At 61.2% G+C, this 57,215-nt stretch carries 52 protein-coding genes and 1 pseudogene (2 of these 53 running past the window's edge); 23 read left to right on the top strand and 30 right to left on the bottom strand.

The window, feature by feature from the left end:
• From NMA58_RS29255 to minE, 5 genes and pseudogenes are all read left to right on the top strand, one after another.
• Positions 1–529: the 3' end of an NAD(P)-binding domain-containing protein gene (locus NMA58_RS29255; protein ID WP_434714596.1), read on the top strand. 809 nt of this gene lie to the left of the window's left edge; only the last 529 of its 1,338 coding nucleotides appear in the window; its start codon lies beyond the left edge, outside the window; it ends in the stop codon at positions 527–529.
• Positions 530–699: 170 nt separating this feature from the next.
• Positions 700–1,301, top strand: a pseudogene (locus NMA58_RS29250) (methyl-accepting chemotaxis protein).
• A 209-nt stretch (positions 1,302–1,510) separates the two neighbouring features.
• Positions 1,511–2,236 carry a septum site-determining protein MinC gene (gene minC, locus NMA58_RS29245; protein WP_064713342.1) on the top strand — a complete coding sequence of 242 codons (726 nt, stop codon included), beginning with the start codon at positions 1,511–1,513 and terminating at the stop codon, positions 2,234–2,236.
• Positions 2,237–2,267: 31 nt separating this feature from the next.
• Positions 2,268–3,083 (top strand): septum site-determining protein MinD, encoded by an 816-nt coding sequence (minD, locus tag NMA58_RS29240; protein WP_064684611.1) that lies wholly within the window; start codon positions 2,268–2,270, stop codon positions 3,081–3,083.
• Positions 3,080–3,340, top strand: a complete 261-nt coding sequence (gene minE / locus NMA58_RS29235; protein WP_011428260.1) for a cell division topological specificity factor MinE — start codon at positions 3,080–3,082, stop codon at positions 3,338–3,340. Before minD ends, minE begins: the two co-directional genes overlap by 4 nt.
• A 65-nt stretch (positions 3,341–3,405) precedes the next feature.
• Here the strand turns inward: minE and NMA58_RS29230 are convergent, their stop codons facing one another.
• Complete coding sequence (locus NMA58_RS29230; RefSeq protein ID WP_434714595.1) at positions 3,406–5,775, bottom strand: DUF1989 domain-containing protein; 2,370 nt, start codon at positions 5,773–5,775, stop codon at positions 3,406–3,408.
• Between the two features lie 249 nt (positions 5,776–6,024).
• Here NMA58_RS29230 and NMA58_RS29225 point away from each other — a divergent pair, with 249 nt between their 5' ends.
• Complete coding sequence (locus NMA58_RS29225) at positions 6,025–7,809, top strand: amino acid permease (protein ID WP_434714594.1); 1,785 nt, start codon at positions 6,025–6,027, stop codon at positions 7,807–7,809.
• Between the two features lie 130 nt (positions 7,810–7,939).
• Here NMA58_RS29225 and NMA58_RS29220 read toward each other — a convergent pair whose 3' ends face one another.
• The 5 genes from NMA58_RS29220 to NMA58_RS29200 form a co-directional block, all read right to left on the bottom strand.
• Positions 7,940–8,701: an SDR family NAD(P)-dependent oxidoreductase gene (locus NMA58_RS29220; protein WP_183702024.1), complete on the bottom strand. Its 762-nt coding sequence runs from the start codon at positions 8,699–8,701 to the stop codon at positions 7,940–7,942.
• Positions 8,702–8,714: 13 nt separating this feature from the next.
• Positions 8,715–9,524, bottom strand: coding sequence for an ABC transporter permease (locus NMA58_RS29215; protein ID WP_064707422.1), 810 nt, complete (start codon positions 9,522–9,524; stop codon positions 8,715–8,717).
• Complete coding sequence (locus tag NMA58_RS29210; RefSeq protein WP_434714592.1) at positions 9,524–10,390, bottom strand: ABC transporter permease; 867 nt, start codon at positions 10,388–10,390, stop codon at positions 9,524–9,526. Before NMA58_RS29210 ends, NMA58_RS29215 begins: the two co-directional genes overlap by 1 nt.
• Before the next feature lie 83 nt (positions 10,391–10,473).
• Positions 10,474–11,634, bottom strand: a complete 1,161-nt coding sequence (locus NMA58_RS29205) for an ABC transporter substrate-binding protein (RefSeq protein WP_085781192.1) — start codon at positions 11,632–11,634, stop codon at positions 10,474–10,476.
• A gap of 37 nt (positions 11,635–11,671) precedes the next feature.
• Positions 11,672–12,781, bottom strand: a complete 1,110-nt coding sequence (locus NMA58_RS29200) for an ABC transporter ATP-binding protein (protein WP_434714590.1) — start codon at positions 12,779–12,781, stop codon at positions 11,672–11,674.
• A gap of 193 nt (positions 12,782–12,974) precedes the next feature.
• On the opposite strand from NMA58_RS29200, the gene NMA58_RS29195 reads away from it, so the two are divergent.
• Positions 12,975–13,829 (top strand): helix-turn-helix transcriptional regulator, encoded by an 855-nt coding sequence (locus tag NMA58_RS29195; protein WP_085781190.1) that lies wholly within the window; start codon positions 12,975–12,977, stop codon positions 13,827–13,829.
• Between the two features lie 70 nt (positions 13,830–13,899).
• Here the strand turns inward: NMA58_RS29195 and NMA58_RS29190 are convergent, their stop codons facing one another.
• The gene (locus NMA58_RS29190) at positions 13,900–14,931 is read right to left on the bottom strand and encodes an aldo/keto reductase (protein ID WP_434714589.1); all 1,032 of its coding nucleotides are present in this window, start codon (positions 14,929–14,931) and stop codon (positions 13,900–13,902) included.
• 209 nt (positions 14,932–15,140) lie between these two features.
• Positions 15,141–16,409 (bottom strand): flavin monoamine oxidase family protein, encoded by a 1,269-nt coding sequence (locus NMA58_RS29185; RefSeq protein ID WP_434714588.1) that lies wholly within the window; start codon positions 16,407–16,409, stop codon positions 15,141–15,143.
• 118 nt (positions 16,410–16,527) lie between these two features.
• On the opposite strand from NMA58_RS29185, the gene NMA58_RS29180 reads away from it, so the two are divergent.
• The 5 genes from NMA58_RS29180 (at position 16,528) to NMA58_RS29160 (ending at position 20,883) form a co-directional block, all read left to right on the top strand.
• Positions 16,528–17,502, top strand: coding sequence for a 3'-5' exonuclease (locus tag NMA58_RS29180; RefSeq protein WP_434714587.1), 975 nt, complete (start codon positions 16,528–16,530; stop codon positions 17,500–17,502).
• 163 nt (positions 17,503–17,665) lie between these two features.
• Positions 17,666–17,812 carry a DUF1127 domain-containing protein gene (locus NMA58_RS29175; RefSeq protein WP_085781186.1) on the top strand — a complete coding sequence of 49 codons (147 nt, stop codon included), beginning with the start codon at positions 17,666–17,668 and terminating at the stop codon, positions 17,810–17,812.
• A gap of 601 nt (positions 17,813–18,413) precedes the next feature.
• Complete coding sequence (gene kduI, locus NMA58_RS29170) at positions 18,414–19,250, top strand: 5-dehydro-4-deoxy-D-glucuronate isomerase (RefSeq protein WP_430958932.1); 837 nt, start codon at positions 18,414–18,416, stop codon at positions 19,248–19,250.
• Positions 19,247–20,011: a 2-dehydro-3-deoxy-D-gluconate 5-dehydrogenase KduD gene (kduD, locus tag NMA58_RS29165; RefSeq protein WP_430958931.1), complete on the top strand. Its 765-nt coding sequence runs from the start codon at positions 19,247–19,249 to the stop codon at positions 20,009–20,011. Before kduI ends, kduD begins: the two co-directional genes overlap by 4 nt.
• 125 nt (positions 20,012–20,136) lie before the next feature.
• Positions 20,137–20,883 carry a FadR/GntR family transcriptional regulator gene (locus NMA58_RS29160; RefSeq protein ID WP_430958930.1) on the top strand — a complete coding sequence of 249 codons (747 nt, stop codon included), beginning with the start codon at positions 20,137–20,139 and terminating at the stop codon, positions 20,881–20,883.
• Between the two features lie 62 nt (positions 20,884–20,945).
• On the opposite strand, the gene NMA58_RS29155 is transcribed toward NMA58_RS29160, so the two are convergent.
• The 5 genes from NMA58_RS29155 to NMA58_RS29135 form a co-directional block, all read right to left on the bottom strand.
• Positions 20,946–21,719 carry a hypothetical protein gene (locus tag NMA58_RS29155; RefSeq protein WP_434714586.1) on the bottom strand — a complete coding sequence of 258 codons (774 nt, stop codon included), beginning with the start codon at positions 21,717–21,719 and terminating at the stop codon, positions 20,946–20,948.
• A 110-nt stretch (positions 21,720–21,829) separates the two neighbouring features.
• On the bottom strand, positions 21,830–25,123 hold the full coding sequence (locus NMA58_RS29150) for a GH36-type glycosyl hydrolase domain-containing protein (protein ID WP_434714584.1): 3,294 nt from the start codon (positions 25,121–25,123) through the stop codon (positions 21,830–21,832).
• A gap of 199 nt (positions 25,124–25,322) precedes the next feature.
• A complete protein-coding gene (locus NMA58_RS29145) occupies positions 25,323–25,802 on the bottom strand; it encodes a cupin (RefSeq protein WP_434714582.1) in 480 nt (159 codons plus the stop codon).
• 78 nt (positions 25,803–25,880) lie between these two features.
• The gene (locus NMA58_RS29140) at positions 25,881–27,428 is read right to left on the bottom strand and encodes a DHA2 family efflux MFS transporter permease subunit (protein ID WP_434714581.1); all 1,548 of its coding nucleotides are present in this window, start codon (positions 27,426–27,428) and stop codon (positions 25,881–25,883) included.
• A gap of 237 nt (positions 27,429–27,665) precedes the next feature.
• Complete coding sequence (locus tag NMA58_RS29135) at positions 27,666–28,574, bottom strand: flagellin (RefSeq protein WP_097601370.1); 909 nt, start codon at positions 28,572–28,574, stop codon at positions 27,666–27,668.
• A gap of 382 nt (positions 28,575–28,956) precedes the next feature.
• Between NMA58_RS29135 and NMA58_RS29130 the strand changes: the two genes are divergently transcribed.
• Entirely contained in the window at positions 28,957–30,978 is a 2,022-nt protein-coding gene (locus NMA58_RS29130; protein WP_434714578.1) for a beta-N-acetylhexosaminidase, read from the top strand.
• A 9-nt stretch (positions 30,979–30,987) separates the two neighbouring features.
• Here the strand turns inward: NMA58_RS29130 and NMA58_RS29125 are convergent, their stop codons facing one another.
• Positions 30,988–31,728 (bottom strand): helix-turn-helix domain-containing protein, encoded by a 741-nt coding sequence (locus tag NMA58_RS29125; protein WP_434714907.1) that lies wholly within the window; start codon positions 31,726–31,728, stop codon positions 30,988–30,990.
• Positions 31,729–32,003: 275 nt separating this feature from the next.
• Here NMA58_RS29125 and NMA58_RS29120 point away from each other — a divergent pair, with 275 nt between their 5' ends.
• Positions 32,004–32,918, top strand: a complete 915-nt coding sequence (locus NMA58_RS29120; RefSeq protein WP_434714577.1) for a DMT family transporter — start codon at positions 32,004–32,006, stop codon at positions 32,916–32,918.
• Positions 32,919–32,923: 5 nt separating this feature from the next.
• On the opposite strand, the gene NMA58_RS29115 is transcribed toward NMA58_RS29120, so the two are convergent.
• From NMA58_RS29115 to NMA58_RS29095, 5 genes are all read right to left on the bottom strand, one after another.
• Complete coding sequence (locus tag NMA58_RS29115) at positions 32,924–34,126, bottom strand: ROK family transcriptional regulator (RefSeq protein ID WP_434714575.1); 1,203 nt, start codon at positions 34,124–34,126, stop codon at positions 32,924–32,926.
• A gap of 73 nt (positions 34,127–34,199) precedes the next feature.
• Positions 34,200–35,423: an MFS transporter gene (locus NMA58_RS29110; protein WP_434714574.1), complete on the bottom strand. Its 1,224-nt coding sequence runs from the start codon at positions 35,421–35,423 to the stop codon at positions 34,200–34,202.
• 100 nt (positions 35,424–35,523) lie between these two features.
• On the bottom strand, positions 35,524–36,300 hold the full coding sequence (locus NMA58_RS29105; protein WP_434714573.1) for an SDR family oxidoreductase: 777 nt from the start codon (positions 36,298–36,300) through the stop codon (positions 35,524–35,526).
• Positions 36,301–36,325: 25 nt separating this feature from the next.
• Positions 36,326–37,189, bottom strand: a complete 864-nt coding sequence (locus tag NMA58_RS29100; RefSeq protein WP_434714572.1) for a MurR/RpiR family transcriptional regulator — start codon at positions 37,187–37,189, stop codon at positions 36,326–36,328.
• Positions 37,190–37,212: 23 nt separating this feature from the next.
• Entirely contained in the window at positions 37,213–37,602 is a 390-nt protein-coding gene (locus tag NMA58_RS29095) for a RidA family protein (RefSeq protein ID WP_097601376.1), read from the bottom strand.
• 111 nt (positions 37,603–37,713) lie between these two features.
• On the opposite strand from NMA58_RS29095, the gene NMA58_RS29090 reads away from it, so the two are divergent.
• From NMA58_RS29090 to NMA58_RS29075, 4 genes are all read left to right on the top strand, one after another.
• The gene (locus tag NMA58_RS29090; RefSeq protein ID WP_434714570.1) at positions 37,714–38,196 is read left to right on the top strand and encodes a hypothetical protein; all 483 of its coding nucleotides are present in this window, start codon (positions 37,714–37,716) and stop codon (positions 38,194–38,196) included.
• A gap of 30 nt (positions 38,197–38,226) precedes the next feature.
• Positions 38,227–39,702 (top strand): M81 family metallopeptidase, encoded by a 1,476-nt coding sequence (locus tag NMA58_RS29085; protein WP_434714569.1) that lies wholly within the window; start codon positions 38,227–38,229, stop codon positions 39,700–39,702.
• A complete protein-coding gene (locus NMA58_RS29080; RefSeq protein WP_434714567.1) occupies positions 39,703–40,803 on the top strand; it encodes a D-TA family PLP-dependent enzyme in 1,101 nt (366 codons plus the stop codon). It begins immediately after the preceding gene.
• Positions 40,804–41,079: 276 nt separating this feature from the next.
• Positions 41,080–42,027, top strand: a complete 948-nt coding sequence (locus NMA58_RS29075; protein WP_434714566.1) for an IS630-like element ISRel6 family transposase — start codon at positions 41,080–41,082, stop codon at positions 42,025–42,027.
• Positions 42,028–42,092: 65 nt separating this feature from the next.
• On the opposite strand, the gene NMA58_RS29070 is transcribed toward NMA58_RS29075, so the two are convergent.
• A complete protein-coding gene (locus tag NMA58_RS29070; protein ID WP_434714565.1) occupies positions 42,093–43,076 on the bottom strand; it encodes a LysR family transcriptional regulator in 984 nt (327 codons plus the stop codon).
• A gap of 99 nt (positions 43,077–43,175) precedes the next feature.
• Here NMA58_RS29070 and NMA58_RS29065 point away from each other — a divergent pair, with 99 nt between their 5' ends.
• On the top strand, positions 43,176–43,625 hold the full coding sequence (locus tag NMA58_RS29065; protein ID WP_434714564.1) for a cupin domain-containing protein: 450 nt from the start codon (positions 43,176–43,178) through the stop codon (positions 43,623–43,625).
• Positions 43,626–43,716: 91 nt separating this feature from the next.
• Here NMA58_RS29065 and NMA58_RS29060 read toward each other — a convergent pair whose 3' ends face one another.
• From NMA58_RS29060 to NMA58_RS29040, 5 genes are all read right to left on the bottom strand, one after another.
• On the bottom strand, positions 43,717–44,850 hold the full coding sequence (locus NMA58_RS29060) for an ABC transporter ATP-binding protein (RefSeq protein ID WP_434714563.1): 1,134 nt from the start codon (positions 44,848–44,850) through the stop codon (positions 43,717–43,719).
• Positions 44,851–44,935: 85 nt separating this feature from the next.
• Complete coding sequence (locus tag NMA58_RS29055; protein WP_221156576.1) at positions 44,936–46,141, bottom strand: ABC transporter substrate-binding protein; 1,206 nt, start codon at positions 46,139–46,141, stop codon at positions 44,936–44,938.
• Positions 46,142–46,214: 73 nt separating this feature from the next.
• Positions 46,215–47,072: a carbohydrate ABC transporter permease gene (locus NMA58_RS29050; protein ID WP_430958907.1), complete on the bottom strand. Its 858-nt coding sequence runs from the start codon at positions 47,070–47,072 to the stop codon at positions 46,215–46,217.
• On the bottom strand, positions 47,069–47,953 hold the full coding sequence (locus tag NMA58_RS29045; protein ID WP_434714562.1) for a carbohydrate ABC transporter permease: 885 nt from the start codon (positions 47,951–47,953) through the stop codon (positions 47,069–47,071). Before NMA58_RS29045 ends, NMA58_RS29050 begins: the two co-directional genes overlap by 4 nt.
• Before the next feature lie 13 nt (positions 47,954–47,966).
• Positions 47,967–49,124, bottom strand: a complete 1,158-nt coding sequence (locus NMA58_RS29040) for a Gfo/Idh/MocA family protein (RefSeq protein WP_097601402.1) — start codon at positions 49,122–49,124, stop codon at positions 47,967–47,969.
• Between the two features lie 304 nt (positions 49,125–49,428).
• On the opposite strand from NMA58_RS29040, the gene yghX reads away from it, so the two are divergent.
• Positions 49,429–50,316, top strand: a complete 888-nt coding sequence (yghX, locus tag NMA58_RS29035; protein ID WP_434714561.1) for a YghX family hydrolase — start codon at positions 49,429–49,431, stop codon at positions 50,314–50,316.
• Between the two features lie 57 nt (positions 50,317–50,373).
• Here the strand turns inward: yghX and NMA58_RS29030 are convergent, their stop codons facing one another.
• Positions 50,374–50,814, bottom strand: a complete 441-nt coding sequence (locus NMA58_RS29030; RefSeq protein WP_221156524.1) for a DMT family transporter — start codon at positions 50,812–50,814, stop codon at positions 50,374–50,376.
• A complete protein-coding gene (locus NMA58_RS29025) occupies positions 50,811–51,296 on the bottom strand; it encodes a DMT family transporter (protein ID WP_434714560.1) in 486 nt (161 codons plus the stop codon). Before NMA58_RS29025 ends, NMA58_RS29030 begins: the two co-directional genes overlap by 4 nt.
• Positions 51,297–51,413: 117 nt before the next feature.
• Between NMA58_RS29025 and NMA58_RS29020 the strand changes: the two genes are divergently transcribed.
• Together NMA58_RS29020 and NMA58_RS29015 are read left to right on the top strand one after the other, a co-directional pair.
• Entirely contained in the window at positions 51,414–52,247 is an 834-nt protein-coding gene (locus NMA58_RS29020; RefSeq protein ID WP_221156520.1) for a pirin family protein, read from the top strand.
• Positions 52,248–52,481: 234 nt separating this feature from the next.
• Positions 52,482–52,706, top strand: a complete 225-nt coding sequence (locus tag NMA58_RS29015) for a hypothetical protein (protein WP_064695708.1) — start codon at positions 52,482–52,484, stop codon at positions 52,704–52,706.
• 75 nt (positions 52,707–52,781) lie between these two features.
• Here NMA58_RS29015 and NMA58_RS29010 read toward each other — a convergent pair whose 3' ends face one another.
• The 3 genes from NMA58_RS29010 to NMA58_RS29000 form a co-directional block, all read right to left on the bottom strand.
• Complete coding sequence (locus tag NMA58_RS29010; RefSeq protein WP_434714558.1) at positions 52,782–54,776, bottom strand: glycosyltransferase; 1,995 nt, start codon at positions 54,774–54,776, stop codon at positions 52,782–52,784.
• Positions 54,758–55,990, bottom strand: coding sequence for an HlyD family secretion protein (locus NMA58_RS29005; protein WP_221156517.1), 1,233 nt, complete (start codon positions 55,988–55,990; stop codon positions 54,758–54,760). Before NMA58_RS29005 ends, NMA58_RS29010 begins: the two co-directional genes overlap by 19 nt.
• Before the next feature lie 419 nt (positions 55,991–56,409).
• On the bottom strand, positions 56,410–56,610 hold the full coding sequence (locus tag NMA58_RS29000; protein WP_221156573.1) for a hypothetical protein: 201 nt from the start codon (positions 56,608–56,610) through the stop codon (positions 56,410–56,412).
• 598 nt (positions 56,611–57,208) lie between these two features.
• Between NMA58_RS29000 and NMA58_RS28995 the strand changes: the two genes are divergently transcribed.
• Positions 57,209–57,215: the start of a helix-turn-helix domain-containing protein gene (locus NMA58_RS28995; RefSeq protein WP_430958906.1), read on the top strand. Its footprint extends 1,133 nt past the window's final position; the window shows 7 of its 1,140 coding nt (coding positions 1–7); it begins with the start codon at positions 57,209–57,211; its stop codon lies off the right edge, out of view.

Below are 57,215 nucleotides of genomic sequence, written 5' to 3'. Positions count from 1 at the left end.
CACCGGATACCAGCACCACTTCCCCTTCCTGCCCGACGATCTCCGGCTGAAGACGGCCAACCGACTGTGGGCCGACAGCCTCTACAAGGGCGTGATCTTCGACAAGAACCCGCAACTCTTCTATATCGGCATGCAGGACCAGTTCTATACCTTCAACATGTTCGACGTGCAGGCCTGGTGGGCGCGCGACGTGATGATGGGCCGCATCACCCTCCCGCCGGAAGAGGAACTGAAGGCGAATTTCGACATTTGGCGCGCCCGCGAGGAGACGCTCGAGGATGCCGAGCAGATGATCTGGTATCAGGGCGACTATGTGAAGGAACTGCTCGCCGAGACCGATTATCCCTCCTTCGACATCGAAGGCACCAACCGGACGTTCATGGAGTGGGAACACCACAAGGCCCACAACATCATGGGCTTCCGCGACCATGCCTACCGGTCGCTGATGACCGGCAACATGTCGCCGACGCATCACACGCCTTGGGTCGATGCGCTCGACGATTCCATGGAGGAATATCTGCGCAACTGACGGTGGGCCTCCATTGCGGGAGGAGGGTATCCATGCACTCTCCGCCCGCATTATGACCCGGTCCTTTACGCATCTCGCGCAAAATGTGCAGCGGTTTTGCGATCACGGATGCGTTGACACAACGAGACGGCATCAATCGCTTTGCAATCTTCTCTTCGGATGTGGCCTTCATGGATTTTCAAACGAGCATTCTCGGGCGCATGAACGGTTTTCTCTACCGCTGCCGCGCCGACGAAAACTACACGATGCTCGAGATGACCAACGGCATCGAGCGTATCTTCGGTTACCCCGCCGACGAGATCATCGGCAATCGCGCGCGGACCTTCACCTCGATCATGTACGACGAAGACGTGCCTTTGATGGACGAGGTGGTCGGGCAGGCGCTTGAGCAACGGACGGACTGGACGATGGAATACCGCATCCGCCACGCCAAGGGCCATCTCATCTGGGTGACCGAAACCGGTGGTGGCATCTGGGACGAGAAGGGTGAACTTCTCTATCTCGAGGGCAGCATCATCAATATCGAATCGCTCTATCAGCGAATCGACGAACAGACCGCCGACATGCGCGTCACCGCCTCGAAGACCAACGAGACCTGCAATCGCTGCGCTACCTGAAGCTGCTCGCCGTCAATGCCGGTATCGAGGCGGCCCGTGCCGGCACGGCAGGGTCAGGCTTTGCCGTGCTTGCAGCCGAGATGCGCACCCTCGCCAACTCCTCGGAGGAGGCCGCACGCGCCATTTCCAACGCGCAACGCAAGCCGGATTGCTGAGCGCTACGCGAGCAGCGGCAGATTCGCGGCTCACGTCGATAGCCCGCATTGTTAACCGTCCCGCGCGAACTGCAATATCGTGGTTTTCCAATGATTTGCAGAAATCCTGCGGGTGAAGAACCTCATCGCATTATCGGTAATGTTAGGGCCGCGTTAACTTTTTGTTAACCATACTAGCGGTAGACATGGTCAACGATTTCTTCACACAGATGACCAAAGTGCTAACAGACGCTCGCTCTATCCGCATCAAGGGCCGCTCTTTCCTGGCGGTCATGCTGTCCCCGGACCTGCCGATCGATGATTGGTTGACCAGATTGGACGATCTGGCTGCCCGTTCGGCCGGCTTCTTCCTGGGGCGGCCTGTCGTTCTCGATTTGACGGACCTGCAAATCGACCGGCCGCAGCTGAAGGACCTCATCGCCGAACTTGCCAAGCGCAATGTTAGCATCATGGGTATCGAGGGCGCGCGCCCTTCGATCCTCGGCGCGGGCATGCCTCCGGCACTGAAAGGCGGCCGCTCCGCTTCCGATATCGAGGTTCAGGCGAACGAGCCTGCCGATCCGGTGGCCAAGCCAACAGCGACCGAGACCCGCCCGGTAACGACAACGCAATCCATCGTCATCAGGGAACCGGTGCGCTCGGGGCAGTCGGTGATCTTCCCGGAAGGCGACGTCACCATCGTCGGCTCGGTCGCCTCGGGCGCGGAAGTGATCGCCGGCGGCTCCGTCCATATCTACGGCGCGTTGCGCGGCCGGGCCATGGCGGGCTCCATCGGAAACGCATCGGCGCGGATCTTTTGCCGCAAGCTCGAGGCCGAGCTGGTGGCGATCGACGGCATCTACAAAATGGCGGAAGACATGGCCCCCAATCTTCGCGGACAGGCTGTCCAGCTCTGGCTCGAAGAGGACGCGATCATGGCGGAAAAACTGATCTGACTCGGCTGCGGCCACGGCAAAGGAGAGAGAAATGGGGAAAGTGATCGTCGTCACGTCAGGCAAGGGCGGGGTCGGAAAGACGACTTCGACCGCCGCATTGGGAGCGGCGCTGGCGCAACGCAATGAAAAGGTCGTCGTCGTCGATTTCGACGTCGGCCTGCGCAATCTCGATCTCGTGATGGGCGCAGAGCGCAGGGTCGTCTACGACCTGATCAATGTCATCCAGGGCGACGCGAAGCTCACCCAGGCCCTGATCCGCGACAAGCGGCTGGAGACGCTGTTCCTGCTGCCGGCCTCTCAAACCCGCGACAAGGACAATCTGACGGCCGAGGGTGTCGAGCGCGTCATCAACGATCTGAAGCGCTACTTCGACTGGATCATCTGCGACAGCCCCGCCGGGATCGAGCGCGGCGCGACACTTGCCATGCGCCATGCCGATGTCGCCGTGGTCGTCACCAATCCGGAAGTCTCGTCGGTGCGCGATTCAGACCGGATCATCGGCCTGCTCGACGCCAAGACCGCCAAGGCCGAACGCGGCGAGCGGATGGAAAAGCATCTGCTGCTCACCCGCTATGACGCCAACCGCGCCGAACGCGGCGACATGTTGAAGGTCGACGACGTCCTCGAGATCCTCTCCATCCCGCTCCTCGGCATCGTGCCTGAGAGCATGGATGTGCTGCGCGCCTCCAACATCGGTGCGCCGGTCACGCTGGCGGAAAGCCGCAGCGCGGCTGCGATGGCTTATTTCGATGCCGCTCGCCGGCTCGCCGGCGAAACCTTGCCGATCACCATTCCCGAGGAAAAGCGCAATCTTTTCGGCAAGATCTTCGGACGGAGGGCAGCATGAATATCTTCCGTCTTTTCAACAAGCAGAGAACGGCACCCGCCGCCCGCGAACGCTTGCAGGTGCTCCTTGCACACGAACGCTCATCGGCAGGATCGGACCTAGTTTCGCTGCTGCGCGAGGAAATCCTTGCGGTCATCGCCAAGCATGTCGAGCTCGACCACGACAAGGTGCAGGTGACGATCGACCGCAACGAGTTTGTCTCCACTCTTGAGATCGACGTGGAAATCCCGCTGAACGCGGCCGTGCAGGCAGCTTGAGGGCAAGATTCAGGAGGACGGCGGTCGCGCTGACGATCGGCGTCTCCTGTTCCGCGAAGTAGGCGTTACGAGCGCGGCCGCGTCTTCTGCGGGTCGTAATGCGACAGCGGCACGATTGTCGCCGGCAGCCGCTTCTGGTGGCCATCGAGCTTGCCGATCTCGACTTCAGTGCCCGGGCTTACATGCATCACGTCGATGCGGGCGAGCGCGATCGTCTTGCCGAGAACAGGCGAGCGCGTGGCGCTGGTGACGACACCGACCTGGGCGCGGCCGACATGGATGCAGTCACCATGGCCGACCGCCTCGTTGGCCTGGATGTCGAGGCCGACGAGCAGATAGCGCGGGTGCTCCTTGCGTCGGATCAGCGCCTCGCGGCCGATGAAATCGTCCTGCTTGGATTTCAGCGGCACGGTGAAGCCGATGCCGGCCTCGAACGGATCCGTCTGGTCGGTGAATTCGTGATGGGCGAAGATCAGGCCCGCCTCGATGCGGACCATGTCGAGCGCCTCCAGCCCCATCGGCTTCAGCCCGTGCGGTTGGCCTGCCTCCCAGACGGCATCGAACACCGTCAGCGCATCCTTCGGATGACAGAAGATCTCGTAGCCGAGCTCGCCGGTATAGCCCGTGCGCGAGATCACCACCGGGGCGCCCTCGAATCCGCCGATGCGACCGACCGTGAAGCGGAACCATTCGAGCTCGCCGATCGCGGGCTGGCGCGGCGCCGTCCAGATGATTTCCTTCAGGATATCGCGGCTCCTGGGGCCTTGCAGCGCAATATTGTGCAGCTGGTCAGTCGATGATCGAACCCAGGCCTTGAAACCCTTCTTCTCGGCTTGCTGACGCAGCCAAATGCCGCTGAAATCATCGCCGCCGATCCAGCGGAAGTTCTTGTCGCCGAGCCTGAAGAGCGTGCCGTCATCGGTCATGCCGCCATGTTCGTAGCACATCGCGGAATAAACGACCTGGCCGGTCGAAAGTTTGCGCACGTCGCGCGTCAGGCAGTATTGCAGCAGTTCCTCGGCGTCCGGACCCGTCACCTCGAACTTCCGCAAGGGCGAGAGATCGATGACGGCGGCGCGCTCGCGGCAGGCCCAGTATTCCTCGACCGGACCTTCCGACGAGAAGCGGTTCGGCAGCCAGTAGCCGCGATATTCCGTATAGTCTCGCGTCAACGCCGAGAGGCGGGGATGGAAGGCGGTTTCGCGCGTCAGTTCGGCTTCGGCATCTGGTGTCATGCGATAGGCTACCGCTCGTGAGAATTTCTCTTTTCCGGAAAAGGTGCGGACGTGGATATCCGTCGGATCCCAGCCGTTCGCCGCATCGATATCGTCGGGGCAGGACGATGAGACACAGACGAGATCGGTCAGCGCCCGCATCAGCACGTAGTCGCCGGGACGCGACCAGGGCTCGTCGAGATAGAGCTGGTTGTTGTGGTCGATATTGGTGTTGTAGAAATAGTTCAGCGCTTCCCAGCCCTTGCGCCCGGCAATGCCGTAAGGCGCCAGCGCCGCGTTGAAATTATCCGTGCAGTTGACGTGGCCGGGATAACCCATGTCGTCGTAATAGCGTGAATTGCAGGCGGTCGCGAAAGCGTCGTGGCGGCCGACCGTATCCTGGACGATCTCGACCAGCGGCTCGAAGTCGCGATCGAAGGCCTTTGATGGCAGGCCGGGCGTGGGATAACTGCGGCCGAGCAGCGTGCGGGTGACGGTCGAATCGAGCGCGAGATCGAGACCCTTATCGATCTTCCGTGCGGCAAAGGCCTGGAAATCGGTGCACTGGCGCCCATAGACGTCGATGATCTGGATGAATTCGCCGGCGCGCACGAAATAGGCGGCGGCACTCGCCGCCCGGATGCGGATATCCTCGATCGGATCGGCGACCGGCTCCGGCAGAGCCGAGGTGTAATCGCGGATCAAGAGGCTGCGCTTGATCCTAATCTCGATCGGCGTCGCCGTATCCTGCGCCTCCGGCGACATGGCGCCGGCGGGTGCCGCAACGATCAGCAGGCCCTTCATGGCAATCGTGAACTCCGCCCGGCTGCCCGGCGTCGATCCTGCCCCGAAGATGCGGAGCGCTCCGGCCGTTGCCAGATCGGCGCCGCGCCGCTGAAGTGCCGCGCGCATGCGGGCAGCACTCTCATCCTCCGCCTGAAGAATGGTCTTCAAACCCTCGGCGGAACTGCTGAATGCCGTTCCGAGACCAGCAGCCTGGAAGCGACCCTTTTCGTCAAGGAACGAGAGCTCGCAAATCTGCCCGCCTTCGCTGTCGATGACGCTCACGCGGTCGCCCGTCTCGACGCGCACAACGACCGATCCCCCGCCCTTCGCTCTATAACGTTCAGTGCCCTCCGGCAGAGCTGGAATACCGGGATAATGGACAAGGCTCGGAACGACCGTTCGGGGGCTTGGCATGACAGGATGAAGTTCTCGCATTCTACCCTCTTGGGGGATCGGCATGCCCTTCGGCATGCACCCATACAGGTTACAAAATGCCTGTGGAAAGTAAAGGGATATTGACTAAAAAGAAAATATCTTCACTATGCATCAAGAGTTCAGACTCGGAGAATCCGTCGGGAGCGCGGATCGCCAAAATCATCCGAGCGGGCTTGAGACGGTCAGGGAGACACGTTCAGGGAGACGTACAGAGATACGTCCGGAACAATCGAATGGGGAATTTCACCGATGACAGATATTGTGGAGGCCGGAATTGCATCCGGCACCGAAGGTAAGCTTATACGCGCGCTCGACTGGAAGGGCGCATTCTGGGTGGCTGCGGGCGTGCCGCCGCTCGTTCTCTTCTCCATCGGCGGCATCGCAGGCACGACGGGCAAGCTCGCCTTCGTCGTCTGGATCATCTCGATGGTGATGGGTTTCCTGCAATCCTTCACCTATGCCGAGATCGCCGGCATGTTCGGCAACAAATCCGGCGGGGCCTCCGTCTACGGCGCCACTGCCTGGCTGCGCTATTCGAAATTCATCGCGCCGCTGTCGGTCTGGTGCAACTGGTTTGCCTGGTCGCCGGTGCTTTCGCTCGGCTGCGCCATCGCCGCCGGCTACATTCTCAATGCATTCTTCCCGATTCCGGCGGCGGATTCGCAGATCGTCCTCGACTGGATCGCAGCACATGCCGCTTCCGTGACGGCCGACAGCCCCCGCGTCGCCGAATATATCGCAGCCCATGCCGGCACGACGCCTGATGACGCCGTCAAGGCGCTGCTCGGCGCCGATGGTGTGGCGGCTCTGACGCCGGCGATCCGCACCTGGTCGCTCGCAAGCTTCAGCATTCCCTACCTCGCCACTGCCAACATCAATGCCACCTTTTTCATCGGCGGCATCCTGATGCTGATCATCTTTGCGATCCAGCATCGCGGCATCTCGGAAACGGCAAGCGTGCAGAAATGGCTGGCTATCATCGTGCTGGTGCCGCTGCTGATCATCGGCCTCTATCCGATCATCAGCGGCCAGATCGTTTCCACCAACGTCACCGGCCTCGTGCCGCCAACGGCGGCCTATGCCGCCAGCGACGGCACCTGGAGCAATGGCGGCTGGACGCTCTTTCTCGGCGGCCTTTATATCGCCGCCTGGTCGACCTACGGCTTCGAGACGGCCGTCTGCTACACCCGCGAACTGAAGAACCCGAAGACCGACACCTTCAAGGCAATCTTCTATTCCGGTCTGGCCTGCTGCCTGTTCTTCTTCCTGGTGCCCTTCGCCTTCCAGGGCGTTCTCGGCCATGCCGGCATGCTGGCTCCCGGCATCGTCGACGGCACGGGCGTCGCCGAAGCGCTTGGCGGCCTGATCGGCGCCGGCCGGGTGATCACCCAGTTGCTCGTCGTATTGATGATCCTGGCGCTCTTCCTCGCCATCATGACGGCGATGGCAGGTTCGTCGCGCACGCTCTACCAGGGTTCGAAGGACGGCTGGCTGCCGAAATATCTCGACCATGCCAACGAGCACGGCGCCCCGACGCGGGCCATGTGGACCGACTTCGCCTTCAACCTCTTCCTTCTGGCGATCGCTTCGGATGCCGGCGGCTATTTCTTCGTGCTTGCCGTCTCGAATGTCGGCTACATCATCTTCAATTTCCTGAACCTCAATTCCGGCTGGATCCACCGGATAGATTCCGGCCATATCGAACGCCCCTGGAAGGCGCCGAGCTGGCTGATCGGCCTCAACACCGTGCTCGCCTTTGTCAACGCGCTCTTCCTCGGCGCCGGCGCCAAGGTCTGGGGTTACTCCAATGCGCTCTGGGTCGGCTTCATCTTCGCCGCCCTGATCCTGCCGGTCTTCGCCTATCGCCACTATGTCCGCGACGGCGGCAAGTTCCCGGCAGGCGCGATGGAGGATCTCGGCCTCATCGGCCAGGATCTCGGCGTCAAGAAAGCCGGCATGCTGCCCTATCTCGCACTTGTCGGCGGCCTGGCAATCGTCCTTTTCGCCAACTGGTTCTTTCAGCTTCCGGCTTAAAATCGCCTCCCAAGCAGAAAAGCCGCCAAGCCGCCATGGAAACATGGCGGCTTTTTCATGCGCTGATTCCTTGATTTGATCCGATGAGGGTCAGCCGATCCGACCTAGGGGCAAACCCATTCCACCACCGTCAGACAATGGTCTCGCCGCCGTCGACGACGAGAATCTGCCCGGTCATGTAGGACGAACGGTCCGAGACCAGGAAGAGAATGGGCTCGGCGATTTCAGAGACATCAGCCCAGCGTCCGAGCGGCACCTTCTCGGCGACATAGGCCTCGATCGCGCCGCGGCCGCCCATCTGGGCGATGAAGGGTTCGTTGAACGGCGTATCCACCCAGCCCGGGCAGAGCGCGTTGACGCGGATGCCGAACCTGGCGTAGTCGCCGGCCATCTGCCGGGTCATCGCGATGACCGCATGTTTTGTCGTCGTATAGGCGATCATCTCGCGATCGTAGAGTACGCCCGACGAGGAAGAGGTGTTGAGGATGACGCCGCGGCCCGCCTTCTTCATCAGCGGCATGACGAAGCGAGCCGCCATGAAATGCGCTCGGACATTCAGGCTCCAGGACCTGTCGAAACCCTCGACAGCGACCTGCTCCAGATCGCCCGCCACCTGTGCGCCGGCGTGATTGTGGAGGATGTCTATCCGGCCGTGACGTTCGGCGACCGCAGCGATGCCGGCTTCGAGTGCCGTGTCGTCGGTGACGTCGAGAACAAGGCACTCAGCCCTGCCGCCGGCGGCCTCAATCCGGCCGACGGTTTCGGCGGCACTGGCGGCATTCAGGTCGGCCACGACGACGAAAGCACCTTCTCCTGCCATGATCTGCGCGCCGGCCTGGCCGATGCCCGAGCCCGCTCCGGTGACGATCGCGACGCGATTTTCAAGAATCATTGGTGTTTCCCGTTCAGTTTGTTGTTTTCTCGCGCATCAGAAAGCGCGCGATGAGGATTAGTCCCAGCGATGCGACAAGCACCATCGTGGCGATGGCGTTGATCTCCGGCGTCACGCCACGACGGATCGAGGCGAAGACATAAATCGGCAGTGTCGTGTTCGAACCTGCGACGAAAAAGGCGATGATGAAATCGTCAAAGGAGAAGGTGAAGGCGAGCAGAAAGCCGGCCAGGATTGACGGCAGGATCTGCGGCAGCACAATCTGGCGAAAAGTGGTGAAAGGCGTGGCGTAGAGATCGCTCGATGCTTCGACGATGTCACGGCCGAGGCTGGCGATGCGTGCTTTGACGATCATTGTCACCAGCGCCATGGTGAAGAGCCCATGGGCGGCGATGATCGAGCCGTAGCCGAGTGATAGCTTCGGCGCCTGTTCGCCTGGCCAGACGGCGGCAATCAGCGGATTGACGAAGCCGAAGACCTCGACCAGCGCCACCAGCGTCGCAATTCCGATGACGACGCCGGGAACGACGATCGCCGCAGCGAACAGCCCGTCGAAGACCGCTCGCGCCCGGGCGCCGAGCCGCTCCATGCCGATCGCCGCCATCGTGCCGAAAATGGCCGCCAGCCCGGCACTGGTAAAGGCGATGGTCAGGCTGTTCTGCAGCGCTTCCATCAGGAAGGTGTTGGCAAGCGCCTTGCCATACCATTGCGTCGAGAAGCCGGTGAAATCGCTGGCATTGCGGCCGGCATTAAAGGAGAACAGCACGACAAGCGCGATCGGCGTATAGAGGAACAGGTAGACTGCGGTGACCAGCGCGCGCATCAGACGAGATCCACTTGGCGGGTACCGGCAACGCGCCAGGCGATGCGCATGGCAATCAACAGCACGATGACGACGACAACGACGAGAGTGACGGCGATCGCAGAGCCGAACGGCCAGTTGCGCGACTGCAGGAAGAGATCGACCAGCGCATTGCCGATGAAGAAGACTTTGCCGCCGCCAAGCAACTGCGGGATCAGATATTCGCCGAGCAGCAGGATGGTGACGAGGGCGATGCCGGTCATCACGCCAGGAAGCGACAGCGGCAGCGTGATGCCGAAAAAGGTCGAAAGCGGCCGCGCGCCGAGATCGGCGGAGCCCTCCAGAAGGCGGCGGTCGAGCTTTTCGAGGCTGACATAGATCGGCATGATCATCAGCGGCAGGTAGCCGTAGACGATGCCGAGCAGCACGGCGCCCGGTGTGTTCAGCAGCCTGACATTTTCGATGCCGACCATCTCCAAGAGATGCGGAATGCCGCGGGCGCCCAAGATGTACATCCAGGCGTAGGTGCGCACGAGAAGGCTCGTCCAGAAGGGCACGACGACGAGGGAGACCAGCAGCAGCCGGTATTTGGCGCTCGCCTTGACGGCGAGGTAATAAGCAACCGGATAGGCGACGAGCAGGCAGGCGAAGGCGCCGATCGGCGCAAGGATCAGCGTGTTCTTGAAGGCTGCGGCGCGCGAACCAAGATTGGCAAACTGCGCAAAGGTAAAAGCCGCCTGATAACCACCTTCGGGCGCCCGCTCGCCGAAGGCAAAGACGATGATGGCGATGAAGGGCAGCACCAGGAACACGAACAGCCAGATGCTGGCCGGACTGACAAGAGCCGCGGTGACAAGGCGCCGATTGGTTTCAGGAGCAAAAGGCATCGAAAGGTTCTTTATCCGCCGATTCTAGGCACGAGACCGGCCCCCTCGCGCCAAGGCGGTGGGGCCGGAGTTGGGAACGGCGATCAAGCCGACTTGAAACGCGCCATCAGCTCCGCTCGGCCTGGATCGGTCAACGTCACCGCCGCGCCGAATTCCAGCGGCGTCAATGAAGCCTCGTCCGGATAGACGATCTTGTTCGCCGTGATCTCCTTCGGCAGCAGCGCGATGACCCGGCTGTCAGTCGTCGGTGCACCATTAGCGACGTGCTCCTTGACGGCATTGGCCGGATCCATGAGGTAGTTGAGCAGCGCGTAACCCGCCGCCTTGTTCGGCGCGTCCTTCGGGATTGCGTAATAGTCGGTCCAGATTTCGCCGCCGTCGGTGCCAAGCACATAGGCGATCTCGGGAACGTCTCGGTTGAGCTGCGCTCCGTCATTGGTCCAGCACATGGTGAGCCAGGCGTCGGTGGCGCGCATGGCCGGTTGGTAGTCGCTGTTGATGGCGAAAAGGTGCGGTTTGACTTTAATCAGCAGTTCCTCGGCCTTGGCGAGTTCGTCCGCCTTGATCGAATTGAAATCGTAGCCGAGCGACACCAGCGCGCTGCCGATCGTCGTCAACTGATAGTCGTGCACCATCGCGCGACCGTCGGCTTCCGTCTGGGCGATGTCAAAGAAGTCCTTCCAGCTCGAAAGCTTGGTCTTGATCTTCGCGGTATTGACCGAGAACCCGGTCGTACCCCAGTTCTTCGGCACGGCATAGGTCTTGCCGTCGATCATGCCTTCCTTGGTGAAGCGCGGATTTTCCGTCGCTTGGCTGAAATTCGGGATCTTGGAGAGATCGAGTTCGTCGATCAGGCCGAGCTTGTGGTAGGTGGAGATCGTGTAGTTGGTCGGCACGAAGAGTGACCAGCCGGAGGCGCCCGCCTGGAGCTTGGCCAGCATTTCCTCGTTGGAGCCGAAGACGTTGACCTCGACGGCAACGCCGGTCGCCGCCTTGAAATTCTCGAAGGTCGCAGGGTCGTGGTAATTCGGCCAGGTGGCGATCGACATCTGGGTCCCGAGGTCCTCGGCGTAGGCGGGCGTCGACAGGGCACCCGGGAAACGCGACAGCACGGCGGTCGCAAGCCCGAGGCCGGTGACGCCGAGGAAGTGGCGGCGGCTGACGGAGCCGCGCTTCAGGCGCATGAACTCGTCCATGAAGCCTTCAGGCGTAATAGGCAGATGATCCTTGTAGTCCTTGCTCATGATGCTGTTCCCTTGTTCTGGTTTATGCATTCGATGCTTATGAAACTTGGGGTGAAGAAACCTCGCCTGGAAAAACGTGAGCCATATCGGGATCGAAGCCGAGGAAAACCGCTTCACCTGGCTCGACCAGATCGCTCTCATTCATGCTGCGCCGGTCGGCGGTGACGAGGAAATCGCCGAGACCCGGAACAGTGACGGCATATTCGGCCGAGGAGCCGAGGAAGATGCGGTGCGTGACCGTGCCGGCAAAGGACGTGCTGCCGACCGCAGCCCGCGTCAGCCGGATCGCCTCGGGACGGATCGCAACGATCACGTCGTCCGTCGCAAGGCCAGGGCGGGCAATGGCTGCAAGCGCCGAACCGTCGCCGAGGCGCAGCGTCGTGCCACCGGTTTCCATCGTCGCACCGATCCGGTTGGTCTTGCCGACGAAATCGGCGACGAAAAGATCGGCCGGGCGGTCGTAGACCTCTTGCGGCGTACCGAGCTGACGAATGCGCCCGGCGCTCATGACGCAGACGACGTCCGCCATCGACAGCGCTTCTTCCTGATCGTGGGTGACGAGCACGAAGGTGATGCCGAGTTCGCGCTGCAACGTCTGCAATTCGATCTGCATGGCCGAGCGCAGCTTCTTGTCGAGCGCGGCCAGCGGCTCGTCAAGCAGCAGCACCGAAGGCCGGTTGACGATCGCGCGCGCCAAGGCCACCCGCTGCTGCTGGCCGCCGGACATCTCGTGGATGCGCCGCTTGGCGAAACCGCCAAGCCGCACCATCTCGAGCGCTTCTGCCGCGCGGCGATTGATCTCGGCCGCCGCAATCCTTGGCCGCATCTGCCGCAAGCCATAGGCGACGTTCTGTTCGACGTTGAAATGCGGAAACAGGGCATAATGCTGGAAGACCATGTTGACGGGGCGGCGATAGGCCGGAACGCCGTTCATCTCCCGCCCGTCGATCAGCACGGCGCCCTCGCTCGGCTGCTCAAAGCCGCCGATCATGCGCAGACACGTCGTCTTGCCGCAGCCGGAAGGGCCGAGCAGAGCGAGAAAAGCCCCCTTCGGTACATTCAGATTTATGTCGGTCACGGCGGTCACCGCGCCATAATTCTTGGTGACCGAACGGAATTCGATATCGTTCGTCGAAGCGGATGCCACGCGTCTGTTCCCTGCGGTTGGTTGGTATGGGCAGTCTAGCGCTGCCTTTTTGCCACCGTCGTTGGGGAAACAGTAAGCCAGGGCCGTCGGCGCGGTATATACCCCGAAAGAGGTATTCTGCCTCACATCTCTTCGTGGAAGGTGTATATGAAACTTAGCGTATTCCTGCTGAGACGGTTTGGAGAGGCTATCGATGAGCATTGATCTCGAGGCGCTGTTTCAGGCTTTCGACGTCACCGTCGGAAAGCCCGCCATGGCGGATGCGGAGTTTGGTGAGACGTTCCGCCGGATGATGGCGGCGCTGGTGCGCTTCGATTATGTCGTGGTTTTTGCCTATCGCGGCAAGGAACGGCCGATTGATCTCTACAGCACCTTCGATCCAGAGGAAAACGTCGTTTTCGTCACCCTCTATCAGGTTGGTCCGTACCTGCTCGATCCATTTTACCATACTGCCCGCGCGCGCCGCCCGGGCGTCTTCCGCATGCGCGAGCTGGCGCCTGACCGCTTCTTCTCCAGCGAATATTACCGGAGCTATTATGTCCAGACGGGACTTGCCGAGGAGATCGGCTTCTTCGTGACACTCGACGACGATATCACCGTCGTGCTGTCGCTGATGCGCCGGGAAAAGACCGGCCCGTTTCCGCCGGCTGAATTCGCGCTTCTGAAAAAGGCCGAACCTTTGGTGGCGAGCCTTGTCCGGCATTTCTGGCCGCGGCTCGGCGCCCGCTTCGACGCGCAACGCGATGCCGGCTTGCGAAAGGGGAGGAAAAGCGGTGCGGCGGCGCAGGCGCTGCAGCCGGCCGACACTGTCTGGCGCGACCTCAAGTTGACGAGCCGCGAAACCGCGATCGTCGATCTGGTATTGCAGGGACATTCCTCGGAATCGATCGGCCTCAGGCTCAACATCTCGACGGGCACGGTGAAGGTCCATCGCCGCAACGTCTACCGCAAGCTCGGCATCTCCTCGCAGACGCAGCTTTTATCGATCTACCTGAAGACGATCGGCAGCACGGGCGACCGACCAGCAGCCCAAAGCACGAGTCGATAAGCCTCGACCCCGACGGCCTGTCCGCTTCGGCATGAAGCAGACAGGCTTCGTTCAGTTGCGGCCGGAGGGCTCAGCGGCCGCCTTCGATCTTGCGGTGGCGCTGGTTGATGCCGCCCTTGCCGTAGGGATAGTCCAGAGGTTGCGGGGCGCTGACCTCGTTGAGCTTCGCCATCTCCTCCTTGGAGAGTTCGACCTTCATCGCGCCGAGATTGTCGGCGAGCTGTTCGGGGGTGCGGGCGCCGAGGATGACCGAGGTCACGGCCGGCTGCGCCGCCGTCCAGGCGAGCGCCACCTGCGCCATGCTGACGCCGCGGGCTCTGGCGATCTCCTCGACCGCGCCGATGATCGCCCAGGTGCGTTCCTGAGCGTTGCGCGGCGCATAGGATTCGCTACCGCGATTGGGGTTCTCGCCAAGGCGGGTGGCGCCGGTCGGCATCTCGTCCCGCTTGTACTTGCCGGTGAGCCAGCCGCCGCCGAGCGGCGACCACGGCAAGAGACCCATGCCGGCATCCTGGCAGGCCGCGACGATTTCGAGCTCGATGTCGCGCGCCAACAGGCTGTATTGCGGCTGCAGCGTCACCGGACGGGTATAACCCCGCGCCTTGGCGATCTCCGAAGCCTTGGCGATATGCCAGCCGACATAATTGGAGAAGCCGTAATAGCCGATCTTGCCTGATGAAACCGCATCGTCGAGGAAGCGCAGCGTCTCTTCGATCGGCGTCAGCGCGTCCCAGGCATGCATCTGGTAGAGGTCGATCTGCTCGAGGCCGAGGCGGCGCAGCGAGTCGTCGAGCGCCTGGCCGAGATGCCGGCGCGACAGGCCGATATCGTTGGGTCCGTTGCCCATCGGAAAACGCCCCTTGGTGGCGACGATCGCCTGGCGGGCCTCAGTCGGGCGCGCCTTCAGCCAGCGGCCGATGATCTCTTCCGACGTGCCGGCACTGTAGACGTCGGCGGTGTCGATGAAATTGCCGCCCCAGGCGAAATAATCGTCGAGCAGCTTGTGCGAGGCCGCTTCGTCGGCCTCCGCGCCAAAGGTCATGGTGCCGAGGCAATAGGCGGTGACGACGGTCCCGCTCGGACCGAGCTTGCGATAATCCATGTCTTCCTCCTCATGCGGATACCCGCGGCCGACGCGCAAAATCGTCGGGGTAGAAGCCGGGGCTCCTGCAATCAATGACAATATCGTGCTTGAAGCGGCCTCTGCCGCCGGATGAGGTATAGCGCCCCAAGCTGGGGTAGCGCGGGGGCGAGAGCAGAATAGCCAATCCCGCCCGTGCGACAAGTGGGAAAAAATATTTCCGACAACGTTTACGGATTTTGCCGAAACAGAGCAGCGATCAGATCGGCGGCGGCAACACCGGTCTCATAGGCGCCATGTGCCGTCGAATAACGGGCGCGCGAACAGGCTTCGCCGGCAAAGAAAATCCGCCCGTCATGCGGTGCGGCAAGGACCCCGCGCAGATCGGAGGCGCCGGGTTCCGCATAGGAATAGGAACCGCCGATATGAGGCGTCGCGGCCCAAGCCGAGACCGCCGCCATCGACAGCTGCTTGCGGATGTCGGCGCCGAATTGTGCCGCCAGCTCGTCCGCGGCGAAGGAGAAGGCAGCCTCCGCTCCCGCCCGCTCCAGATCATGCGCGAGATCGCCGGCAAAATAGGCTTCGACGACTGGCGCGCCGAACGGCCGCAGCTGATAGGTGCCGGTCGCACCGCGACTGGTCGAGCCGAGCATATGCGTATCCGCCGGCATTGCCTCCGGATCGGCGAGGCCGAGGAAGAGCTTGTCGGCAAGCCCCAGCGGCAAACGAGCTGCCGCTTCGATCTTGTCGGGCAGGGGAGGATCGAAGGCGATCCTGCCGGCGGCAAGCACGTTCGTCGACACGGTGACAATCACAGTCCGGGCGGTGATCGTTCCCTCGCTTGTCTCGATGCTGATACGGCCGGCATGGCGGTGGTCGACTCCTCTTGCTTCGACGCCAAGCCTTGTCCGGAGCGGCGCACCATAAAGCGCGATCAATGTTCCGTAGCCCTGCCGCACACGCCAGTCGGGACCGGCGCCCGGATCATACCTGTTGTAGTCGGCGATCGACGAGCGCTCCAATTCTGCGCCGGTGATGTAAGTGCCGATCGCCCGGATCTGGCCGTTCCAGCGACCGTCCGGCTGGAGCTCTGCTGCCAGGTCGCTATCCATGCCTTCATGGCTTTCGAGGCGTTCGAAATAAGCGCCGATCGCCTGCTGCGCGGCCTGGATCTCCGCATCATCCCGCTGAAGCCGCCGCCCGCCGTTCCAGGGTGCCGGCGAGCGGTCGACCGTCAGACCGATCTCACCGGCAATCTCCGTCCAGGCATTGGTCCGCGCCCCGTGCAGCCATCCGCAACCGAGATCGAAACCCACATCGCCGGTTCCGGGCAGTCCGACTGTCCAGGCCCGGCCACCGAGACGGTTGCCGGCTTCGAGCATGAGGACGGAAAGACCGGGACGAATTGCCAGCAGGCGGCGGGCAGCGGCAATACCGGAAGCACCGGCGCCGATGATGACGACGTCTTCGTCGGCGTCCATAATGTCGTCACGAGGCATGGATTCTCCTTCAGCCGCTGGCGCTCAGCTAAACTTTCCTGTCCGTGAAAGGCAAGGGGCTGGGCATAGCGCGCCGCGGGCGATGGATTCGCCCGCGCCTCCGTGACATACAAGTTCGATGAGCGTGCACAGAGATTCGCAACTCGACATGTTTGCCAAGGCATCGCCCGCAATGGTCGAAGCACGCGGCCCATCGCGCCGGCGGCCGTCACCGCCGGCCCCCTCCGCTGAAGACATGGCGCGCGCACTCGAGGAGAGCGGCAATTACCGGATCCTGAGAAAACTCGCCGCCCGGCCGGTCGCGGCGGCGAGACAGCCTGGATTTTCGCGGCTCGGCGTCATCCTCGATACCGAGACAACGGGCCTCAATCACCGCAGCGACGAGATCATCGAAATCGGCGCCGTCGCCTTCACCTTCAACGATGACGGCGCGGTCGGCGATGTGGTCAGCATCTATGGCGGCCTGCAGCAGCCCTCCAGGCCGATCCCGCCCGACATTACCAGGCTGACCGGGATTACCGACGCCATGGTCGAAGGACAGGTCATCGACATGGCCTCACTGAGTGCCCTGATCGAACCGGCGGACCTCATCATTGCCCACAATGCCGGGTTCGACCGGCCGTTCTGCGAGGCCTTCTCACCCATTTTCGCCGGCAAGGCCTGGGCGTGCTCGGTTTCGGAGATCGACTGGAGCGCCCGCGGCTTCGAGGGCACGAAGCTCGGTTATCTCGTCGGCCAGGCGGGTTATTTCCACGAAGGCCACCGCGCGGTGGACGATTGCCACGCGCTCCTGGAGATTCTCGATCGACAGCAAGGCGACGGTGAAAGCCCATTCGCCGAGCTGTACCGCGCCAGCCAGCGCTGCCGCATCCGCATCTTTGCCGAACACAGCCCATTCGAGATGAAGGATCATCTGAAGGCAAGGGGCTACCGCTGGTCCGACGGAAGCGATGGCCGCCTGAAATCCTGGTGGATCGAAGTCGGCGAAGACGATCTCGGTGACGAGCTTTCCTTTCTGCGGTCGGAAATCTACCGGTGGGAGGCCGATCCGCCGCTCGTCCGGCTGACGGCCTTCGACCGCTTCAAAGCCTGACGTCGGCCGCTGCCCTGTAGAACCCATGCAGTTGTCGCATAGGTGCAGTGATGCATTGACGCTGCAACAACCGAGGGTCCCGTATTATATACAGCGCATCGAAGCAAACAAAGCGCCAAGGACTGGCAGCTAGGCTTCGAAAGCCCACGGAAAGGGGATCATCATGAACGTAGCACGCTCTTTCAACAATTGGCGCAAGTACCGTCAGACGGTCGCTGAACTGGGCCGTATGTCCAACCGCGAACTGGACGACCTCGGCATCGGCCGCGGCGACATCCGCAACGTTGCGCGCGCAGCCATCGCCCGCTAACGGCCGGACAGACCACCATTTCGAGACTTGCACAGCGCCTGCTTCCTCCCGAGCGGGCGCTTTGCTTTTTGCACTTACCCGTCAGATGGCGAGCTGCCCGCTTTTCGCATAACGCATAGCTGCCCTGCAAAGAAATGCCTATCATCTGAGCAGAAAATAAGTATGATTATATCAATCGAAGGATGCACCTCCTCCCGCATCCTTTCGGCGATGCAGGCGCCTCATCCTCCTCCCAGAGTCGCCTGTGGGAACGACAGCACTCCTCCTCCCAGCTGTCGTTCGGTTTTTCCGAAAGCCTGCCGCACCTCCTCCCGCGGCAGGCTTTTTCGTTTTGGCGAAGGGAATAGCCGACCGCGCCTTGAACGGCCGTTTGCGCTCATCGCTTGGACATGGCGCCATCATCTCCGGCAGTCTCTCCACCCAGTTGCTTTGGTGTTCTTGCGGCATCGCGTCTCCTCAAGCGAGGCCGGACAAAGCTGTTGACACCAAACTTGTCGTACAACTATGTAACCGGATGGATACCGCCGCAGCGGAAAACGCCGGACGAGACGGCGCCGCGAGCGACAACGCCTGACGACAACGAAGCTGAAGGAAAATTGACATGCAGATCGACGTGAGGCACGCCTCCCATCCCGAGGCCGTGCGCAATTTTGACACGGAGACGCTGCGGCGTCACTTTCTGGTGGAAACCATCTTCGAAGGCGGCGAGATCCGGCTCACCTATTCCCATTACGACCGCATGGTCATCGGCGGCGCCACACCGCTCGGCGCCGGGCTGACGCTGACGGCGCCGACGGCGATCGGCCAGGAAACCTTCCTCGCCGAACGTGAGCTTGGTGCGCTGAACATCGGCGGCGCCGGCCGCATCATCGTCGACGGCACAAGCTACGACCTCGCCAAGTATGATTGCCTTTATGCCGGCAAGGGTGCCAAGGATATCAGGTTCGAGAGCGCCGATGCCGCCAATCCGGCAAAATTCTACCTGGTCTCGACGCCTGCGCATCAGTCGCATCCGACCGTATTGCTCACCCGCGAAAAGGCCCGTCACCTGACGCCGGGCGAGGCTGCGACGGCCAACAAGCGGTCGATCTATCAGTTCATCCACCCTGATGTCTGCCAGTCCTGCCAGCTCACGCTCGGCTTCACCATGATCGAGGCGGGCAGCGTCTGGAACACCATGCCGGCCCACACGCATGACCGGCGCATGGAAGCCTATCTCTATTTCGATCTCGAAGCCGAACAGCGCGTCTTCCACTTCATGGGCGAACCGCAGCAGACCCGCCATATGCTTGTCGCCAACGAGCAGGCGGTCATCTCGCCGCCCTGGTCGATCCATTCGGGCGCCGGCACCAAGAACTACAGCTTCATCTGGGCGATGGCCGGCGACAACAAGAGCTTCACCGACATGGATCACATCGCCATCGCGGATCTGAGGTGAGCGCCGTGGCAAATCCCTTCGACCTTTCCGGCAGGACCGCCGTCGTCACCGGCGCCAATACCGGCATCGGCCAGGCGATCGCGGCCGCCCTGGCCGAGGCCGGTGCGTCGATCGTTGCCGTCGGCCGCTCCTCGATGGATGAAACCGAGGCGCTGGTGAAGCAGGCAGGAAGCCGCTTCCACGTCATCAAGGCTGATCTCGGCACCATCGAGCCGGTCAAGGGGATCGTCGCCGAGACCATCGAGACCTTCGGCGGCCTCGACATTCTCGTCAACAATGCCGGCATCATCCGCCGTGCCGATGCGCTCGACTTCACCGAGGAAGATTGGGACGCAGTGATCGACGTCAATCTGAAGACGGCCTTCTTCCTGTCGCAGGCGGCCGGCCGCCACATGGTCGAGAAGGGCAGGGGCAAAATCATCAACATCGCCTCGCTGCTCTCCTTCCAGGGCGGCATTCGCATCCCCTCCTATACCGCCTCCAAAAGCGGCCTTGCCGGGCTGACAAAGCTGCTCGCCTGCGAATGGGCCGGCAAAGGCGTCAACGTCAATGCCATCGCGCCCGGTTACTTCGTCACCAACAACACGACGGCGCTGCGTGAGGATCCCGATCGCAACGCCGCCATCCTGGCCCGTATTCCGGCGGGACGCTGGGGAACGCCGTCCGAACTTGGCGGTGCTGCCGTATTCCTGGCATCGCCCGCATCGGATTACGTGCACGGGACGGTGCTGCCCGTCGACGGTGGCTGGCTGGCGCGGTGATCGCTTCGCCATCTCACGGTTCACAGCTGTCGTGACTCGCGTCGTCTTTTGCCTTTCCGGCCGGCATGCGCTAGCAAAAGCATAACGGCCGGCGCAGCCGCCCGACAGGCAGGATTCGACAAGGAATGACGGACAAGGACAACGCGCTTTTCAGCACCATTCGCCAGCCGTCGAACCTGCGCAGCAACCTTGCCGATACGCTGACGGCGCAGATCGAGTCCGGCGACCTCAAGCCCGGCCAGCGCCTTCCCACCGAACAGGCGATCATGGCGGCGACTGGCGTCAGCCGCACGATCGTGCGCGAGGCACTCGCCACCCTGCGCGCCAAAGGACTGATCACAACGCATCAGGGCCTCGGGGCTTTCGTCTCGGACGATCCGACACCGAGATCCTTCTCCATCATTCCGAATGACCTGCAGTCGATCGATGAGGTTCTGCGGGTGCTGGAGCTGCGCATGGGGGTCGAATACGAGGCGGCCGGTCTTGCGGCGCTGCGGCGCACGCAGGAAGATATCGACCGGATGCAGGACCGGCTCGATGCTCTGGACAGGGCGCTCGAAGAGGGCGGATACGGCGCAGAGGAGGATTACGCCTTCCACCGGTCGATCCTGGTCGCGACGCAGAATTCCTACTACGGCCGCCTCTTCGACACGTTCGGCAATATCATGGTGCCGCGGCAATGGGCACGCTTGGACAAGATGACGGCTGCGGAGCGCAAGCGCCATGCCGCTCGCATGCGCAGGGAACACCACGCCATTTTCTCGGCGATCCGCGACGGCAACGAACCTGCCGCGCGGCGCGCCATCCGCAGCCATCTGTCGAAGAGTGCCGCCCGCTTCGAAGAACTGCGCGACGCGACTGGCCCGTCCTGAACGTTCACATCTTGAAGGCCTTGCGTGATTTTCCCGCTGAACAACGCAAATGAAGAAAAGCGTTACAGGCCGTCCTCATCAGATAGCCAAATCCGCAATTGGCCGACCGGCTTGAAACCCAATTTTGTCATTGCGTCTAGTGCTTCATCACGATCGTATCCGACAAGCGGCAGCTCGGGTGAAAAGGCGACAGTGGCCAACGAGACGGCATCCCGGAAGACCTGCGGCGTGCCAGCCAAGCTAAAGATGTTGGAGATCCCGACAGCCTCGGGTGATCGATTTACGATGCAGCCCGCATCAAAGCCGCCGCCGGCACATCGGCCGTAGATATGGATGTCGGGATCGAAAAGCAGAGCCAGTGTGAAGACCTTGGCATCTGTGGGGCTGCCTGACTGTTTCCACGAATGTTCCCAGTGTTCCAGGGCAGCCGCGTCGCGAATGCGTGCCCAATCTTGCGGCGCAGGCGCAGAAATTCTGTGAGGTTCAGCCCAAATCCACGATGCGGAAAACAACAACCGGAACCCTTTGTTGACGAGGTCGAGCCTGGAAAACCCGTCTTTAAGACCAGGGCGCCCTCCTAGCCGATCTGTCAGCCGACCGATTTCAACCAGTTGCTCCTCCGTTGCATTCGGGTCGAGTGTTGTCATGTTGGAATAGTATGGCGGTGCGATCGCGTCGCTTGACCAAAACGCGCTGGTTCGTTGATCAGGCAGTCCGTGGGCACGGAAAACCGCCTGATAGAGGTCTGCATTGTTAGCGGCACAAATACGCGCTTTTTCTGCATCGGATCGTGCGGTGTGTTTCAAGATTTTGCTTTGTGAGGGGTTGCCTATCATAAGAAACCCTGTTGCTCGGAGCGGCGCGGAATCCCACGAGCTGCAGAGAGGAACACGGGCCACATAGGACTTTCTCCAGCCGTTCTCTCTTGCCGTTGTTTAGGGCTTTCTCAATAGTGTCCCCTTGTCTTCGGCTTCATCAACCGCCGCCAGGCGCTGTGATCCGTCTGCAGATCGACGGCGGCATGCGCCGCGGGCAGAAGCGGCGTGCGCCTGCGCCGGCCGAAGCGTCGTTTGAAGCCGAGAATATTTTCGACGAAACTCCTGGTGTAGAGGCCAGGTCCGCTCGAATAGATGCGCCACCCACCGTCGACGGCGATCTTTCCGTTCTTGGCCCGCGCCCATTGCGCCGCCGCCTGATAACGGTCGGGGAAAGCCGCGTCGCTGCTGCTGAAATAGGTATTGCGCTGGCGCAGTGAAGCATGCGGCAAGGCCGTCGTGACGGCGATCGGATTGACGACTGATATCGCCTTCCACAGCTCCTCGGCGGAAGTCTCCAGCGCCAGCGTTTCGCAATAGCGCAGATGCGCATGCACATACATCAGCCCGATCTCGCGGCCGAAGAAGGACGAGGATTCGGCCCGGCGAAACAGCGTTTCGGGCCCGCCGGCATAGGTCGCCGGCCTTTCCATCAGCCGTACGCCATCGGGGAAGAGCAGGTGCTCTTCGATCAGCCGCATGTGATGCCGCCTCTGCGCCGGCGTGAACAGCTTGCCGAGCATCGCCTGCGTCATCGAGATCAGCGAGAAGGAAAGGCCGGTGCGTTTGTCACTCGGATGCAGCAGCAATTCGACGCCGTCATGGGCCGGATCGAAGATGCCGTAGCCGGCGACGACGCCGTCACGCACGAGATGCCGGTTGAAATCCCGGCGCATTGCGGTTGCGATCTTCCTTAGCGCCCTGGTCTTATGATCAAGGCCGAGGCGGCGCAGAATGGCGGAATACCGGACGATCTGCTCATAAAGCAGAGCAACTGTCCAGCTGCTGACCATCCAATCGCGCAGATGCGGATCGGCCGGCTGCAGTGAATCGTTCCAGTCTCCCTCGCCATAGCGGATCAGATGCGTTCCCGGGATGAACTGTGTGCGGACGGTCTCGAGCAGCTTCTCGACATGGGTGGCGATGGCGTCGGTATGGGGCGTCTTCTGCATGGTCTTTTCGTCGCGCCAGGAAACCTTCTCGTCGAGAATGGAGAGATCGCCGGTCGCTTCGATATAGTCACAGAGCGCTTTTAACGGCCAGACGATGACATCGCCGTGACTGTCGCCCGCCCGGATGTTGGCATAGGGCTCCAGCATGAACCATTGCGGCCAGTCGCCTCCTTCCAGATATTGTTCGCTGAAGACGGTCTTCACCACCTCCCTGGCTTCGCGGTCGTGCTCGTAAGCGAGCAGGAATTCGATCGGCCCCTGGCAGGCATCGCGTGTCCCCCAGGCCGCACCCGTATATTGTTCCAGGCCGTGCGGCACGCTCAGATGCACGATGGCGTCATGCGCGAGCCAGGGCAGGAGGGTCGCCTGGGCAGCGAGGTCGGGCGAAGGGCTGTCGATCCTCATGCCGCGCACGGCGTTGCGCCAGAATGCCGACGCCGGCGCAAGCATGGCCTCGTCGGTGACGCCGCCCTCGTAACGCTGCGCCAGCCGCTCGGCTTCTTCGGCATCGGTCATCGAGCCGACGACGGCAAAGGAGAGCGCCCGCGTCGACCGGGACTTGAGCGCAACGAACGCGCCGTTGCGCGCAACGCCATCGGCATAGAGGAGCTCGTCGCCGCCGATCTCATCGATGGCGTCGGGTGTCGGACTCACCAGCCAGTAGACGGCATCGGGATAACGCTCGCCCCAGAGCCAGGCCGGGTCCGGCCGGAAAGAGATGCGTTTACGCTCAGGATCGAATTCGATCTGCCCACCGGCGTCATATTCGCGCTCCCCGAGCACGATATGGCCAAACACCAGGAAGCGGCACGGCTTGCCCTCCACGGTAACGCTCCACTGCATTGCCGCATCCTCGCCGGAAGCGACCGCCGTGACGATGATCCTGCGCTCCGGGCACTGATAGATCCAGCGGCAGTCGCTCAGTCCCATTTCGAAAGCCGACGGCACCGCCAGAAGCTGCCAGCCCGCGCCGAGATCGGCCATGATGCGCAGTCCGCTGGCGCGCGTCAGATTGTAGGGATCGCGCGACACCGAAAAGAGCTTGTGGAAGGACGTATTGCCGATCGTCAACTGCGCGGCGAAAATTCCTTGCATCCAGCAGCTGGCGGCAAGGGTGGTATCGTCGAGCAGCATGTTTTGGCCGCTCCGCACGATGGCGCCATGGCGCCGCGTGACGACGAGTTCCTTGTCACGCAGGACGACGTGGCGGTTGAGGACGCCATCCGGCATGAAAAATGAAAGAAGCTTTCCGTGCGCGCGCTCTTCGAGGCTCCGCTCCGGGTAGAGCTGTCGGATCGCCTTCAGGTCCAACGCCTCGGCCTCCAGCAGGGGCGCATCCTGGAGCAGGCTTCGAACGGCCGCGGCCCCCTCCGGATCGGCGGTTGCACTCTCCGGTGCCGCGATACCGTCAAGCCGCGAAAGGTCGGCATCGCTCGAGGCCTCGGGATGATCGGCGGCGAACAGGGCAACGAAGGTGGCTGTCGCGCCGTCTGCTGACACGGAAAGCGGCCTCGACTGAATGGCGGGACATGCCGTCTCCTGCTGCCGCCGTTCGCCCGGAAGGCTGCTGCCGAAGGGCCCGACCAGATGGTCGCCCTGCCGGTGCTTCGCCTGGACCAGCTGGATCGCATCCGTGGCGTAGGCGGCCGCGCCATCGAAGCATCCCTGGACGAGCCAGGGATTGCGGGCGCCCGACTGCTTGAGATTTTGCCGGTTCATGACGACCGGGCCGAATGTCTCGTGATCAGCGATATGATGGTCGACATATTGCGAAGCATAGGCCTCGCTGTTCATCAGGAAGCCGCGATCACCGAGACCGACGTCCTGGACGAGCACCAGATCCACCGGCAGCGTTCCCTTCTTCGGATGCTTGAGCGAGACGCGCCAGAACCAGGCCGCTTCGGAAGCATGAAGCTCAAGGCGGACGGTGTAGCTGATATCGCCGGCCTTGCCCCTCCAGGAAAAGCTCGTCGCATCGTGCCCGAAGCGGCTATCGGCGCGAGGGCCGACGATCTCGACGACATCAGGCTTGGCGCCGCCGATGCGCAGATAAAGGCGGCTGATGCCGCCGTAGAGCGGCGAGCCCTGGATCTGATTGATCTGCACCGCCCCCTTGTCGTCGGCATATTCGATGGCAAACAGCGTGCCGTTCGGCAAAGCTGATATCGACAGGCCGGAACCGTTGCTGATCGCAAGGAGACCCAGCTCTTCGCGTCGTGGCATTTGCAAACTGCGCTTGAGGTTCAGGGCCATTGAGATCTCGTCGATTGATATCAGAGGGGAATCAAAGGATGGCGTAAAAAGATTGAGACAAATCTTACCGGTGATGGAAAGACCGACAAGTTGCCGCGGCTGATGAACTCACATCAAGTGCTACCGAAACTCGCCTAAAGCGGAACAGAGTCAGGCAGAGCGGATTAGAAAACGAAAAATATCACGGTGGCGCGAATGGCTACCGCCACTTCTCGATGAGAAATCCCGACGGTCCTTGAACGGGATCCGTATCGGGCAGGGGCACCGACGAGATTTGCGCTAGCATTTCGCCTGAAGCAGCCGAAGTCTGAATGTCGGCATGCTGCCCCTTGGGATAAGCCCCGATGACCTCGAACTCCGCCGTGCAGCCGAGATTTTGGTGCCCGGTTCCGGCTGGAAGCACCAGACAGTCTCCCGCCGCGACTTCGATCGCTCGACCGCCGGGACCGCCGATCAGCAGTGTGGCGCTGCCACGTGTAATTCCGAGCACTTCATGAGCGCCGGAATGGTAGTGCTGATAATCGAAGACACCGTTCGTCCAGATGCCGGTCCAACCATTTGCCGCGAAACGGCTTTTGAAATCAGCAGGTTCATCATCGGCAAGATAGAGCAATACAGGCAGACGAGGGTTGTTCGGGACCCAGCCGCTCGGTTCGAAAATGATCGTCTCGGTGTTCATACCAACCTCCCAATGCCAGTGGCTTCAAAAGCCAAACTTTTGGCGAGCGCCAGCGGTTCCGCAATGGACTGGGCTTCGTCACCGACGGTCTTCGCCCGGCGCCGGCCGCCTGGCGAAGGGGACCGAGAGCAGGGCGCAGCCGGTCAGGATGGCGACGACCATCCAGGCTTCGTTGATCGCCTGAACGCTCGCCGCGGTCTGTACCAGCGGATCGAGCGTTGCCATGGTATCGGCATCGAAGCTGTGTCTCGATATGATCTCGGCAGGCGCGCCCACAAACGTGGCCGCCTCGATGTCACCGGCTTGAAGACGCGCCAAGAGGCCATGGCCGAGCGGCTCCGAGCGCGTGTAGATGATGGTGTCGATCAGCGCGATGCCGATGGCGCCGCCGAGATTGCGCATCAGATTGAAAAGCCCGCTCGCATCGGGAACGCGATCGGCCGGAAGCGTGCCGAGCGCCAGCCGGGTCGGAGGCAGCAGGCAGAACATGATGGCGACGCCGCGCACCACCTGCGGCCAGAACATCGCGTCGTAATCCGAGCGCGGATCCTGAAACGCGCTCATGCCGACGCCGATCGCGAACAGGGCGAAACCGGCGGCCGACAGCAGCCGTGCATCCATGCGCTTCTCCAGCGCAACAGCGACTGGCGCCGTGACCAGCTGTGCGATGCCGGTGACCAGCATGGTCACGCCGATCTCAAGGGCGTCGTGGCCCCTGATGAAAGCGAGAAAGACCGGCATGAGATAGACCGAGCCGAAGAGGCCGATGCCGAGTATGAAGCTCAGAACCGAGCCGACCAGAAAATTCCGATCGCCGAAATTGCCGAGATCGACGATCGGCCGGCCTCGGCGCAGTGTTCGCGTGATGAACGCACTCCCCGAAAGAAGGCAGACGGCCAGCAGGCTCAGCACATAGGCCGAGGTCCAGCCGCTGGTCGGCGCCTCTTTGAGGCTGAGTTCCAGCGCCGTCAGCGCTGCCGCCATCAACAGGAGCGACAGACCGTCGAGATGCCTGAGCTCGGAGGGATCGGCTGCCTGCCTCGGAAGGAAGCGAGCCGCCAGGGTCGCCGAGGCAATCCCGGGAAGGATGTTGATCAGAAACAGCCAGTGCCAGGAATAGGTTTCGGTCAGCCATCCGCCGACGATCGGGCCGACAGTCGGCGCAAGCACCGCAAGCACGCCGGCAATCGTCGTCGCAAGCGCTTGCCGCATGTCTGGAAACAGGATGAACACGGCTGAAAAGACCGAGGGGATCAGCGTCCCGCCGGAAAAGCCCTGAAGCACCCGCCAGGCGACCAGCGCGCCGAAGCTGCCGCTGGCCGCACAGCCAGCGGACGCCGTCACGAACAGGGTTATGGCGACGACGAACAGCCACCGCATCGTCAGAAGCCGCGTCAGCAGGCCGGTCAGCGGGATCGCGACCACCTCGGCGATCAGATAGGCGGTCTGTATCCAGCTCATCTGATCCGGATCGATATCAAGCGCCGACTGGATGGTCGGCAGCGATGTCGCCACCACCTGAACGTCAAGGATCGCCATGAACATGCCGACGCACATGGCCAGGAAGCCGAGCCAGACGATGGCGGGCCTTCCATCAGGACGAGCATCTTCAAGTCGTTCCGACATGCGAGGATCCCGCCAGCGCGGCAATGTCTGCATCGGTGAGAAATCTAGAGCCTTCATGATTGCGATCGAAACGATCGCCATGTCAACCGGCAGAGCGAGGAGATCGTTACCAGCCGGGCGTTGGTCGCTCATGCCCGAAACGCGACCGAGCCTGACCGGGAAGGGCAGGCTCGGTGTTCGATCGGCGAATTTGGGCCGGACGTTCTATGCGCCCGGCTCCCTTTGCATCGGTCAGGATTAGCCGCGGAAGAGCGACAGGATGTTCTGGGACGACGAATTCGCGATCGACAGCGACTGGATCGCCAGCTGCTGCTGGGTTTGCAGGGCAGAAAGCCTGCTCGACTCCTCCTCCATATCGGCATCGACCAGCCGGCCGACACCCGAGTCGATCGAATCCGAGAGTGCACCGACGAAGTCTTCCTGGAGTTCGATGCGGGTCGAGATCGAACCCAGCTGTGCACCTGCCGACGTCATCGCCGAGAGCGCCGATTCGACGGTTGTCAGCGCCGACTGGATCTGGCCGAGTGTGAAGTTGGTGATATCCATCGAGTAGACCGAGCCGGTCGCGCCGGACGACGTGCCGAGAATGCCGGTGGAGGTTTCGATCGAGCCGCCGCTCATGCCGAACAGCACGTTGCCCATCGAGGCGGTATCCAGAGCATAATCCGTCATTTTCACCGAAACGGCGCCGGAGCCGTCGCGGACGAAGGACGATACGACGCTCACGGTTCCATCAGCGCCGGCGACCCAGTTTTCGCCGGAGAAGGAAGCCGATTGAGCGATGCTCATCAGCTGCTCCTGCAGCTGGCTGATTTCTTCCTGGACCTTGGACTTGTCGACACCGTCTTCGGTCGCGGCCACGAGCTTGGCTTTGATCTCGTCGACGACGTCGATCGCGCTGTCCATTGCCGTGTAAGCCGTATCGACCTTTGCCGCACCGAGGCCGAGGGCGTCGGACACGGCTGACAGCGCCTTGTTATCGGACCGCATCGTGGTCGCGATCGACCAATAGGCGGCGTTGTCGGATGCGGTGTCGACCCGGTAGCCGGTGGAAACACGGTTCTGTGTCGATTCGAGATTGGAATTGACGCTGCGGAGCGTCTGAAGGGCTGCCATCGCGGAATTGTTGGTATTGATGCTGGTCATGGAAATGTCGCCTGATTCGGAAGTTGGATGTGTTGCATCCCGGGGGACATCCGGGCCGTGGCGAGCAGCCTCATGCTTATCGATCCCTCTTCGGGGTGGTCAATTCGCCACTGTTGAGCCAATTATGGTACTTAAAGGTACCTTAATCGTTAACGCGAACGGCTAAGCCGATATTTTTTCCCAAATTGCGACACCCCGGCGATGTCGTCGGCTGAATTTGTCCTGATGCCGGCCAGCAGAAATTCCGCATGGCCGATTGACGGCCCGGCGGGAAACTGGCTATCACTATTAAATCAATTTGATTGACTTCAACCGCCGCTCCCATCCCGTGGCCGTGCAGGAACGTCCAAAAACCTCGTTTTCCTCGAAGGAAGAGTGACCAATGTCGACACCGCGACCGAATGCCCTGCGGCTTGAAACCCTTTGGAACCCGCCTACCGAGGGCAAGGAATTCTCCTATGTCCTGCGCCTCAAGAACCTCGGCAGCGAACCGCTTTCGAATTTTTCCCTCTGCGTCAGCGGTCCGGGCCGCGTCGACCCCGCCGGACGCGTCGAAGGCGCAACGGTGTCGCAACGGCTTTCGAATTTCACCGAATTCCAGCCGCCGGCCAACTTCGTGCTCGGCGCAGGCGAAACCTGGACGATCTCCGTCTATGCGCTCAGCTGGCAGTTCCGCCACTGGACGGACGGCGCGACGAGCGCCTATCTCGCACTGTCCGACGGCAAAACCATCGTGCTCGCTGTCGAGCCGACACGCTCTTCCGTCAGCAATGCGCCGCTGAAACGTGGCGCCGAGATCTATCCTGTTCCCGTCAACGCGCCCGTTGCGGTGTCGATCATTCCCTGGCCGAACCGCGTCGCCGTCGCAGCGCGCCGCCCGCTGCCGGCCGGTTTTGCGCCGCAGGCGCAGAGCCCTGAAGGGGAAGCGGCTGCGAAAAGCTTTTCGGCGCTGGTCGAACATCTCTTCGCCGTCGAGGGCATCGTGCGAACCGAGGCCGAAGGCGCGGTTCGTGTCGGTCTGAAGGACGCCGCCGGCTTCGGGCCGGAGGCCTATCGGCTGAGCTTCGAAGAAGAGGCGATCACGGTCGAAGCAAGCAGCCGCACCGGCTTCCTCTACGGCCTCGTCACGCTCGGCCAGATCTGGCGCGGCGCTAAGCTGCATCCCGGCGTTTTCCAGTTTCCCGCATCCGGCGAGATCGTCGACGAGCCGTCGATGGGCTGGCGCGGCCTGCATCTCGATGTCGCCCGCCAGTTCTACGGCGCAGCCGAAGTCAAGAAGCTGATCGCGGTGCTGGCCTGGAATAAACTCAACCGCTTCCACTGGCACCTTTCCGATGACGAAGCCTGGCGGGTGGAGATCGATGCCTACCCGGCCCTGACAAAGATCGGCGCCTGGCGCGGTCACGGTCTCGCCGTGCCGCCGCTTCTGGGTTCAAGCCCGGCCCGGACGGGCGGCTACTATACAAAGCCTGTCATCCGCGAGATCGTCGCCCTCGCAAAGAACTTCGGCATCGAAATCGTGCCGGAGATCGATATGCCCGGACATTGCTATGCCATGCAGCAGGCGATACCTGAGCTGCGCGATCCGGCCGAGAAGGGCAGCTATTACTCGGTTCAGGGTTTTCCCGACAACTGCATCAACCCGGCACGCGAGCAGACCTATGAGATCGTCGAGACCATTCTTTCCGAACTCATCGAGCTCTTTCCATTCAAGACGATCCATCTCGGCGCCGACGAGGTTCCCCTCGGCGCATGGTCCGGCTCGCCGGAAGCGCTCAAGCGGCTGCGCGCCATCGCCGGCGACGAGGTTGCCGATGCGCATGCCAAGCGGCTAAACGTCGTCACCAACACGCATGGCGCCGACGACATTCACGGCTCAGGCGCCGCCATCCTGCAGGCGGAATTCCTGGAGCGCGTCCAGCGCTTCCTGGCGAGCAAGGGCTGCATCACCGGCGGCTGGGAAGAAGCGGCCCATGGCGACGTCATCGACAAGTCGAAAAGCTATCTCTGCAGCTGGCGCAATGTCGAGATTTCGGCCGAGCTCGCCGAACGCGGCTATCAGATGGTGGTCTGCCCCGGCCAGGTCTATTATCTCGACATGGCGCTGAGGACGGACTGGGATGAGCCCGGCGCCAGCTGGGCAGGAAATTCGGACGCGGAAAAGCTCTACAATTTCGATCCGGTCAGCGGCTGGACAGCGAGCCAGAAACAGCAGCTGCTCGGCATCCAGGCCTGCATCTGGTCCGAACCGATGACGGATCGCGCCGTCTTCGATCGTCTCGTCTTCCCGCGCCTTTCGGCACTTGCCGAAACAGGCTGGACGGAACCCTCGTCCAAGTCATGGGAACGCTTCAAGGCGCTCGCTGGGCTGATGCCGCTGCTCTATGGATTGCAGGAGTCATAGCGCCCGGCTTCACTGTCGCGGCCGGTAGGCAGAGGGCGTGACGCCTGTGCCCGCCTTAAATGCACGGGTCATGTGGCTCTGGCTGCTGAAGCCGCAAGCCGAGGCGATCTGCGCGATTGGGTCCGTGCCGCGCAACATCGATTTCGCGCGCTCGACACGCCGGTGGGCCACCCAGCCATGCGGGGACACGCCGTAGCTTGCCCGGAACATCCGCTGAAAATGAAAGGCGCTGAGCTGCCCAATCGCCGCCAGATCCTGCAAGCGGATGGTCTCACCGAGATGAGCCTCGATATAATCCAGGCAGCGGTGCCTGATATGGGGAGCGAGCCCGCCGCTGATCGCGCAGGGGCGCGTCCCTCCATAACGCGGATCAACGAAGAAATCGTTGATCGTCTCAGTCATCGCTTCTTCAGCCAGCAGATGCTCACCCGCTGACATCGCTTGCCTCAGCTGCCGAAGCGTGCGCGCCAAGACGGGTGCATCGGCGAAGGTCACTTCGGAGACAGCCATAAGCCTGGAATCACGGTCGAACGTCTCGGCAAACATCCGGCGCATCTGATCGTCCGGAACATAGAGATGAACGAAGTCGAAAGGATCGGTTATTTCCCATTCGGACGAGTGCCCCTGTGGCATGACGCACAAGGCGCCGGGCCGGCCTCGCGCGGCGGGGCTGCCATCCAGGCGGCGCGTTCCGGCGCCCCCGTTGAGATAAAGGCTGAACGTATGTCCGTCCGGCCGTTCATAGCTCATCCTGTCGCTGCCATTGCTCCAGAGGGCCGCCGATCGCCCGAACCCCAGATCGATCGACTGCGACATCCGCGCCGAGGGCGATGCGGACAAAAACCTGAAAACCGAGAGGCGGCTATCTTTCACCAATTCTTCCCACACATGTGACGTCTTGCGAACAATACCGGTGGACGGCCGACGTGGCGAGCGGGAACTCCGGGGCGAGAAATTTAATAGCAAGAATCTGCAAGAGACCGGCTCACCGTTCGCCTATTCATGGAGAAAACGAGGATCACTCCATGGCAAATGCCGCTCTCTTCATCGCGACCGTCCTCATATGGGGAACGACTTGGATCGCCATTGCGATGCAGGTCGGTCCCGTGCCGGTCCTGGTCTCGGTCTTTTACAGATTTGCGCTCGCAGCCGTGATCCTCGTCGCCATCCTGGCTTTCATGCGGCGGCTCAACCTCCCTGCCTTGCGCGATCAACCTTTCATCCTGGCGCAAGCGCTCTGCCTCTTCAGCCTCAATTTCATCTGTTTCTACAACGCCGCCGGCTTCATTCCCTCAGGGCTGATCTCGGTCATCTTCTCGCTGGCAACGATCTACAATGCCGTTAATGCGCGCCTGTTCTTCGGCGACCGCATCACAGGCCGCACGCTTCTCGCAGCGGCGCTCGGAGCCACCGGCCTTCTCTTGCTGTTCGGAGAGGAGGTGGTCGTCGATTTCAATATGGGCACATTGAAAGGGATCGGGCTCGCAGCGTTGGGCACGCTGTTCTTCTCGCTCGGCAACATGGCATCGCGCCGAAACAGCGCGGCCGGAATCTCACCGCTGACCGCCAATGGCTGGGGCATGACCTACGGCGCGATCGTCCTCCTCTTGCTGATTGCCGTGACGCAAACACCGATCGTGGCGCCGCCCGACATCAGCTATCTTGCCGCCCTGCTTTATCTCGCGGCAGTTGGCTCGGTGATCGGCTTCACCACCTATCTCATGCTGGTCTCCCGCATCGGCTCCTCGCGCGCTGCCTATGCCACCGTCCTGTTCCCGATCGTCGCCCTGTCATTGTCGACAGTCTTCGAGGGCTACCACTGGAGCGGTCTCGGTCTGATCGGCCTGGGGCTGACGCTTCTCGGGAATGTCGTCATATTTGCACGACCTCTGCCCCGTCGCGTGCGCCAAGCAGATGCGCGGCTGCCGGCAGGCGGCTGAGGGTGTTAGCCGACCGGCTTTTGCAGGACGTCGAAGCGCGGATTGGTTTCCGAAAAAATTGGCAGGGCGGCAGCGCCGAGGATCGCCGTATCCTTGCCGGTCATGCCGATCATAACGCGGGGTATCGTCCGCTTTCGGTCGGGATCGATCGGATCGTGCAGCGGCTCGAGCCGCTCGGCAAGCCGCCGCATCAGCGATGTCGATACGCTGCCGCCGAGCACGATGGTCTGAGGATCGAAGGCGAGTTCCAGAAAATCGAGTGTCTGCCGCAGGGGCTCAATGGCCTGATCGAGCCAGGCATCAGCGCCTTCGCCGCGTTCGGCGATCAGCGCGTCGAGATTGTCGGGGGAAAGCTCGCTGGCATTGGCGATGCCCATGAATTCGTAGGCGACTGAGGGCGAGATGTAGCGATCGAGGCAGCCGCGCTTGCCGCAGCTGCAGAGCCTGCCATGCGGCTCGACGATAATATGGCCGATCTCGCCGGCATTGTTGCGGCTGCCCTTGTAGAGGTGGCCGTCGAGAAACATTCCGGCGCCGATACCGCCGCCGCCGGCCAGAAACAGATAGACGAAACTGCCGAGACCCCGGGCAACACCGTGAAGGCGCTCGCCGATCGCCGCCGCCGTCGCGTCGTTCTCGACCAGAACCGGCACTCCGACCCGTTGTTCCAGTGCATGCCCGACCGGAAAATCCTGCCAGCCCGGCAGGCTGTGCGGGCTGAGAGATGTGGTGCCGCCATCGGCGTAGCGGCCGGGCAGGGCGATGCCGATACCAAGCAGCCTGTTCCTGTCGAATGCAAAAGCCTCTTGAAGATCCTCGACGATTGTTTGCAGCGCCGGCATGGCCCTTTGCGGATCGGGGTGTTCGACCAGGTGCTCGATGCGGGCGCAGACGGCGCCCGAGAGATCCGTCAGCACGCCGCTTGCGCGTCGGCGGCCAAGCTCCAGGCCGATCGAATAGGCGCCGTGCGGATTGATGCTGTAGGGAATGATCGGCTGGCCTCGCGCCAGCTTCTGCGCCGCGGCCGCAACGAGAAGCTGCGACCGCTCCAGCTCCTCGACGATATTCGAGACGGTCTGCGGCGTCAGGGCCGTCATCCGGGCGATCGCAGCCCGCGACAGCGAACCGTGGGTGCGCACAGCCTCGATCACCACGCGCCGGTTGTGAGACTTGGCCTGCTCGAGATTGGTGCCGGAGATCGCCTTCATGTCGCCTTCAAGGGAAGTGAAGCATCACCCTTGTCACAAGACGGACGCCGATGAAAGCCAGATTCTTTGGCCTTTATCGAACCTCGGCGTCGACAGGCGCAACGGCATTTCGTCGCTGCAGCAGGCCGAGGATCGTAATCCCCGATAGGCCGGTGAAGGCACTAAGGACGGCAGTGCCGGAATAGCCGGCCGTTGCCGTGCCGGCGGCAAAGACCAATGCGCCGATCCCGGCGCTGGCAAAGATATTGACGGAGATCAGTGCGCTGCCGAGCCCCGGCCGGTCGGCGATGAGATCCTGCAGATAGGTGATCGGGATGCTGATGATCGCCGCCGCGCCGATGCCAGCGAGCAAGGTGAGCGCGTAGAGATGCCACGGCTGGGAGGCAAAACCGAGTAGGCCGAGGAATGCGGCATAGACGATGGTGCCGGCGGCAAGCGCGGTCATCTGGCCCGCATCCCGCGCGATCCGCGACCAGACGATGATGAAGACGATCTCGAGCAAGGCGACGATCCCGACCAGAATGCCGACGTCGCTGAGCGCGCCATGAGCCGCGCCGGTGGCGATCAACGGCAGCAGGGCGTCGTTGAGATGCAGCGTGCTGGTGATCAGCGCCACCCCGATGATATGCGCCGAAATCCGCGGTGAAATCACCCGCCGCAGGGCGCCGAAATAGGAAAGATGATCAATGGTGGCGATCTCCGTTGCCGCCCGCTTCGGCAGGGCGAAGAGGATGATGCTCTGGCATAAGAGACAGGAGATGGCGGCAAAGAGATAGGCCGGCAGCATGCTCGATGCGCCCGAAAGCAGAAGGCCCGTAATGCCGGGGATCAGCACCCAGGAGAGCGAGATCATGGCGCGCACGCCTGAGTTGGCCGTCACCATGTCGTCCCGGCTCATGCCCTGCATCGCCGCGCGCGCATTCGCGAACAGCAGCGAATTCAGCGCCCCATAGATCGGAAGCGGCAGCAGCGCGCTGATGACGAAGAGGGGCGCGCTCGGAAAGGCATAGACCATGCCGTAGCCGGCAATGCCGAAGATGCAGGCGCCGATCATCGCTGAACGGTATTCGCCGAGCCGGTCGGCGAGATTGCCGAGCAGAACGCTGATGACCACATTCACCGCCGCCGAAGCAAAGGCCAGGAAGGAATAGAGACCGTCGCTCAAGCCCAATTCGCGGATGCCGACGATCGAACGATAGGGCGCGGTCATCGCTCCCGCCATGCCGAAGGTGAAAATGGCGATCATGCTGGCGCGGATCGCCGGATTGCGGAAGACGTCGGGAAAGAGGCGGCTCATGAAATCATCAATCGTCAGGGAAATCGGCAGGCGCAGCCGCGGCGGGCAGTCCCGAAGGTCATGTCATGCTATCGCGTCTCTAAGAACAAAGCCCTGACTGTCAGTAATGTTCGGATTGGGAAAAGGTTCTCGCCAGCTCGGCCTGACCTGCCGTAAGGCCGCAATCCACCGGCAGGCAGATGCCCGTGATCGCTGCGGCGAGCGGCCCGGCAAGGAAGGCCACGGCATTGGCAACATCCTTCGGATCGACGACGCGCTGCAGCGGATACCAGCGGCGCGCCTCCTCGAACACGTTCGGATTGGCCCTCGCGCGCGCTTCCCAGGCCTGCGTCTTCACCGTGCCGGGTGCGACGGCATTGGAGCGAATGCCGAACTTGCCGTATTCCACGGCGACCAGCCGGGTGAAATGCAAGAGGCCCGCCTTGGCGGCGCTATAGGCCGGATGCCCGAAAACGTTCATGCCGTTGACCGAGGCGATGTTGACGACGGAGCCCTTCGAGGCCTTCAACATCGGCTCGAAGGCGCGGAAGCATAAAAACGCCGCTTCGAGATTGAGCGCATTATCGGCCCGCCAGATCTCTGGCGTTGTATCGTGCAGGCTGGTGGCGCGGGCGGCCCCGGCATTGTTGACGAGGGTTCGCACGACGCCGCTGCCGACAGCACGTTCTGCCAATCCGGCAATGCTCGCCTCACTGGTCACGTCACATCCGACGGCGACGAAACGCTCCTCCGGTCCGAGTTTCGAAGCCGCGGCGGCAGCGGCAGCCGCATCGATATCGGCAAGCAGTACGACATCATGGTCATCGGCGAGCCGCGCGGCAATCGCCGCGCCGATATCGCCTGCAGCGCCGGTCACGACGGCGATCGATTGGGTCATTGATTGTCGCTCCCGTTCATATGCTTCAATCTCCAAGCAATTGCCGGTCGTCGCCGTCGCGGTGAAGGACGAGCTGCTGCTTGATGCGCCGCAGCGTCACCGTCGCCTTCGGCTGAATGGCGTAGGCGATGAGGCTCGACAGGATATCGACCATCGCGATGTAGGCGATGCGCGTCGAGGTCGGGCGGTAGATATTGTTGCCTTCGGGGAGATCGATCGGTACGACGATTTCGGCGGCCTTGGCAACCGGGCTATCCGTCTGGGTCAAAGCGATCGTTTTCACCTTGGTGTCGCGGGCAAGCTCGAAGGCCCGCACCAGTTCCATATTGCGCCCCGAGAAGGACGAGCCGATCAGCACGTCGCCCGGTTTCGCCGCGGCCGCCATCATCAGCTGCATGCTGTGGTCGGAACTCGCCGTGATGCGAAGGCCGAGACGGAAGAGGCGGTTCTGCAGCTCATCGGCGATCATCGACGAATTGCCGCCCGATCCGAAGGCGTAGATCATGTCCGCCTTGGCGATATGGGAAACGGCGGCTTCGATAGCGGCCATATCGAGCGACCGATGCAGGAGAAAGAGGGCGTTCTGGGCCTTGGTGATGATATCCTGGGCGACATCGGCCGGATCGGTGCTTTTCGATTCCGGCTTCAGATAGCGCACGCCGATATGAGCGGTGCGGGCAAGCTGCACCTTGAAATCGGAAAAGCTCTCGCAGCCCAGCCGCCGGCAAAAGCGCGTGACGGTCGGCGGCGACACCTCGGCGCGTTCGGCAAGCTCGATGATCGAGGCGTTCACTGCAAACTCGAAATCGTTGACGATGATCTCGGCGATGCGGCTTTCGGAGGGAGAGAGCCGGCCCTTGTCTTCCTGCAATGTCGAAAAGATATCCAAACCCGCTCCCCCGATGGTATCCGCTAATCACCCTTCTTCTTATAGGCCACGCAGTCGATCTCAACCTTGCAATCGACCATCATCGACGATTGCACACAGGCACGCGCCGGCGGATGCTCGCCGAAATACTCCTGATAGATCTTGTTGAAGGTCCAGAAGTCGCGCGGATCGTCGAGCCAGACGCCGACGCGCACGACATGCTCGACGCCGTAACCGGCTTCCTCCAGGATCTCAAGAACATTGGCGATCGTCTTATGGGTCTGGGCGATGATGTTGCCATCGATGATCTCGCCGCCTTCCATCGCAACCTGGCCGGAAACATAGAGCCATCCGTCAGCTTCGACGGCGCGCGCGAAGGGCAGCGCCTTGCCGCCGGCGCCGGTTTGAACAGTGCCATAGCGCTTGATAGGCATTCTCAAGTCCTTGCAAATTATTTTCTTGATAAGTTGACAAGTGACCATAGAAAGCAGAATTTGACCAGTGAAAAACGCCTTTTATGAAAAGAATTTCAATCCGGGGCAGCCATGCGCGATCCATTCCACAATCCTTTCCCATCCGATAGCGCCCGCCACGCGATCTGGGAGATGCTCGTTCCCCGCGATATCGATGCCTTTCTGGCCGCCGATTGGTCGATGGTGGAGCAAGACTTCGTGGAAGACGGCTTCATCGGCATCGATGGCCGCAAGGAGACAAACCCCGACAAATGGCGGCTCGCTTTCCCGACGCTCAAAGCCTACCGCGACGAGTGGCTGAGGCAGGCGGAGGATTTCGCCAAACAGGGCTTCACTGAAGATGCGCGCACAGCGATCTTCACCACGACGACGCTCGAAGATATCGAGATCGAAGGCGACACGGCGCTGGTTCGCAAGAAATTCGACGGCGGCATTGCCAAGGCGGACGGCACCCGCGATGTCCTGCAATGGCAGACACTCTATTATTGCCGGCTTCACGAAGGACGCTGGAAGATCTCAGGTTTCACCGGCTACCTGCCGAACCCGATGGGTTGAAGCGGAGCCGATAAGAAGAAGGCCACTTTCTTGCGCATTTTCACGGCAGCACTGGCGACCGAGACCAACACCTTCTCCCCGATCTGCGTGGATCGCCGCGCCTTCGAAGCCTCACTCTATGCCCCGCCCGGCCAGCATCCCGAAACGCCGACGCTCTGCACCGCGCCGATCACCGTCGGCAGGCGCGTCGCCAAAGAGAAGCAATGGGAGCTGATCGAGGGAACCGCCACCTGGGCCGACCCCGCCGGCCTCGTCAACCGGGCGACCTATGAGGAACTGCGCGACGAAATCCTCGGGCAGCTCAGGGCGGCAATGCCTGTTGATGCCGTCGTCATGGGCCTGCACGGCGCCATGGTGGCGTCCGGATATGAGGATACGGAAGGCGATCTTCTCCAGCGCATCCGCGAAATCGTCGGACCCGACGTGCTCATCTCAGCCGAACTCGATCCGCACAGCCATTTGACCGCAAAACGCGTCGCAGCGCTCGATTTCGCCGTCTATTTCAAGGAATTTCCGCATACGGACTTCGTCGACCGCGCCGAAGATCTCTGGCGCATCGCTGTGGAAACGCTCGAAGGCCGGGTCAAGCCAGTCATGTCGGTGTTTGATTGCCGCATGATCGATGTCTTCCCGACATCGCGCGAACCCATGCGCTCCTTCGTCGACAAGATCATGCAGATCGAAAAGGACGACCCCGAGATCCTGTCGATTTCGGTGATCCACGGTTTCATGGTCGGCGACGTCCCCGAAATGGGAACGAAGCTGCTTGTCGTCACCGACAACAAACCGGAAAAGGGCGCGGCGCTGGCGCGCGAACTCGGCCTTGAACTCTTTTCCAAGCGCGGCACCTTCATGGTTCCGCAGATCGACGAGAGGCAGGCCGTCGAGCGCGCAATGGCCGCGACCGCATGGCCCGTCGTCATCGCCGACGTCTGGGACAATCCGGGCGGCGGCACGGCAGGAGATGCAACTGTCATTCTCGCGGAGCTCATGGCCCGCGGCGTCACGAGCGCCGCGATCGGCACCATCTGGGATCCGGTGGCCGTGCAGATTTGTTTTGCCGCGGGCGAGGGGGCGGAGATTCCGCTGCGCTTCGGCGCCAAGTCGGCCCCCGGCACCGGCAATCCCGTCGACGGCACCGTCAGGGTCGTCAAGCTGGTGAGGAATGCCGAGATGCAGTTTGGTGAGAGCCTGGCGCCCTTCGGTGACGCCGCCCATATCGTCCTCAACGGCATCGACATCATTCTCAATTCGACCCGCGCCCAGAGCTTCGATCCAAGCCTGTTTTCGGTCATGGGCATCGATCCCGCGGAGCAGAAGATCCTGGTGATCAAATCCACCAACCACTTCTTCGCGTCATTCTCGAAGATTGCGGCGGAAATCCTTTACTGCTCCGCCGGAACGCCTTATCCCAATAATCCGGCGACGACGCCATACCGGCGGGCGCCGAAGACCATCTGGCCGATCGTGGCCGATCCACACGGGACAGAACGCGGAGCCGCCTGAATGCATGACAATCGGTTTGCCGTCGTTGCCAAGGCCGGTGACCGGATCGCCGATCTCTCGACGCCGCGTCCTGTCATCGACGAAGACCGGCTGGCTGCAAACATCGCCCGCGTTCAATCCTATATGGATCAGCATGGGCTGAACTTCCGCCCGCATATCAAGACGCACAAGATTCCGGCGCTCGCCGTCGCGCAGGTCGCCGCCGGCGCCAAGGGCATCAACTGCCAGAAGGTCACGGAAGCCGAGGTCTTTGCCGAAGCCGGCTTCGGCGACATCCTGATCACCTTCAATATCCTTGGTCAGCAGAAGCTCGAGCGCCTGGCCAGGCTGAATGAGAAAATTCCAGCCCTGAAAGTCGTCGCCGACAGCGAAGTGACGGTCGATGGGCTCGCCGCACATTTTTCCGGCCATAAGCCGCTGACGGTGCTTGTGGAATGCGACACCGGCGCCGGCCGCTGCGGCGTTCAGAAGCCCGAGGAGGCGGCCTCGCTCGCCAAGCGCATCGCCGCCGCCGAGGGCCTCACCTTCGGCGGCATCGTGACCTATCCAAAGCCGCAATCGGCCGCCGCCGTGGAATCCTTCATCACTGAGGCGGTAAGCCGCCTGCAATCCGAAGGCATAAGCTGCGCCATCGTCAGCAATGGCGGCACCCCGAGCCTGTTCGAGGCACACCTCGTCAAGTCGGCGACGGAACACCGCGCCGGCACCTATATCTACAACGACCGCCAGATGGTGCGCATGGGCCATTGCACCGAGGATGATTGCGCCATGCACGTGCTCGCAACCGTCGTCTCCCGCCCCACCGCCGACCGCGCCGTCATCGATGCCGGTTCGAAGGCGCTGACCTCGGACCTCCAGGGCTTCAGCGATTACGGCCTGATCGTCGGCTATCCCCAGGCACGCATCACCAGCCTCTCGGAAGAACACGGCGTGATCGACCTGTCGAACTGCACTGGTCCCCGGCCACAGATCGGCGAAAAGCTCTTCATCATCCCGAACCACACCTGCGTGGTCTCCAACCTGTTCGATACGATGGTGTTTCATCGGGGTGGGATCGTCACGCGCGTCGAGCAAGTCGCCGCCCGCGGCCTCGTCTGGTAGGGGTCCGCACCGGTTGAGGGCGAAATGGCCTGATCGCGGAAGGCCTCGGTGTCAGCAAGCATTTTGTCGCTAGTATGGCAAGACGTGCACCAGGCAGGTGGCTTCGTTGCGCCAATGGGAATATCGACTCGACAGGCGAGTGTCCGCTTTGGGGCTGCAAGCCGACTGTCGGCTTTCGGCTTCTAGAGCGGATCATTGCTTATCGGAATCGGTTCTGGATTCCCAAATCAGCAGATTTGTGATTCATGCTGGATGCTGGAATCGAGGCCAGCATCCATGACGCGACCCTATTCGAATGATCTTCGCGAGCGAGTCGTTGCAGCGGTTGTGGACGGTCAGAGCTGCCGGGTGGTGGCGGAGCGGTTCGACATAGCTGTCTCATCCGTGGTGAAGTGGTCACAGCGTTATCGGGCCACCGGCAGTGTGTCACCGGGCAAGATGGGCGGCCATCGCCGACGTGTGCTGGAGCCGCACCGCGCCTTCATCGTCGAGCAGATCGAGCAGACATCGCATCTGACGCTACATCGGCTGAAGGATGAGTTGGCCGCCCGTGGCGTGAGCGTCTCCCACAATGCCATCTGGCAGTTCATGCGCCGCGAGGGCTTGAGCTTTAAAAAAACGCTGTTCGCCCTTGAGCAGGGCCGCGCCGACATTGCCCGGCGCAGAGCCCGCTGGAAAGCCTGGCAAGACCGCTTCGATCCGAAGCGGCTCGTCTTTATCGACGAGACCTGGATCCGCACCAACATGGCGCCGTTACGCGGGTGGGGGCCGAGGGGCAAAAGATTGCGCGGCTTTGCCCCGCATGGCCGCTGGCGCACCCTGACCTTCCTCGGCGCCCTACGCTGCGACAAGCTCACTGCGCCCTGCGTCTTCGACGGTCCCATCAATGGCGAATGCTTTCACGCCTATGTCCGCCAGCAGTTGATCCCGACCCTCAAACCTGGCGACATCGTCATCCTCGATAATCTCGGCTCTCACAAAGCCAAAGCCATCCGCGACGCCATCAGGGCCGTCGGCGCCAGGCTCTGGTTCCTGCCAAAATATTCCCCCGACCTTAATCCGATCGAACAAGCCTTCGCCAAGATCAAGCACTGGATGCGCCAGGCCCAAAAGCGAACCAGCGAGGAAACCTGGCGCCATCTGGGCCACCTCGCCGACACCATCAAGCCAGAGGAATGCGCCAACTACTTCTCAAATGCGGGCTATGCTTCCGTCAAAACATGAAAGGCTCTAATATCGTGAGCAGCCGTTACATCAAGCCGGACATGGGACGCGAACCGGGCTTGCAATCAATCGACATTGCCAGCGCTTCCCAATACAGCGCAACCGACGCTGGCCTGTTCAAGATCATCGAGCGGTGTGAGTATTTCGGTGATCTGATCGCGCAACCAGGCGTGTGCACGGGAGGCGGAATTGCGGCGGTGCCAAGCCATCGCCAACAGCGTCGGCGGCAAAGCAAAGGGCAGCGGGTGAATGGCAAGCCCCTCTGCGCTGGCTACTTTCATGGCCATCCGGCGCGGCACTATTGCGACGAGGTTTGTCGCGGCCACAGACCGCAAGACGGCCGTAAAAGTAGGTACTGACAGGACCATCTCGCGTCGCAGGCCCAGTGCGGCAAGTGAGGCAGTTTCTCGATCAGGTGCCATCTCGATGACGCGAAAGGCGGCGTGGCGCAGACTGCAATACAGTTCGACGGGCATTGCCGCCGCCGGCGTAACACCGTGCTGGCGTAGAACCGGATGATCCTGTCGTGCAACGATAACATAACTGGCATGAAAAATCGGTCGCCAATCGACCCAGGGCGCAAAATTGCCCGCAGGCAACAAGATCAGATCCAGCCTGGCTTCTCGGAGGTCGTCCATGGTCTGAACATTGAGCGCGTCAGTATAGCGTAACGAAATACCCGGCGCCCGCTGTTCCAAGTTAGCCAGCAGACCGGGAAGCATCATCTCGGTGAAAAAATCCGAAGCTGCAATGCGGAAAGTTTGCACCGCGCGCAGTGGGTCAAAGCTTGCCGGGTTCAAGAGGCGACTTGAATCCTCAAGCAATTGCGTCAGCGGCAAGACCAAACCAAGTGCAAATTCGGTGGGGCGCATTTGCTGTCCATCACGCACCAGCAGTGGATCACCGAACGCGGCGCGCAGCCGCCCAAGGGCCGCCGACACAGCCGGCTGCGATAGGCCAACCCGCTCCCCGGCGCGCACTGTAGAGCGTTCGCGCAATAAGGCATCCAACACTTTCAGTAGGTTGAGGTCGAACGCGGATAAATTCATGGGACCAATTCAGTCGATATAATCATTCAATTTAACACAAGCCGGGCGGTGCGCCATATCGGGGACGTTCCTATCACCAACCACAAAGGTCCCTGCATCATGAACATATACACCCAGCCACAGCGGGCCCATAGCTGGAACGGCACCACCTATCGCATCCTGTTGTCCTCCGCCGAAACTCAAGGCGCCATGTCCATCGTCCACGGCGTTTCCGGCCCGCTTGAAGGCCCGCCTTCGCACGTCCACGAGGCCGAGGACGAAACCTTCCTTGTGCTGGAAGGCGTCGTTGATTTCGAACTTGAGGGCACAGTGTTTCGCCGCGGTCCGATGGAGACTGCGCATATCCCACGTGGCAAGCGTCATAGCTTCCGCACCGGACCCGACGGCGCTGTTTGCATTGCTGTGCTGACGCCGGGTGGCTTTGAAGGCTTTTTCAAAGAAGTCGCCGCAGGGGGTTTTCAAATACCGCGTGACATCGCCGCTGTTGCCGAATGTGCGGCACGGTATGGCTCGCAGTTTGTTGGCCCCGGGCTGGCGCAGAGAGGCTGATATGCGTGACATCGCCTTTATCTTGAGCCGTAATCGGTGCCATTTCGCTCCCAGACCCTGGCAGGACGAACACCGACACAGAGCCAGCCGTTCAAGCCGCCGTCGGGTTGATCACATTCATATCGATCTCAGTCAGTTCCACCCGCCGCTCGAAGGCGATACCCGCCTCGTCGAAGAGGTGGCAATCGGCGGCATTGATGCCGGTTGTCACGGGTGCGTCGGGGCGGATACCGACGCTGCCGGGCAGCATGGCGCAGAAATTCTCGGCCTCGCCGTTGAGTGATGCGTAAGCGACCGTGTTGGCTCCGAGGCGCTCGATGACCGTCGGCGTCACGGTAAAGACGATGTCGCCGCCATTGAGCTGGATGTGCTCCGGGCGGATGCCGAGCGTTAGTGTCTTGCCGACCATGCCGTCGCGCGGCGTCACGGGCAGAACGGCCGTCTGGCCTTGATAATCCACTTCGACGCCGCTGGCGTTGACGCCCTTGCAGGTCACGGGCAGGAAATTCATCTTCGGATTGCCGATGAAGCCGGCGACAAACTGGTTGGCGGGTTTGTGATAAAGCTCCAGCGGTGCGCCGGTCTGGGAGATGTTGCCGGCGTCGAGCACGACGATGCGGTCGGCCATGGTCATGGCCTCGACCTGGTCATGCGTCACATAGATCATCGTCGCCTTCAACGCCCGGTGCAGCTTGGCAAGTTCGATGCGCATGTCGGCGCGCAGCGCCGCGTCCAGGTTGGAGAGCGGCTCATCGAACAGGAAGATCTTCGGTTCGCGTACGATAGCGCGGCCGATCGCGACGCGCTGGCGCTGGCCGCCGGACAACATGCCGGGTTTCTGCTGCAGCCGCTGGTCGAGATGCAGGATGCGCGCGGCATTCTCGACCTTGGCCTTGAGTTTTGACTCTTCCATCTTTTCGACGCGAAGCGGGAAGGCGATGTTCTCGAATACCGACATATGCGGGTAGAGCGCGTAGGACTGGAACACCATGGCGATGCCGCGCTTGACCGGCGGCAGGTCGTTGACCCTGACGCCGTCGATGACGATGTCGCCCGCGGTCGTCGCGTCGAGGCCGGCGATCATGCGCAGGAGCGTGGACTTGCCGCAGCCTGACGGGCCGACGAAGACGACGAACTCGCCATTCCTCACCTCGAGCTGCACTCCCTTCAGAACCTCGTAGTCGCCATAGAACTTCTGGACTTTGTTGAGAAGAAGCTGTCCCAAAAATCTGTCTCCGCCGGCGGTCTTCGTCGCACGCTCGATATAAGGGGAGGGGCCGCGGCTTATGCAGCGACCCCTTGGAGATAGCTTACTTGAAGGCTTCGATTTCGCCAGCCGCCTTCTTCAGCGCGGCCTCCGGTTCGGCCTTGCCCGTCACGACGGACTGGATCATCTCGATCATCGAGTTCTGGAAGCCCTTATAATCGGTGAACAGCGGCTCGGGACCACCATAGCTGATGCCCTCGATGAGCGGCTTCCAGTAGGGGTCCTTGGCGACGAATTCATCGACCTTCTTGGAGGGCCGCAGCGGTGTGAGGCCGGCGCCGCCCTGCAGTTCGTATTCCGACTGAACATCCGGCGAGGTGATGAACTTGGCGAATTCGGTTGCCTTGTCCTCGACTCCCGAGCCCTTGAAGATCGCAAGGCTGTCGGTGATCAGCAGCGTGCCGGGGCCTTTGGCGTCGGGACCCAGCGGCAGCGTCGTGATGCCCCAGTTGATCTTGGTTTCCTTCAGGCGGGAGGCGGCGCCCGATCCGGCCTGGATCATGGCAACCTTGCCGTCGAGGAAGATGGCGCGGACTTCGTTCTGCTCATAGGCCGTCGGGCCTTCCTCGGAGTAGGGCACGATATCCTTGTAGGCTTTAAGCGCAGCGAGGATCTGCGGGCTGTCGAGCGTGATCTTGCCTTCGGCGTCGGTTACCGCACCGTTATTGGTGTAAACCCAATGCATGAACTGGTGCATGGTGTTGTCGAAGGTCTTGGCGGAAAGACCGAAGCCCGGAATGCCGGTCTTTTCCTTGATGGTCTTGGCCATCTCGATTTCTTCAGCCCAGGTCTTCGGCGGCTTCTCGGGATCGAGGCCGGCCTGCTTGAAGAGATCCTTGTTCCAGTAGAGCGCCTTGGTGGAGAAGGCGATCGGAACGCCCCACTGATTGCCCTCGAAGGTCACCGTGTCGACGATGTGCGGATAGTAAGCTTTCTTTTCCTCGTCCGTCATCGGCACCGGAACGATGAGATCGTTCTGCGCGAATTCCTTCAGTGTGCGCGAGCCGACATAGGCCATGGCAACAGGCGTGCCGGCAGCGGCGAGCGTCGTTGCCTTGTCCTGGCACTGCGCCCAGCCGACGACCTCAGGCGTGACCTTCCAGCCTGCGTTCTTTTCTTCCCACTGCTTGATGTATTTGGTGTGGACCGGATCGATCGTGTCGCCGCAATAGATCCAGCTGATTTCCTTGTCGGCCGCATGGGCAGTGACCGCGGTCAATGCCGTCGAACCGAGCAGGGCGAGCGCCATAAGGCCTGTCTTGATTGCTATGCTCACGTTGTGACTCCCAATGTGGTTGTTAGCTGTTCACTGATTATTGCTCTTATTGTTTCACCGCACCGGCGGTCAGACCGCCGACGAGATAACGCTGAAGGAAGAAGATGACGACCATCGCCGGCGCGATGCCGACGAAGGAAGCCGCCATCAGTTCGTTCCAGATGACCTCCTGCTTTCCGAAGTAAGCAAAGAGCCCCACCGGCAAGGGCATGTATTCGGTCTTCGAGTTGAACGTCAGCGCGAAGATGAATTGCTGGGCGTAAGCGCCGATGAAGGTGGTAATGGCGACGACGATAATGCCCGGCATCGCGATGGGCAGGATGACGCGGCGAAGCGTGTAGAAATGGCTGGCGCCATCCATGAAGGCGGCTTCGTTGAGCTCCTGGGGAATACGGATCATATAAGTGCGCAGCAGCCAGATCGCCGAAGGGATCAGGAAGGCGACGCCCGGCACGATCATGGCGAGATAGGTGTTGAGCACGCCCATGCTGCGCATCAGCCGGAAGAGCGGGATGAGCAGCACGGCGCCGGAGAACATGTTCACCGTCAGGAAGGCGCCGAGCAGGATGCCCATGCCCTTGAATTCGAACTTGGCGAAGGCGTAAGCGGCCGGAATGACCAGGCAGAGCACGATCAGCGTGACGATGATCGAGATGAAGAAGGAGTTGAAGATATAGCGCCCGAAGCCCGGTACGCTGATCCACATCGTCCGGTAGGCTTCGAAGGAGCCGTTCTCGGGCCAGAAGCGGTAGGGAGAGGAGAACAGCTGGGCGAGGGGCTTCAGGGAAACCAGGAAACCCTCGACGAAGGGCGCCAGCACGAAGAACAGGAACACCGCGATGCCGCAATAGATCAGGATGATTTCCCACCAGCGGTAGCGGTCGATCATGGCCGGGCTGCTCATGCGCGCTTCTCCGGATTGAGGCGGCGGGTGACACGGAAATAGGCGAAGCAGAAGAGCGACAGGAAGATGCAGATCAGCACGGCGCGCGCCGCACCTTCACCGTATTTCTTCGAACCGATCGCGGTCTGATAGGTGTCGATGATCATCGTCGTCGTCTCGCCGCTCGGACCGCCCTGCGTCAGGATCCAAATGATGTCGAACGAGTTGAAGGTGGCGATCAGCGACAGCATCGACATGGTGATGATGGCGGGCACCATCAGCGGCAGGGTGATGCGGCGGAAGCGGTACCAGCGGCCGGCGCCGTCGGTCCAGGCGGCTTCGTAGAGATCCTTAGGGATCGACTGGATCGCGGCCAGGAAATAGATCGTCACCAGCGGTACGCCAATCCAGACATCGGTGACGATCGTGGCCCAGAAGGCGGTGCTGCCATAAGCGAGGAAGGCGACCGGGCCGTCGACGAGGCCGAAGCGCTGCAACAGGCCCGAGATCATCCCGAACTGCCCATTATACATCCAGCCCCACATGAAGATACCGATCGCCATCGGCACGATCCATGGCGGCATTGTCAAGAGCCGGAACAGCGAGCGGCCAGGTACGGCGGCATTCAGCATGCATGCGCCAAAGGTGCCGATCACCATTTTCAGGGCGACGGAGAAGAAGGTCCAGACGAAGGTGCGGAGGATAACCTCCGCAAACGTGGCGTTGAAGATCTTCTCGTAATTGATCCAGCCGACCCAATTGGTGGTCTTCTTCAGCGACGCATCGGTGAAGGAGAGAATGAACGTATCGACGAGGGGATAAGCGACGATTGCGAGAACGTAGAGAACGGCCGGAAGGAGGAGGATGCAGGCGAAGATGAAGGCGCTTCTTTGGACACTCATCTTGCCGTCTTCCTCAAGCCGCTCTGGCGTGAAGGGCTTCGTCGAAGCGGTCCCAAACAGGACGCAAGTCGACGACCGTTTTCTTGATCCTCGCTTCGTCCATCGCCAGAGCCAGAATGCCGGCTTCGAGCGCGTTCAGCGTGGAGACGGGAAGTTCGAGCCCGGTGCGCACGCTCTCGAGCAGGTCGCTCGCCATCTGTTCGTCGGCGCCGTAATGCTGGGAGAGTTCGGTAGCGGCATAGGTGTTCTCGACCACCTTGTTGCCGGTCAGCTGTTCGTGGACATTGAGATAACCGCGGACGAAATCACCCTCGGCCATGCCGCGCGAGCCCATGATGGCGAAACGGCGGAACTGGTCAGGCACGTTCAGATTGGTGTGGAAGTTCATGCCGACGCCATTTTCATATTCGACGATCGCCACCTGATAGTCGATGATATCGGCATCGCTGTCGAAGACCTTGTCCGATCCCATCCAGCCGCTCGGCTTGCGGTGGAAAAGCTCGAGATCGTTGATGCCCTCGCGCGCCGGGTCGTTGGCCGGCGTGAAGCTCTTGCGGCCGCCGAAACTGGCGACACGCTCCGGCCGCGCGCCGACGACGCCATTATAAAGGTCGAGATCGTGGCAGCATTTCTCCAGCATGAAGCTGCCGGAATAGCGCTCGTAGCGGCGCCAATCACGCATGAAGAAAGCGCCGTGATAGGGCTCGATATGTTCGGAAGCCTCGATCGACACGATCTGGCCGAGCTTGCCCTCGGCCTGGATGGCGCGCAGATCCTTGTAGAGAGGGGAGTAACGCAGCACCAGACCGACCATCAGCCGCTCATGGCCGAACTTCGCCATCAGATGGGCAAGCTCGATGCTTTCGGCGATGGTCGTGACGATCGGCTTTTCGCAGAAGACCTTGAGACCGGCTTGCAGCCCGAGTTTGATATGGTCGAGATGCATGTGATTGGGGGAGCCGATCATCAGCAGATCAAGCTTTTCGGAGGCGAGGAGCTCCTCCGGCGAGCCGTAGGCCTTGCCGGCGGAAATGCCCTTTTCCGTCAAACCGGGAAGGCCGGCAGGATCGGGGTCGACGTAGCCGACGATATCGAAACTGCTATCGATCGCTTTGAAGACGTAGCCGAGATAGCCGAGCCGGAATCCTAGCCCGATGATGCCCACTTTCATGCCGATCAAGTTCCCGATTAAGTAATTTATTTTCTTTAAGTTGGGACAAAAAACAAAGGGCGTCAATAGAAAACGGGGCGCAAGACGCGAGTATGAAATTGATTTTCATAATTCGCGGGCGAGGATCGTTAAAGCGCTGCCACCGCCAAAATGCGGAGGCAACCAGCGGAAGAGCCATCTTCAAAGCAGGAATGCTGACGTCATTGTTGCGGACCCGGCAAGCTCACGCAAAAATCGCGAAATGTTGAAAAGAGTAGCGAGCCCGGGTGTGTAGGATGGGCGATACCCCGAAGGAGGAGCCATCATGACCCGCATGACAGCCAAGGACTTTCCGCAGGAACTGCTCGAACTTTACGATTATTATGCGCATGGAAAAATCACCAAGCGCGAGTTTCTCGACCGGGCCGCCAAGTTTGCGGTCGGTGGGGTGACGGCAGCCGCCATTCTTGCGTCGCTCAGCCCGAACTACGCGCTGGCGACCCAGGTCGAGTCTACCGATCCCGATATATCGGCCGAATACATCACCTATCCCTCTCCCAAAGGAAACGGCGATGTCCGCGGCTATCTCGTGCGGCCCGCAAAGGCCGACGGCAAGGTTGCGGGCGTGGTCGTCGTTCACGAGAATAGAGGCCTGAACCCCTATATCGAGGATGTGGCGCGGCGCGTGGCAAAGGCCGGCTTCATCGCGCTGGCGCCGGATGGGCTGACGTCGGTCGGCGGTTATCCCGGCAATGACGAGAAGGGGCGGGAGCTCCAGCAGAAAGTCGATCCGGAAAAGCTGATGAACGACTTTTTCGCGGCGGTCGAATTCCTGATGAAGGGTGATCTCACCAGCGGAAAGGTCGGCATAACAGGCTTCTGCTATGGCGGCGGCGTCGCCAACGCTGCGGCGGTCGCCTATCCCGAACTGGCCGCAGCCGTGCCCTTTTATGGCCGGCAGCCGCGCGCCGAGGACGTGCCAAAGATCAAGGCGCCATTGCTTCTCCACTATGCCGGGCTGGACAAGGGGATCAACGAAGGCTGGCCGGCCTACGAAGCCGCGCTGAAAGCGGCGGGAAAAACCTACGAGGCTTATATCTACCCCGACGTCAATCACGGCTTTCATAATGACACCACGCCGCGCTACCACGAGGCGGCGGCCAAGCTCGCCTGGCAGCGAACGGTCGACTGGTTTACGAAATACCTTGCCTAAAAATGCAGTGGCGTGAGGCGGCGGGGAGCCATTCCCGCCGCCAGGCCTCGTGTCCCGCTATCGCGAACGGTCGACCTTGCGCCGTCCCCGACTGAGCATCATTCCGCCGATGATGAGAACAATCCCGCCGGCGTTCGCCCAGAATGATCCCGGGACCCCGCTGACATAATCAAACGCCACCCCCGTTACCATCTGCCCGCCGATGATCAGCAGAGCCGAATTGACGGCGCCGATCCGCGCAATCGCCCAACTGCCGGCCGCCACGAAGACAACGCCGATCGGACCGCCGAGATAGGCATACCAGGGCGCCGCGGCGGCGCCCGCGGGAAGCAGGCCCCCGACGAAGAACCCGAGGCAGGTGAGGACGGCAAATCCGACTGCGTGATTCCAAAAGGATGCGATCAGCGGCGTCGTCGAGATGCTCAACCGCCCATTGAGCTGACGGCTGAGACCGACGAGCACGCCGCCGAGGCAAGCAAGCAGAATGAAGAGCGTCACGCCGCACCTCGCCCGAACAATATGATGAGCGCCGCCCCCGCAACGACGAGGCCGAGCGCAGTGATGTCGCGTGCATCGGGATGCCGCTTGCGCATGCCGAACAGTCCCCAACTGTCCGCCGCGACGCTGAAGACGACCTGGCCTGCCAGGCCCAGAGCCAGGGTGCCGGAGAGCCCGAGCGGTGAGTTGACCGCGGTCGAGGTCAGCATAACCGTTGCCGCGCCGGAGATACCGCCGAAATAGGCCCATAGAGGCGCTCTCAACGTCTTTTCGGGCTTTGGCGCTCGTCGCCGGCGGATCAGCAGGAGAAGAATGACCGCGGCAACAATGCCTGTGCCATGAGCGGTCCAGGAAGAAAACAGCGGATTGCCGTAGCGTGCCAGCTCGCCATTGAGGTGCACCATGAACGTCAGGAGCCCACCCGTGGCGAAAGCACCGGCAAAGTAGATCGGATGCGGATTTCGTGCGGCTTCGATGGTCATTGGAGATTCCGTCAGCGAATCGATTGCTGCTGATGTTTTCAAATTGCCACTAAGGCCATTCATCGGCATCTTCAGCAAGACGTGGTGTCGTCATAGCCTGGCGGCACGGAGGACGCGATGCTGCTCAAAGGCGAACGGACATTCCTGGTGCGGGATGCTGGCGGTTTTGTCGCGCACATCAATATGCCGGGATGGTTGAAGCCGAAGCCGACGGACCATGGCCACGGCCCTCTCGCTATGATCGTCGAATCCATCCTGGTCCCTGGCCGGCTGATCGCGATGCACGAGCACAGAAACGACGAGATCGTCTCCTGGGTGCCTGACGGCGTGATGCGTCACCAGGATCGGGCCACAGGCTGGCTGCTGATCGACCGCCATCATCTGATGGTGATGAATGCCGGGAAAGGCTTCTGGCACTCGGAGGAGACGATGGTGACCGATCCGCCGCTGCGAATGCTGCAGATCCTCATTCGTCCGCGTGCGGCCGATCTGGCGCCGAAGATTCAATACGGCGCGATCCCCATGGTCGCGGCGAATGTCTGGCGACACCTGGTCGGCCCGGAAGGGGAAGGCACGCCGTTTTATGTCCGCAGCGCCGTCGACATCTTCGACATCCGGTTGGAAGCAGGCGCGCGGGCGGAATTCCCGCGGAAGCAGGGCTGGGATCTCTACTTCTATATCTTCCGTGGCTCAATCACCGTAGATGGTCAAACCTTCATGGAAGGCCAGCAGGGACTGCATCTGTCGGATGACCGGCTCGACCTTGAGGCCAAGGATCCAGCCACGCTGATCGCGTTTCTCCTCTATGCAAACGCACCGGTCGCCAAGCAGGGGACCGTCGGCGACCATAAAGACATACCGTCGGCCCTCGTCATCAGGGTGCTTCTGAAATGGAGGAAATTTCGGCAGATGTGGCGACGGTCTTCACTAGGCGCGCTTCTGCGGCAATAGTGATTACCGCAAGTCGCTTCCGCTTTCGGCAATTGTGCGGTAGCCTGTCCGTTCGTTCACATCCAGCGAAGATTTCGCTGACAGCCCAGAGATGCCGAGGACGGGCGAAATTAAGATCGTCCAGAGCTGCGGACAGTTTCCGTCAGCCTTGATCCGGCTAAAAATGCGATTGTGAACGGAACAAGCATGCCTGCAATTGGGTTTCGAACCTTAGCGTTTAAAAGGAGGAGCATCATGCCTACGGTTGCCGCGACGCCCATTACTCCGCCCGATCAGCACGTCGTCACCGCACGCGAAGCCATCGAGCCGCTGTATGAGAAGCTCGAACTGCAAACGGAATCGCTGGTTCTCTCTGCGGCGCTCGAAGCAGGATGGTCTCCGGACGAGGCAACGGAAGCGCTGGCGGCGCTCAGACTGCAGGACGCGCTGTCCATCCTCGACGAACGATCTGGCCAGTAGTTCGCGAAGAGTGACGACTCCGGCCATGGCGGGACAACTTCGTCGAAGACGCGACAACTTCGCTCCCGAGCCGGGCTACAACGTGCGCGTCCGCCCGAATGAGCGCAACAGCAGATTAAGAGAGACGGCAACCTTGTCGATGTCGCGAATGTCCCGCGAATATCGGCCGGTGTAGAGTTTTACAATCATGCTGTCGCGGGCAGAGCCGCTGAGTTCGAAATAAAGGTGCAGGTAATAGGCTTGCTTGTCGCCGCCGCGACTTACGCTTCTTCGCCGTTGAGTGACCTGACCGAGCTCGGCTTTGATTGGGGCGAAGCCGGAGAGTTTCAGCATCACCGATTTGGATTGCAACCGGGCCATGGTGGGGACTGCAACGACCGCCTTGTCCAGTGCCAGACTGACGACTTGACCGGGGACATCGTCGACGATAGCGGGTTCATCGAGCTTGAACGCATGGAACAGGCGCCGAGGTTTCTCAAAGCAGATGAGTGACGCGATGAGCAGGACGACGATATTGATCCCTGACCACCAGGCCGCGACCGGCGAAAACTGGCCTTGTACATGCGACGTTTCCGGTACGACGTTGACCAGCAGGCCAACCACGGTGATCGTGATCATGCTTGCGATCCAGGCGAAACTGTAGCGGTCGAACTGGTTCGCCTCGTTGCCACTGCCCTTCGGCGTCACCCTGAAAGGCTTGCCGAATGGTCTCACCAGGCTGGAGACCACGGTCGGCAACATGCGGAATGTCGCAAAGGTCCCGACAGCGCTGGAAACCACAGGCAGATAGCGCGTCGGCGTGATCCACAGCATGAGCAGAAAATAGGCCGCCAGCAGCGGCACCTGATGAGACACATACGCGGCTATATCAGTGAAATAGAGCGGGACCAGGCCAAACCAGAGATAGACGATGGGGACGAGCAATATCGCGAAGCGGACCAGATACTGCACCAGCCATGACGCGGGCAGGAACATGATCCGTTGAAAGAGCGTCAATCCCGGGCCGCGCAGCGGGCCATTGTACAGGTAAAGGGTTTGAATACCCCCCTGACACCAGCGTTCGCGCTGGACAAAATAACCGGTCAGGTTCTCGGCGGCCAGTCCCATCGATAGCCGCTCGTTCAGGTAGCGGGTCTTGTAGCCTTTGTTGAGCATCGAAAGAGTGGTCAGCAGGTCTTCTGTGATCGACTCCGTCGGAAAACCGCCTATTGCGTCGACGGCCTTGCGGCGGGCAATCGAGCATGACCCGCAGCAGAAACTGACGTCCCAGGCGTCTCGGCTGGGCGCGATCTCGTCGAAAAACAAGCGCTGCTCGTCCGGCCAGATATTCTCCAGGCCCAGGTTCGACTGGACCGGATCGACATTGAAGAAATGTTGGGGTGTCTGGACGATGCCGATGCTTTCATCGGAAAAGAACGGCAGCGTCCGGCGAAGGAAATGTCGATAGGGAACAAAATCGGCGTCGAAGATCGCAATGAATTCGCCCGAGCTGACCTTCAGCCCATTGTTCATATTGCCGGCCTTGGCATGGCTGTTGTCGCCGCGCGTGACGTGGATGACGTTCTTCTCCTCGCAATAGGTCTTCAGCCAATCCCGGCGTTGATCGTCGAGCACATACACCGTCAATTTGTCGGCAGGATAATCCAGCGCGCGGGCGCCGATGATGGTTCGCTCGAGCACGTCGAGCGGCTCGTTATAGGTCGGGATGAAAACGTCGACAGTAGGCAGCTCACGCTTGTCGCGCGCGAAGAAAACACGACCCAGCCTGTCCGCTTCCGCGCTCCGGTCGACATAGCGGCTCATCAATACCAGAAAAAGGATAACTTCGACGCACGCCAGAATCTCGACGAAGAAGAGGATCCAGACCCAGTAGAAATTCGCACCGTCGCTGGGATAGGGAAGCACCGTCTCGGTCAAGCGCCAGTACATGTATCGCAATGCGAATGCTGCGACAAACGCGCAGGTCACCGCTCGTGTCCAGGTGTGATGCCGCGACCAATTGAACGGCCCGAGGAAAAAGAAGGCCGAAACGAGAAAGGTCGGAACCAGCGCTAGAAGATACTGAACCACAGGCTTTTTACCCAGTTGGACACGTCGATGCCGTGTTTGGAAAACCGTACCTGTACTGTCCGCCCCACCTGGCAGGAGTTCGCAAAGTCATCATTCATGAAGGATGGATCGAGGCGAACCCGAATGCGGGCATTGCGCTGTGTCGACGGCGGCAAGCTGGCAGCAAAGGAATCGGCCTCAACCGAAGCCGAACTGCCTCTGACGGAGATGACCGTACCATTGAAGACATCGCTGCGGCCGAACAAGCGCACCTGAGCGACAAGTCCGGGATAGATTTCGTCATAGTTGACCTCGGGAACAAGAATATCCACAAACAGCTCCCGACAGTCGAGAAGGCGCATCAGCTCGTCGTTCAGCACGACGTTGGAACCGTTGACGATACTTCTGGTCCAAACGACGCCGTCGAACGGCGCTATTGCCGTTGCGGATTCAAGGCTGCTAACGCGGCTTGCCTCTTTGACGAGCTGTTTTTGAACTTCTGTCGCTCGTGTCTCATTCTCCGCTATGCGCGAATTCAAGTCGTTGATGCGAACGACAACCTCGTCCTCGCGCTGCCGCGAATAAGGCACGTCATTCTGCCCGTCGCCGAAAACAAAGATACCCTGGCGGACCGCATTGAGCCTTTGTTCCAGTTGATCGACAGTCAGATTGCTGATTTCGACCTCGCCGCCGGTCGCAGCTCCGGCGGCTCGCGCGACTTCGACCAGCTTCTGCGTAAGAATACCTTTTGACTCGAGCTCCATCCGGCGGTTCAGGTCGACCTGTGCGACAAGATCCTGGGCCTGCGACACTTCGACCTTTTTCCGCAGGATTTCGACTTCGCGTTCGAGATTGGCAATAGTTGTCTGCCTGTAGACTTCCAATCTTGCAGACAATTCCTCGCGAAGGGCGGAGAGCTCCTCCCGTTCCTTTTTAAGTGCCGCGACGCGGTCGAGCGCCGTGTTCCGATCTGCCTCGAGCGAAGCAAGAATTGCGCGATTAACGCGTGTATTTCTGATTTCTGCGAGGGATTGTCCCGCTTTGACCGGGCTGCCGACCTTGAGGGGTTCTTCCGCAATCGTGCCGTCGATTGGGGCATTGACGACAGCAAACCGGGCATTGACCGTGCCATCAAGGCTGGTAAAGCCGGTAATCGTCGGCAATGAGACGACGGTCACCAGTGCCAGCAGCAACAGGCCGACGACGATGCGTGTGATGCGATGGTTCCAGATCATGTTGGCATCCGAAGGTATCGCTCTGCAGCCATCCGTCGCTCTCGCGCTGACACCGATGGATGCAACTCATTCTTGCATACTTTAGCGCATCGAAATTTATAGACAAGTGATGGTCGTAAACCTGCGACAGAAACAGTTCGGCTCTGAACGAAATGCCACCGACGCAGGCGTGGCGCCGGCCTGTGGTCAAGCCCGGCGCGGCGACTGAAGAGGGGGGTAATGGGTAGAACGTAGGGATAGGGGATGATGGAAATTACCGCGCCCGGTGAGGCCGCCATCTCATTGAGACAGAAATAGCGGAGCGGTTTGGCTTTTCACGAAAGCGCAGAACCGCTCCAACTTTATTATCTACGCAGTTCCCGGCAAAAGCGCTTCGCACTTTACTGAGGAAACCGCTTCTCACCTTGCCCGGAACGGCTCTAATGCGGCCGAAGTTCTTTGGTCGCGATCAGCATGACGAGATCTTCCGAGGCATCGGCGAGCGTCAAAGCCAATTCCGCGGCCGACCATCCACGTTTCTGCAAACTGACGAGCATTTCCACCATTGCGACTTCGACTTCTCGTCTGCAGGTCGAAATTGGCTTCAATTGGATAACGTTCTCATCACATGCGGTAGTCATCTTAGCCTCCTCTGCCACATGAAGGGCAGCGTCAAAGAAATTCGACAGTGGTTGGATATGATAGGGGTTGCGTACAGACCTCGAGCCATTACGCATCGACATGTATGGCCTCGGCTGCGCGCAACCCCTCGCGCGCCGTTATTTGCCGATGTCGGCCTCAGGAGCGCCTCGTATCAGTCTGAACGACTGGCGACACAATTTTCCTGGCTCACCTTTGGATTGATTCCTGTTGAGAGCCATTGCTTGCGCAAGGCGAGCACAACTACTTCTCCGATAGTTCACGGCCTATCCTCCCATGTTGGCGTGTTTTGTTTTGAACAAGTGTCGTTTTGCGTTGTCGGGGCTATCGCACCGGCAGCTAAGTATTTGGAATTTCCGAACTTCCTTCGGAATTAACCATTGCTTATTTAGATATATGAACGGGATGCGCTTGTCGTTATCGCAGCATCCAGAAAATTATCGGTCCGTCCATTTCTGCTCGCAGAGGAATATGATAAGTAGCTTATGCACGTAGAGCTTTAGCCAATTCGAATCTCGGATGGCTGTTGTTTGCTTCAGTTTCAACAGCCCGGATCTGCTAATGCGCTGGAGGAATTGGATGGTTG

The sequence above is a fragment of the Rhizobium sp. YTUHZ045 genome (assembly GCF_051124255.1).
Classification (GTDB): Bacteria; Pseudomonadota; Alphaproteobacteria; order Rhizobiales; family Rhizobiaceae; genus Rhizobium.
The sequence above is the reverse complement of the archived record's forward strand: the minus strand, read 5'-3'. Positions and strand labels throughout refer to the sequence as shown.

Coding starts and splice junctions, on each gene's coding strand:
- minC (WP_064713342.1), top strand. CDS start 1,511: ATGACCAAAGTGCTAACAGACGCTCGCTCTATCCGCATCAAGGGCCGC.
- minD (WP_064684611.1), top strand. CDS start 2,268: ATGGGGAAAGTGATCGTCGTCACGTCAGGCAAGGGCGGGGTCGGAAAG.
- minE (WP_011428260.1), top strand. CDS start 3,080: ATGAATATCTTCCGTCTTTTCAACAAGCAGAGAACGGCACCCGCCGCC.
- NMA58_RS29230 (WP_434714595.1), bottom strand. CDS start 5,775: ATGCGAGAACTTCATCCTGTCATGCCAAGCCCCCGAACGGTCGTTCCG.
- NMA58_RS29225 (WP_434714594.1), top strand. CDS start 6,025: ATGACAGATATTGTGGAGGCCGGAATTGCATCCGGCACCGAAGGTAAG.
- NMA58_RS29220 (WP_183702024.1), bottom strand. CDS start 8,701: ATGATTCTTGAAAATCGCGTCGCGATCGTCACCGGAGCGGGCTCGGGC.
- NMA58_RS29215 (WP_064707422.1), bottom strand. CDS start 9,524: ATGCGCGCGCTGGTCACCGCAGTCTACCTGTTCCTCTATACGCCGATC.
- NMA58_RS29210 (WP_434714592.1), bottom strand. CDS start 10,390: ATGCCTTTTGCTCCTGAAACCAATCGGCGCCTTGTCACCGCGGCTCTT.
- NMA58_RS29205 (WP_085781192.1), bottom strand. CDS start 11,634: ATGAGCAAGGACTACAAGGATCATCTGCCTATTACGCCTGAAGGCTTC.
- NMA58_RS29195 (WP_085781190.1), top strand. CDS start 12,975: ATGAGCATTGATCTCGAGGCGCTGTTTCAGGCTTTCGACGTCACCGTC.
- NMA58_RS29190 (WP_434714589.1), bottom strand. CDS start 14,931: ATGGATTATCGCAAGCTCGGTCCGAGCGGGACCGTCGTCACCGCCTAT.
- NMA58_RS29185 (WP_434714588.1), bottom strand. CDS start 16,409: ATGCCTCGTGACGACATTATGGACGCCGACGAAGACGTCGTCATCATC.
- NMA58_RS29180 (WP_434714587.1), top strand. CDS start 16,528: ATGAGCGTGCACAGAGATTCGCAACTCGACATGTTTGCCAAGGCATCG.
- NMA58_RS29175 (WP_085781186.1), top strand. CDS start 17,666: ATGAACGTAGCACGCTCTTTCAACAATTGGCGCAAGTACCGTCAGACG.
- kduI (WP_430958932.1), top strand. CDS start 18,414: ATGCAGATCGACGTGAGGCACGCCTCCCATCCCGAGGCCGTGCGCAAT.
- NMA58_RS29160 (WP_430958930.1), top strand. CDS start 20,137: ATGACGGACAAGGACAACGCGCTTTTCAGCACCATTCGCCAGCCGTCG.
- NMA58_RS29155 (WP_434714586.1), bottom strand. CDS start 21,719: ATGATAGGCAACCCCTCACAAAGCAAAATCTTGAAACACACCGCACGA.
- NMA58_RS29150 (WP_434714584.1), bottom strand. CDS start 25,123: ATGGCCCTGAACCTCAAGCGCAGTTTGCAAATGCCACGACGCGAAGAG.
- NMA58_RS29145 (WP_434714582.1), bottom strand. CDS start 25,802: ATGAACACCGAGACGATCATTTTCGAACCGAGCGGCTGGGTCCCGAAC.
- NMA58_RS29140 (WP_434714581.1), bottom strand. CDS start 27,428: ATGTCGGAACGACTTGAAGATGCTCGTCCTGATGGAAGGCCCGCCATC.
- NMA58_RS29135 (WP_097601370.1), bottom strand. CDS start 28,574: ATGACCAGCATCAATACCAACAATTCCGCGATGGCAGCCCTTCAGACG.
- NMA58_RS29130 (WP_434714578.1), top strand. CDS start 28,957: ATGTCGACACCGCGACCGAATGCCCTGCGGCTTGAAACCCTTTGGAAC.
- NMA58_RS29125 (WP_434714907.1), bottom strand. CDS start 31,728: ATGAGCTATGAACGGCCGGACGGACATACGTTCAGCCTTTATCTCAAC.
- NMA58_RS29120 (WP_434714577.1), top strand. CDS start 32,004: ATGGCAAATGCCGCTCTCTTCATCGCGACCGTCCTCATATGGGGAACG.
- NMA58_RS29115 (WP_434714575.1), bottom strand. CDS start 34,126: ATGAAGGCGATCTCCGGCACCAATCTCGAGCAGGCCAAGTCTCACAAC.
- NMA58_RS29110 (WP_434714574.1), bottom strand. CDS start 35,423: ATGAGCCGCCTCTTTCCCGACGTCTTCCGCAATCCGGCGATCCGCGCC.
- NMA58_RS29105 (WP_434714573.1), bottom strand. CDS start 36,300: ATGACCCAATCGATCGCCGTCGTGACCGGCGCTGCAGGCGATATCGGC.
- NMA58_RS29095 (WP_097601376.1), bottom strand. CDS start 37,602: ATGCCTATCAAGCGCTATGGCACTGTTCAAACCGGCGCCGGCGGCAAG.
- NMA58_RS29090 (WP_434714570.1), top strand. CDS start 37,714: ATGCGCGATCCATTCCACAATCCTTTCCCATCCGATAGCGCCCGCCAC.
- NMA58_RS29080 (WP_434714567.1), top strand. CDS start 39,703: ATGCATGACAATCGGTTTGCCGTCGTTGCCAAGGCCGGTGACCGGATC.
- NMA58_RS29075 (WP_434714566.1), top strand. CDS start 41,080: ATGACGCGACCCTATTCGAATGATCTTCGCGAGCGAGTCGTTGCAGCG.
- NMA58_RS29070 (WP_434714565.1), bottom strand. CDS start 43,076: ATGAATTTATCCGCGTTCGACCTCAACCTACTGAAAGTGTTGGATGCC.
- NMA58_RS29065 (WP_434714564.1), top strand. CDS start 43,176: ATGAACATATACACCCAGCCACAGCGGGCCCATAGCTGGAACGGCACC.
- NMA58_RS29055 (WP_221156576.1), bottom strand. CDS start 46,141: ATGGCGCTCGCCCTGCTCGGTTCGACGGCATTGACCGCGGTCACTGCC.
- NMA58_RS29050 (WP_430958907.1), bottom strand. CDS start 47,072: ATGAGCAGCCCGGCCATGATCGACCGCTACCGCTGGTGGGAAATCATC.
- NMA58_RS29045 (WP_434714562.1), bottom strand. CDS start 47,953: ATGAGTGTCCAAAGAAGCGCCTTCATCTTCGCCTGCATCCTCCTCCTT.
- NMA58_RS29040 (WP_097601402.1), bottom strand. CDS start 49,124: ATGAAAGTGGGCATCATCGGGCTAGGATTCCGGCTCGGCTATCTCGGC.
- yghX (WP_434714561.1), top strand. CDS start 49,429: ATGACCCGCATGACAGCCAAGGACTTTCCGCAGGAACTGCTCGAACTT.
- NMA58_RS29025 (WP_434714560.1), bottom strand. CDS start 51,296: ATGACCATCGAAGCCGCACGAAATCCGCATCCGATCTACTTTGCCGGT.
- NMA58_RS29020 (WP_221156520.1), top strand. CDS start 51,414: ATGCTGCTCAAAGGCGAACGGACATTCCTGGTGCGGGATGCTGGCGGT.
- NMA58_RS29015 (WP_064695708.1), top strand. CDS start 52,482: ATGCCTACGGTTGCCGCGACGCCCATTACTCCGCCCGATCAGCACGTC.
- NMA58_RS29005 (WP_221156517.1), bottom strand. CDS start 55,990: ATGATCTGGAACCATCGCATCACACGCATCGTCGTCGGCCTGTTGCTG.
- NMA58_RS29000 (WP_221156573.1), bottom strand. CDS start 56,610: ATGACTACCGCATGTGATGAGAACGTTATCCAATTGAAGCCAATTTCG.